Annotated in this window: 51 protein-coding genes, 4 tRNA genes and 1 other annotated feature (1 of these 56 running past the window's edge); of the genes, 11 read left to right on the top strand and 44 right to left on the bottom strand. The window is 40.3% G+C overall.

Features of this window, described 5'->3' with window-relative positions; genetic code table 11:
- Window positions 1–132: 132 nt before the first annotated feature.
- The 3 genes from clpB to rluD all read right to left on the bottom strand — a co-directional run bounded on the left by clpB (window position 133) and on the right by rluD (window position 4,541).
- Window positions 133–2,706 (bottom strand): ATP-dependent chaperone ClpB, encoded by a 2,574-nt coding sequence (clpB, locus tag PR834_RS09305; RefSeq protein ID WP_272536611.1) that lies wholly within the window; start codon window positions 2,704–2,706, stop codon window positions 133–135.
- A gap of 123 nt (window positions 2,707–2,829) precedes the next feature.
- Window positions 2,830–3,564, bottom strand: a complete 735-nt coding sequence (yfiH, locus tag PR834_RS09310) for a purine nucleoside phosphorylase YfiH (protein ID WP_272536612.1) — start codon at window positions 3,562–3,564, stop codon at window positions 2,830–2,832.
- Window positions 3,564–4,541, bottom strand: a complete 978-nt coding sequence (gene rluD, locus PR834_RS09315; RefSeq protein ID WP_004264836.1) for a 23S rRNA pseudouridine(1911/1915/1917) synthase RluD — start codon at window positions 4,539–4,541, stop codon at window positions 3,564–3,566. The genes yfiH and rluD overlap by 1 nt, the downstream gene beginning before the upstream one ends.
- Window positions 4,542–4,678: 137 nt before the next feature.
- On the opposite strand from rluD, the gene bamD reads away from it, so the two are divergent.
- The 3 genes from bamD (at window position 4,679) to pheA (ending at window position 7,515) form a co-directional block, all read left to right on the top strand.
- Window positions 4,679–5,410 (top strand): outer membrane protein assembly factor BamD, encoded by a 732-nt coding sequence (gene bamD / locus PR834_RS09320; RefSeq protein WP_004264835.1) that lies wholly within the window; start codon window positions 4,679–4,681, stop codon window positions 5,408–5,410.
- Between the two features lie 315 nt (window positions 5,411–5,725).
- Window positions 5,726–6,058, top strand: a complete 333-nt coding sequence (gene raiA / locus PR834_RS09325) for a ribosome-associated translation inhibitor RaiA (RefSeq protein ID WP_036958924.1) — start codon at window positions 5,726–5,728, stop codon at window positions 6,056–6,058.
- Window positions 6,059–6,198: 140 nt separating this feature from the next.
- Window positions 6,199–6,316: a sequence feature (Phe leader region), on the top strand.
- Window positions 6,317–6,342: 26 nt separating this feature from the next.
- Window positions 6,343–7,515, top strand: a complete 1,173-nt coding sequence (gene pheA, locus PR834_RS09330) for a bifunctional chorismate mutase/prephenate dehydratase (RefSeq protein WP_004264832.1) — start codon at window positions 6,343–6,345, stop codon at window positions 7,513–7,515.
- A gap of 50 nt (window positions 7,516–7,565) precedes the next feature.
- Here pheA and PR834_RS09335 read toward each other — a convergent pair whose 3' ends face one another.
- The 8 genes from PR834_RS09335 to ffh all read right to left on the bottom strand — a co-directional run bounded on the left by PR834_RS09335 (window position 7,566) and on the right by ffh (window position 15,716).
- Window positions 7,566–9,134, bottom strand: coding sequence for a methyl-accepting chemotaxis protein (locus PR834_RS09335; protein ID WP_272536613.1), 1,569 nt, complete (start codon window positions 9,132–9,134; stop codon window positions 7,566–7,568).
- A 314-nt stretch (window positions 9,135–9,448) separates the two neighbouring features.
- Window positions 9,449–10,570 (bottom strand): bifunctional chorismate mutase/prephenate dehydrogenase, encoded by a 1,122-nt coding sequence (gene tyrA / locus PR834_RS09340; protein ID WP_110592306.1) that lies wholly within the window; start codon window positions 10,568–10,570, stop codon window positions 9,449–9,451.
- A 13-nt stretch (window positions 10,571–10,583) separates the two neighbouring features.
- Window positions 10,584–11,678, bottom strand: coding sequence for a 3-deoxy-7-phosphoheptulonate synthase (locus PR834_RS09345; protein WP_094962023.1), 1,095 nt, complete (start codon window positions 11,676–11,678; stop codon window positions 10,584–10,586).
- Window positions 11,679–12,207: 529 nt separating this feature from the next.
- Window positions 12,208–12,561, bottom strand: a complete 354-nt coding sequence (gene rplS, locus PR834_RS09350) for a 50S ribosomal protein L19 (RefSeq protein WP_004264827.1) — start codon at window positions 12,559–12,561, stop codon at window positions 12,208–12,210.
- 41 nt (window positions 12,562–12,602) lie between these two features.
- Window positions 12,603–13,367: a tRNA (guanosine(37)-N1)-methyltransferase TrmD gene (trmD, locus tag PR834_RS09355; RefSeq protein WP_094962024.1), complete on the bottom strand. Its 765-nt coding sequence runs from the start codon at window positions 13,365–13,367 to the stop codon at window positions 12,603–12,605.
- 38 nt (window positions 13,368–13,405) lie between these two features.
- Complete coding sequence (gene rimM / locus PR834_RS09360) at window positions 13,406–13,951, bottom strand: ribosome maturation factor RimM (RefSeq protein WP_004264824.1); 546 nt, start codon at window positions 13,949–13,951, stop codon at window positions 13,406–13,408.
- A gap of 18 nt (window positions 13,952–13,969) precedes the next feature.
- Window positions 13,970–14,218 carry a 30S ribosomal protein S16 gene (gene rpsP, locus PR834_RS09365; RefSeq protein WP_004264823.1) on the bottom strand — a complete coding sequence of 83 codons (249 nt, stop codon included), beginning with the start codon at window positions 14,216–14,218 and terminating at the stop codon, window positions 13,970–13,972.
- A 136-nt stretch (window positions 14,219–14,354) separates the two neighbouring features.
- On the bottom strand, window positions 14,355–15,716 hold the full coding sequence (ffh, locus tag PR834_RS09370; protein WP_004264822.1) for a signal recognition particle protein: 1,362 nt from the start codon (window positions 15,714–15,716) through the stop codon (window positions 14,355–14,357).
- A gap of 384 nt (window positions 15,717–16,100) precedes the next feature.
- Between ffh and PR834_RS09375 the strand changes: the two genes are divergently transcribed.
- Both PR834_RS09375 and PR834_RS09380 read left to right on the top strand, forming a co-directional pair.
- Window positions 16,101–16,892: a cytochrome C assembly family protein gene (locus tag PR834_RS09375; RefSeq protein ID WP_004264820.1), complete on the top strand. Its 792-nt coding sequence runs from the start codon at window positions 16,101–16,103 to the stop codon at window positions 16,890–16,892.
- Window positions 16,893–16,934: 42 nt separating this feature from the next.
- A complete protein-coding gene (locus PR834_RS09380) occupies window positions 16,935–18,221 on the top strand; it encodes a CNNM domain-containing protein (RefSeq protein ID WP_110592308.1) in 1,287 nt (428 codons plus the stop codon).
- 85 nt (window positions 18,222–18,306) lie between these two features.
- Here PR834_RS09380 and luxS read toward each other — a convergent pair whose 3' ends face one another.
- The 18 genes from luxS to gpt form a co-directional block, all read right to left on the bottom strand.
- Window positions 18,307–18,822: an S-ribosylhomocysteine lyase gene (gene luxS, locus PR834_RS09385; RefSeq protein WP_004914042.1), complete on the bottom strand. Its 516-nt coding sequence runs from the start codon at window positions 18,820–18,822 to the stop codon at window positions 18,307–18,309.
- Window positions 18,823–18,973: 151 nt separating this feature from the next.
- On the bottom strand, window positions 18,974–20,533 hold the full coding sequence (gshA, locus tag PR834_RS09390; protein ID WP_112307895.1) for a glutamate--cysteine ligase: 1,560 nt from the start codon (window positions 20,531–20,533) through the stop codon (window positions 18,974–18,976).
- A gap of 196 nt (window positions 20,534–20,729) precedes the next feature.
- Window positions 20,730–20,806: transfer RNA gene (locus tag PR834_RS09395), tRNA-Arg, on the bottom strand.
- A gap of 94 nt (window positions 20,807–20,900) precedes the next feature.
- A tRNA-Arg gene (locus PR834_RS09400) sits at window positions 20,901–20,977 on the bottom strand.
- 138 nt (window positions 20,978–21,115) lie between these two features.
- Window positions 21,116–21,192 (bottom strand) — tRNA-Arg (locus tag PR834_RS09405).
- A gap of 11 nt (window positions 21,193–21,203) precedes the next feature.
- Window positions 21,204–21,296 (bottom strand) — tRNA-Ser (locus tag PR834_RS09410).
- 436 nt (window positions 21,297–21,732) lie between these two features.
- Window positions 21,733–21,918 carry a carbon storage regulator CsrA gene (gene csrA / locus PR834_RS09415; protein WP_004264815.1) on the bottom strand — a complete coding sequence of 62 codons (186 nt, stop codon included), beginning with the start codon at window positions 21,916–21,918 and terminating at the stop codon, window positions 21,733–21,735.
- A gap of 227 nt (window positions 21,919–22,145) precedes the next feature.
- Complete coding sequence (alaS, locus tag PR834_RS09420; protein WP_004264811.1) at window positions 22,146–24,773, bottom strand: alanine--tRNA ligase; 2,628 nt, start codon at window positions 24,771–24,773, stop codon at window positions 22,146–22,148.
- Between the two features lie 326 nt (window positions 24,774–25,099).
- The gene (gene recA, locus PR834_RS09425; RefSeq protein WP_094962029.1) at window positions 25,100–26,167 is read right to left on the bottom strand and encodes a recombinase RecA; all 1,068 of its coding nucleotides are present in this window, start codon (window positions 26,165–26,167) and stop codon (window positions 25,100–25,102) included.
- Between the two features lie 104 nt (window positions 26,168–26,271).
- A complete protein-coding gene (gene pncC / locus PR834_RS09430; protein ID WP_004264808.1) occupies window positions 26,272–26,775 on the bottom strand; it encodes a nicotinamide-nucleotide amidase in 504 nt (167 codons plus the stop codon).
- Between the two features lie 14 nt (window positions 26,776–26,789).
- A complete protein-coding gene (gene lplT, locus PR834_RS09435; protein ID WP_036958917.1) occupies window positions 26,790–27,992 on the bottom strand; it encodes a lysophospholipid transporter LplT in 1,203 nt (400 codons plus the stop codon).
- Between the two features lies 1 nt (window position 27,993).
- Window positions 27,994–30,141, bottom strand: a complete 2,148-nt coding sequence (aas, locus tag PR834_RS09440; RefSeq protein ID WP_004264805.1) for a bifunctional acyl-ACP--phospholipid O-acyltransferase/long-chain-fatty-acid--ACP ligase — start codon at window positions 30,139–30,141, stop codon at window positions 27,994–27,996.
- Window positions 30,142–30,281: 140 nt separating this feature from the next.
- Entirely contained in the window at window positions 30,282–30,779 is a 498-nt protein-coding gene (gene aroL / locus PR834_RS09445; RefSeq protein ID WP_004264804.1) for a shikimate kinase AroL, read from the bottom strand.
- Between the two features lie 127 nt (window positions 30,780–30,906).
- Window positions 30,907–32,160: a glutamate-5-semialdehyde dehydrogenase gene (gene proA / locus PR834_RS09450; RefSeq protein ID WP_272536614.1), complete on the bottom strand. Its 1,254-nt coding sequence runs from the start codon at window positions 32,158–32,160 to the stop codon at window positions 30,907–30,909.
- 2 nt (window positions 32,161–32,162) lie between these two features.
- Window positions 32,163–33,266: a glutamate 5-kinase gene (gene proB, locus PR834_RS09455; protein ID WP_036958967.1), complete on the bottom strand. Its 1,104-nt coding sequence runs from the start codon at window positions 33,264–33,266 to the stop codon at window positions 32,163–32,165.
- Between the two features lie 116 nt (window positions 33,267–33,382).
- Window positions 33,383–33,784, bottom strand: a complete 402-nt coding sequence (gene crl / locus PR834_RS09460) for a sigma factor-binding protein Crl (RefSeq protein ID WP_036958914.1) — start codon at window positions 33,782–33,784, stop codon at window positions 33,383–33,385.
- Between the two features lie 71 nt (window positions 33,785–33,855).
- Window positions 33,856–35,106, bottom strand: a complete 1,251-nt coding sequence (gene frsA, locus PR834_RS09465; protein ID WP_004264784.1) for an esterase FrsA — start codon at window positions 35,104–35,106, stop codon at window positions 33,856–33,858.
- Window positions 35,107–35,290: 184 nt separating this feature from the next.
- A complete protein-coding gene (gpt, locus tag PR834_RS09470; RefSeq protein ID WP_036958965.1) occupies window positions 35,291–35,755 on the bottom strand; it encodes a xanthine phosphoribosyltransferase in 465 nt (154 codons plus the stop codon).
- Window positions 35,756–36,192: 437 nt separating this feature from the next.
- Here gpt and pepD point away from each other — a divergent pair, with 437 nt between their 5' ends.
- On the top strand, window positions 36,193–37,653 hold the full coding sequence (gene pepD, locus PR834_RS09475; RefSeq protein WP_004264782.1) for a beta-Ala-His dipeptidase: 1,461 nt from the start codon (window positions 36,193–36,195) through the stop codon (window positions 37,651–37,653).
- A gap of 48 nt (window positions 37,654–37,701) precedes the next feature.
- On the opposite strand, the gene dinB is transcribed toward pepD, so the two are convergent.
- Window positions 37,702–38,757 (bottom strand): DNA polymerase IV, encoded by a 1,056-nt coding sequence (dinB, locus tag PR834_RS09480; RefSeq protein WP_036958912.1) that lies wholly within the window; start codon window positions 38,755–38,757, stop codon window positions 37,702–37,704.
- A gap of 281 nt (window positions 38,758–39,038) precedes the next feature.
- Between dinB and PR834_RS09485 the strand changes: the two genes are divergently transcribed.
- Window positions 39,039–39,935: a glycerophosphodiester phosphodiesterase family protein gene (locus PR834_RS09485; protein ID WP_110592314.1), complete on the top strand. Its 897-nt coding sequence runs from the start codon at window positions 39,039–39,041 to the stop codon at window positions 39,933–39,935.
- 178 nt (window positions 39,936–40,113) lie between these two features.
- On the top strand, window positions 40,114–40,476 hold the full coding sequence (locus PR834_RS09490) for a hypothetical protein (RefSeq protein ID WP_210852687.1): 363 nt from the start codon (window positions 40,114–40,116) through the stop codon (window positions 40,474–40,476).
- A 96-nt stretch (window positions 40,477–40,572) separates the two neighbouring features.
- On the opposite strand, the gene nqrM is transcribed toward PR834_RS09490, so the two are convergent.
- The 8 genes from nqrM to PR834_RS09530 all read right to left on the bottom strand — a co-directional run bounded on the left by nqrM (window position 40,573) and on the right by PR834_RS09530 (window position 47,928).
- Window positions 40,573–40,800: a (Na+)-NQR maturation NqrM gene (nqrM, locus tag PR834_RS09495; protein WP_004264769.1), complete on the bottom strand. Its 228-nt coding sequence runs from the start codon at window positions 40,798–40,800 to the stop codon at window positions 40,573–40,575.
- Window positions 40,801–40,817: 17 nt separating this feature from the next.
- Entirely contained in the window at window positions 40,818–41,849 is a 1,032-nt protein-coding gene (locus PR834_RS09500) for an FAD:protein FMN transferase (protein ID WP_036958908.1), read from the bottom strand.
- A 240-nt stretch (window positions 41,850–42,089) separates the two neighbouring features.
- Window positions 42,090–43,316 (bottom strand): NADH:ubiquinone reductase (Na(+)-transporting) subunit F, encoded by a 1,227-nt coding sequence (nqrF, locus tag PR834_RS09505; protein WP_004264766.1) that lies wholly within the window; start codon window positions 43,314–43,316, stop codon window positions 42,090–42,092.
- Window positions 43,317–43,331: 15 nt separating this feature from the next.
- Window positions 43,332–43,928 carry an NADH:ubiquinone reductase (Na(+)-transporting) subunit E gene (gene nqrE, locus PR834_RS09510; protein WP_004264764.1) on the bottom strand — a complete coding sequence of 199 codons (597 nt, stop codon included), beginning with the start codon at window positions 43,926–43,928 and terminating at the stop codon, window positions 43,332–43,334.
- Between the two features lie 4 nt (window positions 43,929–43,932).
- Window positions 43,933–44,562, bottom strand: coding sequence for an NADH:ubiquinone reductase (Na(+)-transporting) subunit D (locus tag PR834_RS09515; protein ID WP_004264762.1), 630 nt, complete (start codon window positions 44,560–44,562; stop codon window positions 43,933–43,935).
- Window positions 44,555–45,349, bottom strand: a complete 795-nt coding sequence (locus tag PR834_RS09520) for a Na(+)-translocating NADH-quinone reductase subunit C (RefSeq protein WP_110592315.1) — start codon at window positions 45,347–45,349, stop codon at window positions 44,555–44,557. The genes PR834_RS09515 and PR834_RS09520 overlap by 8 nt, the downstream gene beginning before the upstream one ends.
- Window positions 45,342–46,580, bottom strand: coding sequence for an NADH:ubiquinone reductase (Na(+)-transporting) subunit B (locus PR834_RS09525; RefSeq protein ID WP_004264756.1), 1,239 nt, complete (start codon window positions 46,578–46,580; stop codon window positions 45,342–45,344). Before PR834_RS09525 ends, PR834_RS09520 begins: the two co-directional genes overlap by 8 nt.
- Before the next feature lie 4 nt (window positions 46,581–46,584).
- The gene (locus PR834_RS09530; RefSeq protein ID WP_004264753.1) at window positions 46,585–47,928 is read right to left on the bottom strand and encodes a Na(+)-translocating NADH-quinone reductase subunit A; all 1,344 of its coding nucleotides are present in this window, start codon (window positions 47,926–47,928) and stop codon (window positions 46,585–46,587) included.
- Window positions 47,929–48,344: 416 nt separating this feature from the next.
- On the opposite strand from PR834_RS09530, the gene PR834_RS09535 reads away from it, so the two are divergent.
- Window positions 48,345–49,082 carry a L,D-transpeptidase family protein gene (locus tag PR834_RS09535; RefSeq protein ID WP_004264751.1) on the top strand — a complete coding sequence of 246 codons (738 nt, stop codon included), beginning with the start codon at window positions 48,345–48,347 and terminating at the stop codon, window positions 49,080–49,082.
- Here the strand turns inward: PR834_RS09535 and PR834_RS09540 are convergent.
- Both PR834_RS09540 and lpcA read right to left on the bottom strand, forming a co-directional pair.
- Complete coding sequence (locus tag PR834_RS09540; RefSeq protein ID WP_004264748.1) at window positions 49,053–49,820, bottom strand: class II glutamine amidotransferase; 768 nt, start codon at window positions 49,818–49,820, stop codon at window positions 49,053–49,055. The genes PR834_RS09535 and PR834_RS09540 overlap by 30 nt on opposite strands.
- Window positions 49,821–49,846: 26 nt before the next feature.
- Entirely contained in the window at window positions 49,847–50,425 is a 579-nt protein-coding gene (gene lpcA / locus PR834_RS09545; protein ID WP_004264745.1) for a D-sedoheptulose 7-phosphate isomerase, read from the bottom strand.
- 390 nt (window positions 50,426–50,815) lie between these two features.
- On the opposite strand from lpcA, the gene fadE reads away from it, so the two are divergent.
- Window positions 50,816–53,281, top strand: coding sequence for an acyl-CoA dehydrogenase FadE (gene fadE / locus PR834_RS09550; RefSeq protein ID WP_110592317.1), 2,466 nt, complete (start codon window positions 50,816–50,818; stop codon window positions 53,279–53,281).
- An 89-nt stretch (window positions 53,282–53,370) separates the two neighbouring features.
- Here the strand turns inward: fadE and PR834_RS09555 are convergent, their stop codons facing one another.
- The 4 genes from PR834_RS09555 to lysA form a co-directional block, all read right to left on the bottom strand.
- Window positions 53,371–54,066: a hypothetical protein gene (locus PR834_RS09555; protein ID WP_004264740.1), complete on the bottom strand. Its 696-nt coding sequence runs from the start codon at window positions 54,064–54,066 to the stop codon at window positions 53,371–53,373.
- Window positions 54,063–55,298: a hypothetical protein gene (locus PR834_RS09560; RefSeq protein ID WP_140172725.1), complete on the bottom strand. Its 1,236-nt coding sequence runs from the start codon at window positions 55,296–55,298 to the stop codon at window positions 54,063–54,065. Before PR834_RS09560 ends, PR834_RS09555 begins: the two co-directional genes overlap by 4 nt.
- A gap of 22 nt (window positions 55,299–55,320) precedes the next feature.
- Complete coding sequence (locus PR834_RS09565) at window positions 55,321–55,956, bottom strand: sel1 repeat family protein (RefSeq protein WP_272525111.1); 636 nt, start codon at window positions 55,954–55,956, stop codon at window positions 55,321–55,323.
- 171 nt (window positions 55,957–56,127) lie between these two features.
- Complete coding sequence (lysA, locus tag PR834_RS09570) at window positions 56,128–57,387, bottom strand: diaminopimelate decarboxylase (RefSeq protein WP_004264731.1); 1,260 nt, start codon at window positions 57,385–57,387, stop codon at window positions 56,128–56,130.
- A gap of 126 nt (window positions 57,388–57,513) precedes the next feature.
- On the opposite strand from lysA, the gene PR834_RS09575 reads away from it, so the two are divergent.
- Window positions 57,514–57,671, top strand: the start of a protein-coding gene (locus tag PR834_RS09575; protein WP_004264729.1) for a LysR family transcriptional regulator. Its footprint extends 778 nt past the window's final position; the window shows 158 of its 936 coding nt (coding positions 1–158); it begins with the start codon at window positions 57,514–57,516; its stop codon lies off the right edge, out of view.

Raw genomic sequence — 57,671 nt, forward strand, 5'->3', positions numbered from 1 at the left:
GAAAAAAAATTTCAAGTGGTGATATTTTATACTTTACGCCCAATTATCAAGCAAAAAAAGTGATTTTATACGTAATTTGATATAAAAAAGGTGGCTAACAATAGCCACCTTTTGATTTTACAATAATATCAATTACTGTTTAGCAACGATTTCGTCATTTTCTACATCTAAAACGACAGGTTTACCTGGTAATAACTTACCTGACAAGATTTCTTGTGCCAGAGGGTTCTCAATTTCCTGCTGAATTGCGCGTTTCAATGGCCTTGCTCCGAAGATTGGGTCAAAACCAGCCTCCCCAATTTTCTCCAGTGCAGCAGGTGTCGCACTGACTTCATAACCGTGCTCTTCAAGACGTTTATATAAACGAGCCAATTGAATATTGGCAATATTCGTAATTTGCTCTTTACCTAATGGATGGAATACAACAACTTCATCTATACGGTTAATAAATTCAGGTCTGAAACTATGGGATACCACTTCCATCACCATATCTTTCATTTCTGAGTAACCAATCATGCCAAATCTTTCTTGGATTAAGTCAGAACCCAAGTTAGATGTCATGATAATCACCGTATTACGGAAGTCCACTGTTCTACCTTGTCCATCCGTTAAACGCCCGTCATCAAGCACTTGTAATAAAATGTTGAAAACATCAGGGTGTGCTTTTTCAACTTCATCCAATAAAATGACTGAATATGGACGACGTCTAACCGCTTCAGTTAAATACCCACCTTCTTCGTAACCGACATACCCTGGAGGTGCGCCCACTAAACGTGATACCGTATGTTTTTCCATAAATTCAGACATATCGATACGAACCATTGCATCATCGCTATCAAACATGAAATTTGCTAACGCTTTACACAATTCAGTTTTACCTACCCCTGTTGGCCCTAAGAACATAAACGAGCCAATTGGGCGGTTCGGGTCTGATAACCCTGCACGACTACGACGAATTGCATTCGATACTGCAACTACCGCTTCATCTTGTCCAATAACACGCTGATGGAGTTGCTGTTCCATACGTAACAGCTTTTCTCTTTCACTTTCTAGCATTCGAGATACAGGGATGCCAGTCCAACGAGCTAAGATTTCAGCAATTTCGACATCTGTTACTTTATTACGTAACAGTTTCATGCTTTTGCCTTCAGCTTTGGTTGCCGCTTCAAGCTGTTTCTCTAATTCTGGAATTTTACCGTATTGCAATTCGGACATTTTTGCCAAATCACCCATACGGCGTGCTTTTTCCATCTCGATACGTGTATTTTCAAGTTCAGCTTTAATATGCTGAGTACCTGTTAATGATGCTTTTTCAGCTTTCCATTCTTCTTCTAACGCAGAGTACTCACGTTCTTTCTCTGCGAGCTCTTCTTCTAACATCTCAAGACGTTTTTTACTTGCATCATCCGATTCTTTTTTCAGCGCTTGCTGTTCAAGTTTGAGCTGAATAATACGGCGTTCCAGCCTATCTAAGGATTCAGGTTTCGAATCCATTTGCATACGTAAACTTGCACCCGCTTCATCAATTAAATCAATCGCTTTGTCAGGTAACATACGGTCAGTAATATAGCGATGCGATAACGTTGCCGCTGCCACAATCGCAGGGTCAGTTATTTGCACGTGGTGATGCAGTTCATAACGTTCTTTTAAACCACGTAAAATAGCAATTGTGTCTTCAACGGATGGCTCAGCCACATACACTTTTTGGAAACGACGCTCTAATGCAGGGTCTTTCTCAATGTATTGGCGATACTCATCCAATGTGGTAGCGCCAACACAGTGTAATTCACCGCGAGCCAACGCAGGTTTTAACATGTTACCCGCATCCATCGCACCATCTGCTTTACCTGCACCAACCATGGTGTGTAATTCATCAATAAACAGAATGACGTTACCTTCCTGTTTGGCAAGATCATTTAGAACAGCTTTCAGACGCTCTTCAAACTCACCACGATATTTCGCACCCGCAATCAGCGCCCCCATATCAAGGGATAATACACGTTTGTTTTTTAACCCTTCTGGAATTTCACCATTAACAATACGTTGTGCTAACCCTTCAACAATTGCTGTTTTACCTACACCTGGTTCACCAATCAGCACAGGGTTATTTTTAGTACGACGTTGCAGTACTTGAATGGTCCGACGTATTTCTTCATCTCGACCAATTACTGGGTCTAATTTGCCTTGCTCTGCACGTTCAGTTAAATCAACCGTATATTTTTTCAAGGCTTGGCGCTGGTCTTCAGCGCTTTGGTCATTCACTTTTTCTCCACCACGCATCTGTTCTATTGCCTTTTTTAAATTATCTTTATTAACACCTGCTGCTTTGAGCATGTCTGCTAATGTCGTATTGGCTTCTAAAGCGGCGACAAGAAATAATTCTGAGGAGATAAATTCATCTCCGTGCTTTTGTGCCAACTGATCACATAAATTCAAATGACGCATTAAGTCACTTGATGGTTGAACATCTCCCGCAACACCTTGCACTTGAGGTAAACGCCCTAATGCATCTTCGACTTTTTGCTGGAATTGTACGGCATTCACGCCTAACGTCGTCAGCAATGGACGAACTGTGCCACCCTCTTGATTAAACAGGGCACTTAATAGATGAATAGGTTCAATAAACTGGTTTTCGCGCCCAAGGGCTAGTGATTGGGCGTCAGCGAGAGCTTGCTGGAATTTATTAGTTAAACGGTCCAGACGCATAACACCTCCAATAAATGAGATTAAATTTGCTACTGGATACTAGATGAGGTCAGTTTTTAAATATTCAAGTTTTGCAAGGAATTATTTTTGATATATCCGTTAATTTAGAACAAAACCCCAATACTAGGTATTTATCCATATCAATGAAGCCATCCTGCCGGTTTTTCCTTCCCTTCGATAGGAAAAAAATCTGTTTTCATCTGTTACTGTACAAAAATCACCACCATAGACCTTCGTTACGCCAGCAGCCCGTAGTTTTTTACGTGCTAATAAATAAATGTCAGCGAGATATTTATCATTATAAGAAACAAAAGCAGAGGCTAAATCAGATGATTGATTAACAAAAGCCTCTTTGACTTCCTTACCGACTTCAAATTTCTCAGCACCAATAGCGGGGCCAAGCCAAGCGATAATTTCATTTGCAGGGCTAATAAATTGATTGATTGTATTTTCAAGAACCCCATGACATAGCCCGCGCCACCCTGCGTGGGCTGCTGCCACTTCCGTTCCTGCTTGATTAGTCAATAACACAGGCAAGCAATCCGCAGTCATAATGGCACAAACTTGGCCAACCTGATTACTGTACACGGCGTCCGCTTGCCTATTATGAATTTTATCACCAACAAGCTGAAGCACATCCGTTCCATGAACTTGCTCAAGCCAAACTGGTTGTTGTGGTAGCTGAGCAAGCGCCTCAAGGCGTTGACGATTTTCACTGACGGCATTGGGTATATCCCCAACATGATCACCTAGATTCAAGCTATCAAAAGGTGGCAGGCTCACACCACCCACTCGAGTTGTACTACAGCTAGCTATGTTTTTAGGTTGCGGCCAATCAGGGAAAATCAATGTATTCATTACCAGTCCATATCGTCTTTATGCAGTTCAGTGTCTGCTTTTAGAGCTTCTATAAGCTTAACCATATCATCAGGTAACGGTGCATGCCACTCCATTTGAATACCTGAGATTGGGTGATATAAGCGTAACATGGTGGCATGCAGTGCTTGCCTATCAAAATTACGCATGACCTCTAAAAATTCTTCAGTCGCCCCTTTTAGTGGACGCGGGCGGCCACCGTATAAAGGATCACCAATTAATGGATGATTGATATGAGCCATATGAACACGAATTTGGTGAGTTCTGCCCGTTTCCAGACGTAAACGTAAACGAGTATGGGCTCTAAAGTGTTCCATCACACGATAATGCGTTACAGCGGGTTTGCCCATTGGGTGCACAGCCATATGGGTTCGTTTAGTTGGATGACGAGAGATAGGTTCTTCTACCATGCCACCCGCTGTCATACGGCCGACCGCAACCGCTTCATATTCACGCGTAATTTCTCTACGTTGCAATGCTTCTACAAGGTGTGTTTGAGCTGGAACTGTTTTTGCGACAACCATTAAGCCTGTCGTGTCTTTATCTAAACGATGAACAATACCTGCTCTCGGCACATCAGCAATTTCAGGATAACGATATAACAACGCATTAAGAATTGTACCGTCTGGATTTCCTGCTCCAGGGTGGACAACTAAATCACGCGGTTTATTAATAATTAGGATATCTTCATCTTCATAAATCACATTAAGTGGGATATCTTGTGGTTCCCAGCGATTATCTTCTTCAATGAGGGCGTCGATTAAAATTTGTTCGCTGCCAAAAACTTTTTCTTTTGGCTTATTGATAACTTTGCCATTAACCTGCACTCTATCAGCTAAAATCCATTCTTTTATGCGAGAACGTGAATAATCAGGGAACAATTCGGCCAAAGCCTGATCTAAACGTTGACCAAGCTGTGATTCAGCGATAGTTGCACTAAGTTGTACTTGTTGAGCCATAAATTAATCTACTTTTTGGTGTTTGTATTTTGACGGCAGTGCCGTTTCATTTAAAATATATGCTATTGTAACTCGAATTTTGCCGGGAGCCTTATGGATAGACTCCCTCGAAACACTCAGAGGATAACCTACACGTGATGATACGTATGAAAAATCTGGTGGCTGCAGCCACGTTGAGCCTGATTTTAGTCGGCTGTTCCAGCACTCCTGAAGTCAGCCCTGATAGCACCCCTGCTGAAATATATGCAACGGGTCAGCAAAAATTACAGGACGGCAATTTTAAAGCAGCGATTAAACAATTTGAAGCTCTTGATAACCGTTATCCATTTGGTCCATATGCTCAGCAGGTTCAATTAGACCTGATTTATGCATATTATAAATCAGCAGAGCTGCCAATGGCGATAGCCGCAATTGACCGTTTCATGCGTTTGAACCCAACTCATCCAAATATTGATTATGTCCTCTATATGCGAGGCTTAACCGCGATGGCTCTGGATGATAGCTTATTGCAAGGCCTCTTTGGTATTGACCGCTCAGACAGAGACCCACAGCATGCACGAGTTGCATTCAAAGATTTCAGTCAGTTAGTTCGCTACTATCCTAACAGCTTATACTCCAATGATGCGAGTAAACGATTAGTCTTCTTAAAAGACCGCTTAGCGAAATTCGACCTTTCTGTTGTCGAATACTACAACAAACGCGGTGCTTATGTCGCGGTTGTTAATCGTGTTCAACAAATGCTAAAAGACTACCCAGACACAGAAGCAACACGTAATGCCTTAGCATACATGGAAATTGCTTATAATGAGATGGGGCTAAACCAAGAAGCGAATAAAGTTGCGAGTATTATTGCTGCAAACCCACAATAATATCATCGTGCGATCTAAAACAGCAGCCAAGGCTGCTGTTTTTCTTTGCTAGCGGCGATTTAGTTGCTTGCTCATTTAGGGTACTAATTTTAACCCAAAAAAAGTTCCGGCTATTTACCGTTCCCCTAGCCAACCCAATCAGTGTCCCTTAATCCATTCATTTTGGCAATGCTTTTTCGCCCCTTTTTTATGTGAAATCACACTTCAGATAGCTGTTACTCTTCCCCTGAATGAGATGTGATCTACATCAATTTTTTCTTAGCAAGAACGGGTATTCTGAAATCAACAAAGACGGAAACAATGAGAGGTAACTATATGATAGTGAACATTACTAGCAAACAAATGGATATTACCCCAGCGATTCGTGAGCACATTGAGAGCCGTCTAACAAAACTCGATAAGTGGCAAGTATCTCTAATAAATACGCATGTCGTATTATCAAAAGAGCCACAAGGTTTTATGGTTGATGCCAACATAAAAACAGCGACAGGAAAATTGGTCGCAAGTGCCAAGCATGAAGATATGTACGTTGCAATTAATGAACTAATTAACAAACTCGAAAGACAACTTAATAAAGTGCAACATAAAGGAGAATCAAGAAGAGCATATAATAGTGTAAAAGAAGCGAATAATACTGTTACGTTATAATTTTATATTATCTATCAACTAATCTTGAACCTTATAAACGCGCTCACCATGGGCGCGTTTTTTTATGTTTATGATCCTTACCTATTGACTTCTTAGTGAGTATCGGGTTTATTTAAATTGAATCTGACTAAAGGTGTTCATATGAATCTTAATTTTGTTTTCTTTTTCTTCTTTAGCAACTCCTAATTGGGGGCTTTTGTCGTTCGAGAAAGAAAAGAAGACAAAATTAGAAAGCCCCCTCTAGGGGGCTTTTTTTATATCATGATATTAACAGGGTGGGCAGCATGGAAAACAGCACTAATTTATTAAAAGTAAGAGAGAAAATAAGTCAACTGGATAGTGAATTACTAAATCTTTTAGCAAAGCGCCGTGGTTATGCTGTTGAAGTCGCTGAAACAAAAATTGATGATAGCCGCCCTATTCGTGATAAAGACCGTGAGCGCCAGCTTCTTGATGTTTTAATCAACAAAGGCAAACCGCTAGGGCTTGATGGCTTTTATATCACTCGCCTATTCCAGATGATTATTGAGGACTCTGTTCTTACGCAACAGGCTATTTTACAAAAGCATTTAAATTTAACCCCTAGTGATACCGCGCGTTTCGCATTTTTAGGGCCGAAAGGTTCTTATTCACACATTGCGGCACGCCAGTACTCAGCCCGTCATTTTGACCAACTAGTTGAATGCAGTTGCCATAAATTCCAAGATATTTTTTCATTAGTTGAAAATGGGCAAGCGGAATATGGCATTTTACCAATAGAAAACACCAGTTCGGGCGCAATTAACGATGTTTACGATTTACTGCAAAATACATCATTATCAATCGTCGGAGAGATCCGGCTCCCAATTAACCATTGCCTCTTAACAACAGGAAATACCGATCTCAGCCAGATCAAAACCGTGTATAGCCACCCTCAGCCTTTCCAACAATGCAGCCAATACTTAGCGCAATTCCCACACTGGGAAATAAAATATTGTGATAGCACATCAACTGCAATGCAAATGGTCGCAGACCAAAACTCACCGAGTGTCGCGGCACTTGGAAGTGAAGCCGGTGGCGCCTTATACGATTTAAGCGTAATAGAGCATAATCTCGCTAATCAGCAAATTAACATGACACGCTTTATTGTTGTTGCACCACAACCAATTGAAGTCACTGAACAAGTACCGGCTAAAACAACACTGCTTCTGACCACTGGCCAACAAGCTGGTGCCTTAGTTGATGCATTAGTTATTTTGAAAAATAATAAGATAATCATGAGCAAGTTAGAATCACGCCCAATAAATGGAAAACCATGGGAAGAGATGTTTTATGTTGATGTGCATGCCAATTTACGTTCAGATAATATGCAACAAGCTTTAAGAGAGCTTTCAACAATTACTAGGTCAATTAAAATATTAGGCTGCTACCCATCCGAAAATGTGGTTCCTGTTGAACCTGAAAAAATTACGCCTTAATTAAAATATAATTAGGCTGCATTTTTTCAGTGCAGCCTACTAAACTGAAACTATGCTCTCACTTCAGGTTGATAATTCGAAGATTTGACTCTGAAATAATTGACTAGTTCCTTCAAATGGTACGCCTGTTCATTCAATGAGTCCGCTGCGACAACAGATTCCTCAACTAAACTCGCATTTTGTTGTGTGGTTAAATCAAGTTGCCCTACTGCACTATTGATTTGAGAAATTCCATCGCTTTGCTCACGACTAGCCTGCCCAATTTCACGTAGTAACGCATTCATCTCTTTTACACTATCAACCATGCCATGTATTTGCTGAGTCGCTTTTTCAACAAGTTCCATACCCTCTTGCGTTTGTGACGATGAGTTTTCAATCAACCCACGAATATCACTCGCTGAAGCCGCACTTTTTTGTGCTAATAATCTCACTTCTCCGGCAACAACGGCAAAGCCTCGCCCATGTTCACCGGCTCTTGCCGCTTCAACGGATGCATTCAATGCTAAGATGTTGGTTTGAAATGCAATTGAGTCTATTAGATTAATAATTTCTGTCATCTGTGATGATGATCCATTGATTGCACGCATTTTATTCGTTACTTGACTCATCATGTCGCCATTGTTTTGTACAATAATTGCCGCTTGGTCTGCAAGCATGCTAGCTTCATGAGTGTGCTCAGTCGTGTTTTGAACGGTTGAAGTTATTTGTTCCATTGAACTGGCCGTTTCTTCAACTGATGCAGCCTGTTCTTCGGTGCGCGCCGCCAGGTTTTGGTTCCCCGCGACAATTTGCCCTGCTGCTGCCGAAATACTTTCAGAACCTTGTTGAACCTCTTGAACGATTTCCAGCAAGTGCTCTTTCATATCATTAAGTGCATTTAACAATACACCCGTTTCATCTTTTGAGGTGACCTGAATATCTTTAGTCAGATCCCCATTTGCAATTGACTGCGCGAAATTAACCGCATTTTCCAATGGCCTTGTGATAATGTTCGTAATATACCAGCCCATTACGCAGCCCGCGCCAATACTCAAGATTGATAACACAGCTAGTAATAGTTTATTGTTTTCATAATCCGCATTCACTTTACGGCCAACCTCTTGCATTTCCAAATCTTGGATAGCCATTAGCGTTTGAATTTGATCACGATAATCACGTTGAATACTAGACGTTTTAGTCATCATTTCATCAATAGCAGCTTGGCGATTATTCTCTAATAAAAAGGTATTGATGCGAGTAATTGATGAATGAAACTGTTGGCGAATAACACGCAAATCAGCCAAGACTTCTTTAGAGCGATCATCTGTAACGTTATTTTCTAAGCTTTCCATCAATCCATTAATTTTTAATGTAATTTTAGCCAACTCTTCTCTGCGTTTATCACTACCACGATCATCAAGTAAAATTAGCTCTTGGATCCCTATAAAAGAATAAAAGTTATCCATCATTTGCCCTGCGGTAGAGGCAATAGGATAACTTTCATACAGGACTTGTTTCATGCCATCATTAGCTCGGTTCATATTGGCTAAAGAAAAAAGTGAACTTAGGATAATAAGCGCAACAAAACCACCAAATGCTACCGTTAACTTCATACTAATTTTGAGATTTTTAAAAGACATATATTTACCACGCTAACCATCATTTAATGAGTAGTGTTATCGGTAAAACAGGTGAAATCTTTATCATATAAATCGATCGATTTATAAATATTGATTTTAAAAATTGATTAATTTGAAATTAGATAGTGAATAAATTCAGTTTTTATCTGATTAGCATATTATTCGATAGAAATTATATAGATAAGTACAATTACCTATTTTAAATAAACATTCTTGGTGAGATTAACTGAAATAGAAGAACATAGAAGGTAACAAAAAATTAACAAGAAAATAAAGCCCTCTACCGCTATAAAACACGATAGAAGGCGGGATGATTATTTTCGATTATCGTTTGCTCGTTGCAGTAATGATTGGCTTTCTTTCATAAAATGATGGGCATCTTCACCGAACCACTGGCTAATTTGATTAAATTGGCGAATAAATTCCGCTTTATCTTTTTTCTCCAGTAGCGCTATTGAATCACCTAACAATTGATGATATCTGCGTATCAATTCAACATTTTCATTTGAAGACATAATAATGTCTGCATAGAGTTGAGGGTCTTGAGCAAACAGCCGCCCAACCATCGCGAGCTCTAAACGATAAATAGGCGATGATAAATCAAGTAATTGCTGTAAATCAATATTTTCCTCAGCAAGATTTCGCCCGTAAGTAAATGTTGTAAAGTGGCGTAATGCCTGAATAAAGCTCATGTTTTTATCATGCTCTTCGGCTGAGATTTCTTTCAAACGTGCCCCCCAAACTAATAACTGTTCAAGAAACCACTGATAAGACTCCGAGCCACGGCCATTACAGTAAGCAAATACTTGCTTTGCAACACTACCAATATCAGGACCAAACATCGGGTGAAGCCCAAGTACTGGCCCATCATGGGCCGCTAACATCGCTTCTAATGGCTGTTGCTTAATCGATGCGATATCCATCAAGACCGTGCTTTTATCCAGTTTAGGCAGCTGGTTGATGACTTGTACTGTCAAATGTATTGGTACACTAACCATCACGACGCTCGCACCAGCAACTATAGATTCTGCTTGTGCCCAGTCATCTTCGTTTAATGTCTTAACCTGATAGCCTGATAAATTAAGGAGACGGTGAAATAACCGCCCCATTTTCCCATCACCACCTACAATCACAATTGGGCCAGCTGATGGGTTCAGTGTTTTAAACCCTTTATCATTTTCACGTGCGTAAGATTCGCGCATGATCCGCCTTAGAATATCCTCTATCAGATCAGGTGGGATCCCCATACGCTCAGCTTCGGCGCGACGTGCTGCCAACATGCTTGTTTCTCGTTCAGGCACATAAATCGGTAAACCATGTAAGCTTTTCACTTCACCGACTTCAGCAACCAGTTGCAGCCTTTTTGCTAATAAATCTAATAACGATTTATCAACTTCATCAATTTGTTCCCGTAAATGGGATAACTCAACAGACATACCAATACCTTGATCAGCTCACTTTACTCAATTTTTGCGCACGTTGTTCAAGCACAGGCAACAATGCTTGATGTAATTTACGCAATACCGTTTCCGTCGTTTGCCAGTTAATGCAGGCATCTGTCACTGACACACCGTATTTCATTGTGTCACGGGCTTGTTCAGATGTTTGATTCCCTTCATTAATATGACTTTCTAGCATAATACCTGTAATTGATTCATTACCATTAATAATTTGTTCAATAATAGAATCAACAACTAATGGCTGACGGCGGTAATCTTTATTCGAGTTTCCATGGCTACAATCCACCATAAGGGACGGCTCTAAACCTGCTTTTTTCATTTCCGCTTCACAAGCCGTAATGTCTTCGGCACTGTAGTTAGGCGTTTTCCCACCACGTAAAATGACATGTCCGTTACTATTACCTTTGGTATGTAATAAACAAACTTGGCCAGATTGGTTAATTCCCATAAAACGGTGTGGCATCGCTGCTGCTTTTAACGCATTAATCGCTGTAGATAAACTCCCATCGGTTCCATTTTTGAAACCAACAGGCATAGATAAACCAGATGCCATTTCACGGTGGGTCTGTGACTCAGTCGTTCTTGCACCAATGGCTGACCAACTGAATAAATCCCCTAAGTATTGAGGATTGTTAGGATCCAATGCTTCTGTCGCTAATGGCAGCCCCATATTCACTAAATTGGTCAACAAATCACGAGCAATATGTAGGCCTTTTTCCATTTCAAAAGAACCATCCATAAATGGATCACTAATCAAACCTTTCCAACCTACGGTTGTACGAGGTTTTTCAAAATACACACGCATCACAATATATAAACTATCACTTAATTCTTCGGCTAATACTTTCAGGCGCTCACCATATTCAATAGCAGCATCCACATCATGAATTGAGCAAGGGCCGCATACCACGAGTAAGCGAGGGTCGCGTTGATGAATAATGTCAGCAATCACTTGGCGCGATGTCGCAATGGCATGCAGGTTGCTGCGACTCAGCGGATATTTCTCTTTCAGACTCTCAGGAGTGATTAATACCTGCTCGTCTTGAATATTCACGTTGTTGAGTACATCTTTTTGCATGATCATTTTTTACCTACTTATTAGCTTATATTTGCTTAGTTTATTATTTACGTATTGTGTTTGGGTGTATGAGTAATAACATACCATGCATCGTAAACAATTCAATCCATTTATGTAAAATATTTCCACTACTGTATTTAATTATTTACACTACCATAATAAATTGAATAAATTACAATTTTACATTAATTTAACATTAAAATAATTTAATAGACCAAAGAAAAACAAGCAATCTGTAAGTATTTATTTACAGATAAGCATAAGTTATCAGCTATATTCTAAATAGTTCGAGTTGTAGCAAGGCGGCAAAGTGAGGACATCGCAGGGAGCATACACAAGTATGTGACCTGTGGGGCTGAACGCAGCCAACACGGCTACAACTTGAAATATGACGAATATAGGTATGTGACCTGAGAAGCTGAGTGCTACCAACACGGCTACAATTTGAATTATGAAGAATATAGTGACGAATATAAAAAGGCCCGCAAATGCGGGCCTCTCTCATAACATAACTTTCGGATGTAGCGAAAGCGTATTACTTGGCGTTCAGACGCTCTTTTATACGAGCTGCCTTACCAGAACGCTCACGCAGGTAGTACAGTTTAGATCTGCGAACAGCACCACGACGTTTAACAGCAATGCTATCTACGACTGGAGAGTGAGTTTGGAATACACGCTCAACACCTTCGCCGTTAGAAATTTTACGAACAGTGAATGCAGAGTGCAGACCGCGGTTACGAATAGCGATAACCACGCCCTCGAATGCCTGCAGACGTTTTTTAGAGCCTTCTACGACCCATACCTTAACTTCCACGGTGTCACCCTGACGGAATGAAGGTACGTCCTGCTTCATTTGCTCTTGTTCAAGTTGTTTAATAATGTTGCTCATAATAACTCTCTTACCCTAGGTAAACTGATATGTTTAGACAATTAATTGTCTGGATTCATTTGTTGCTCAGACTGATATTCCAGTTGGAATTCAGCCAGCAACATCCTCTGCTCGTCAGTCAGAGCTAGGCTTTCCAGAAGCTCAGGTCTTCTAAGCCAGGTACGGCCGAGTGATTGTTTCATGCGCCAGCTATCTATTTTAGCGTGGTTTCCTGAAAGTAAAACATCAGGAACTTGCATGCCATCTAACACTTCAGGGCGGGTATAGTGCGGACAATCTAACAAACCATCTGCAAAAGAGTCTTCTTGAGCAGAAGCTTGATGACCAAGTACTCCCGGTATAAACCGTGAAACTGAGTCAATCAACACCATCGCGGGAAGTTCCCCGCCACTGAGAACGTAATCACCGATTGACCATTCTTCGTCAACTTCGGTTTGAATGATACGCTCATCAATGCCTTCATAGCGGCCACAAACAAGAATCAATTTCTCATTGGTTGCCAGCTCGCAAACACCGTCTTGACTAAGTTTGCGCCCTTGCGGTGAAAGATAAATAACCTTTGCACCCTCACCAGCCTCAGTTCTTGCTGCGTTGATTGCATCCTTAAGCGGTTGCACCATCATCAGCATGCCTGGACCACCACCATAGGGGCGATCATCAACAGTTTTGTGCTTATCGTGAGTAAAATCTCGCGGATTCCAGCACTCAAATGTTAGCAGGCCATTTTTCACTGCCCGACCAGTTACCCCGTACTCGGTTATTGCGCGGAACATTTCGGGAAACAGGCTAATTACACCAATCCACATAATTTCGTCCCACTTATCAAAACCGTTCAACCGGAGATTTAAAAACCAGGATCCCAATCCACTTCAATAAGTTTGGCATCGAGATCGACTTTCTTGATAACCTGCCCATCAAGAAACGGAACCAACCGCTCCTTGATGCCAAATGCATCTTTTAAATTCGCCTTAATGACCAGCACATCATTTGAACCGGTCTCCATCATGTCAGTGATGGTACCAAGGTCATAGCCTTGTAACGTCACTACTTGGCAGCCCATCAGGTCTTTCCAGTAGTATTCGTTTTCTAACTCAGGAAGTTGGGTTGAATCAACCGCAATTTCAAAGTTAGTCAAAAGCGCGGCTGCATCGCGGTCATCGACCCCGTTCAGCTTGACAATGATATCCTTGTTATGATGTTTCCAATCTTCAATTTCAATGTGTTGCCATTGACCTGAACGTTGGATAAACCAAGGCTGATACTCAAAAATACTTTCAGCATGTTCGGTGGACGAAAAAACTTTGAGCCAACCACGAATACCGTATGCCGCACCTAATTTCCCCAATACAATTGGGTTTTCAGGTGGCTGTAGTTTAGTTTGCTTGCTCATTGTTACCACCGCGACAGATTAAGCTGCTTTCTTAGCTTGTTTGACCAGTTGTGCAACACGGTCAGAAATAGTTGCGCCTAAGCCAACCCAGTGCTCAACACGGTCCAGGTCTAAACGCAGTTCTTCTGCTTGACCTGCAGCGATCGGGTTGAAGAAACCGATACGCTCAATGAAACGACCGTCACGCGCATTGCGGCTATCAGTCACAACGATTTGGTAGAACGGACGTTTTTTAGCGCCGCCACGAGATAAACGAATTGTTACCATAACATCCTCATTAGTTAACAAAACAACCAGACTCCATCGAGGGATAGAGTCCGGCTGTCATATAAAAAGCCCGAAAAGTTTACTCACTTTGACGCAAAAATCAATCAAAAGTGCGTTTTGTTTGAGGCTTTATTGCTTAACGCCCCGGAAAACCCGGTGGCATCATACCCTTCATGCCGCGCATCATCTTGGCTAGACCGCCTTTTTTCATTTTCTTCATCATGCGTTGCATGTCATCAAATTGTTTTAAGAGGCGATTAACTTCTTGCACGGTAGTTCCCGAACCTGCCGCAATACGACGTTTTCGCGAACCTTTAATAATTTCCGGTTTTTCACGTTCTTTACGTGTCATGGAATTAATCATCGCTTCCATACGAACGGTGATTTTATCATCCATTTGGGACTTAACGGCATCCGGTAACTGAGACATCCCGGGCATTTTGCTCATCATGCTCGCCATACCGCCCATATTACGCATTTGCTTTAATTGACTTAAAAAGTCATTTAAATCAAAGCCATCCCCTGTTTTAAGTTTTTTAGCCAGCTTTTCAGCTTCATCGCGGTCAACTTTATGCTCAATCTCTTCAATCAGAGAAATTACATCACCCATACCAAGGATACGAGACGCGACGCGCTCTGGATGGAATGGTTCTAAGGCGTCAGTTTTTTCACCAACCCCTAGAAATTTAATGGGTTTGCCTGTAATTGCGCGAATAGAAAGCGCCGCACCGCCTCGCGCATCACCATCGACCTTGGTCAACACAACCCCAGTCAGTGGCAAGGCTTCATTAAACGCTTTCGCTGTGTTTGCCGCATCCTGTCCTGTCATCGCATCGACGACGAATAAGGTTTCAACTGGCTTAATAATGCGGTGAACTTCTTGGATTTCTTCCATCATCGCTTCGTCGACGTGCAAGCGACCCGCGGTATCTACTAACAGCACATCGTAGAATTGCAATTGTGCATGTTTTAATGCTTTTTGAACAATTACAGCGGGTTTTTCTTGTACTTCTGAAGGGAAAAAGTCAATTCCAACACTTTCAGCTAATGTCTCTAATTGTTTAATCGCTGCAGGGCGATAAACGTCAGCAGAGACAACTAATACTTTTTTCTTTTGCTTTTCTTTTAAGAGCTTACCTAATTTTGCAACACTGGTCGTTTTACCGGCACCTTGCAAACCTGCCATTAAAACGACAGCAGGAGGTTGTGCGGATAAATTAAGTTGGTGGTTTTCGTCCCCCATCGCCCTAGTCAGTTCATTTTGAACTATTTTAATGAACTCTTGGCCGGGTGTTAGACTTTTATTGACATCTTGCCCAACGGCATTTTCTTTAACTTTTTGAATGAATTCACGGACAACTGGCAAAGCAACGTCAGCTTCCAGCAAGGCCATGCGAACTTCGCGTAGTGTTTCTTTAATATTTTCATCAGTTAGACGCCCACGCCCACTGATATTGCGCAACGTGCGCGATAGTCTGTCAGTTAAATTATCAAACATATGTCTTAGCTCAATTCTGTTGATGGGCCGATGTCAGCCTGATCTGGTTGCTAATACAGATAATTTCAAGTGCGTGTTACCTAACAACTTGAATTATAAGCATCAATACCTTCACAATGATGAAGGGAAACCAACACTAAAAATAATCGCGGCAAAATAATGCCCCATTGTAACATGCCCGCAGTTTTTTCGCTGCCCCCTGTTTGAAACAGATGATACAGGTTATTATGGCATGAATTTAATAATACAAACCAAACAGTAGGCGCATGAAGTGCTATCAGCAATGAATATATTGTGATTGGCCTGTCCAATAGTTGGAGCCTACACTCGTACAAGTTATACTATGAATAACTTTCCACTAAAAATGATTAACGACACTATACTATGCCCGTATTTGCAGTCATAGCAGTTTGTACATACATGGTCAGTCTGTTACTGATCGTCCCTGGCCAAGTGCGTAAACAGCCGTTCTACCGCCACCTCGCGCTTTTTCTTGCCGTTGTTGCGTTAGTAACTCACGCTATTACATTGAAATTTTTGATTTTCAGTGAAGCCGAGGGACAAAACCTCACTCTGTTGAATTTAGGCTCAACAGTGAGCTTACTCATGTGTGTGATTATGACTGTTGTCGCTTACTGGGGAAAAGCTTGGTACTTAACGCCTATAGTCTATAGTTTTGCCATTATTAACTTGATGCTGTCAACGCTAATGCCTGGTGAGTTTATTACGCATCTTGAAGCTCGAGTACCACTTTTTGTTCATATTGGTCTAGCTTTGTTGAGCTATGCGACACTCCTTATTGCGGCTTTATATGCATTACAAGTGGCTTTAATTGACCATCAGCTAAAGAACAAAACCTTAAAATTTAGTCCAGATATGCCACCCATGATGGTAATTGAACGTAAAATGTTCCACATCACTCAAGTTGGGGTCATTTTGCTGACTCTGACCTTGTGTACTGGCTTTATTTATATGGATAATATTTTTGATAAAGAAAATATCCATAAATCGGTATTATCCGTCATTGCATGGTTTGTTTATATCACTCTACTTTGGGGACATTTCCATGGAGGATGGCGAGGTAAGCGCGTCCTATTTTTCCATGTTGGTGGCTCAATCATCTTAACAATGGCTTTTTTTGGTAACCGTTTAATACAGGAGTTTATGGTATTTTGACGCAAATAAAGCCACGACTTTCACAATATAAGGAAACTTGTTTTGGATGATGTGTCCACGAGTACGCTAATCATCATATTGATTGTTTTAATTTTTATGTCAGCCTATTTCTCTGCATCAGAAACAGGGATGATGACGCTAAACCGTTATCGGTTAAAACATTTAGCAAAACAAGGTAATCGCTCAGCGATCCGCGTTGAAAAACTTCTTAAACACCCTGATAAGCTGTTAAGCCTAGTCCTTATTGGTAATAACTTAATCAACATAGTCGCTTCCGCATTAGCGACCATCATTGGTATGCGACTATATGGGAATGCAGGTGTAGCTATGGCTACAGGGATCCTGACTTTTGTGATCCTCATTTTTGCCGAAGTCATGCCAAAAACACTGGCAGCGCTGTACCCTGAAAAAATCGCATTTCCAAGTAGTTACCTCTTAAAACCATTACAAGTAGTCATGATGCCTATTGTTTGGGCATTTAATACTATTTCAGCCCTACTGTTACGCTGCATTGGGGTGAAGTCACTAACCGCAAGAACTGATGCGGTTAATAAGGAAGAGCTACGCACCATTGTTAACGAATCAAAGCATAAAATTAGCCGCCGAAATCAAGACATGTTGATTTCAATTTTAGACTTAGACAAAGTCACTGTTGGCGATATTATGCTGCCAAGGAATGAGATTGTTGGTATTGATGTCAATGATGACTGGAAATCAATCATTCGGCAGCTCACGCACTCCCCTCATGGCCGCATTGTGCTTTATCGCGACTCACTTGATGACTCTATTGGCATTTTACGCGTCCGTGAAGCATACCGTCTTATGATGGAAAAACGTGAGTTTAATAAGCAAAACCTAATTAAAGCTGCAGATAACATTTATTTTATTCCTAACAGTACACCATTAAATGTTCAGTTAGTTAACTTCCAGCACAATAAAGAAAAACTTGGGATCATTGTTGATGAATACGGTGAAATTCAAGGCCTTATCACTGTCGAAGATATATTAGAAGAGATAGTGGGTGACTTCACAACCTCGATGTCGCCATCTTTAGCCGAAGAAGTCTTGCCACAAAGTGATGGAAGCGTTCTTGTAGACGGTTCTGCTAATATTCGTGAGCTGAATAAGGCTTTTGATTGGAATCTCCCCATAGATGGCCCTAGGACGGTTAATGGCATGGTTTTAGAGGTCATTGGTGATATTCCACAGCTTGAAGAGCAAATCGTGGTGGGGCATTACCTTATCGAGGTATTAGCGATGAATGAAAATATCGTTAAACAGGTTAGGATCACACCTCTTACATTCAGTTCTCAAGTCCCCGACCTTTGATTTGGTCATAAACTTGCAATTTAATTCTCATATAAAATAAAAAGAGCCTTAATTGGCTCTTTTTATAGAGAATATTTGATAAAAACTAAACGTGTAGCTGTTCAAGTTTCTCTGCAGGTAATGCTAATTCATCATTTTTATTGATACCAATTTCTGATGCAAGAACATTACGTGCAATTTGCTGGGCTTCTTCCAGTGAGTGCATTTTGTATGTACCGCACTGATAGACATTCAATTCAGGGATCTTGTTTTGGTCTTTCACTTGCAAAACATCTTCCATTGCCGCTTTCCATGCATTAGCAACACGCAGTTCATCTGGCTGGCCAATAAGGCTCATATAAAAACCAGTACGGCACCCCATTGGTGAAATATCAATAATTTCAACACCATTTCCGTTGAGGTGATCACGCATAAAGCCTGCAAAAAGGTGCTCTAAAGTATGCGTCCCTTTTTCTGTCATGGCTTCTTCATTTGGTACAGTAAAACGCAAATCAAAAACTGTGATGGTATCACCGCTTGGTGTTTTCATGGTTTTTGCCACACGTACAGCAGGTGCTGACATGCGAGTATGATCGACAGTAAAGCTATCTAATAATGGCATTTCGTGACCTCCTCGAAAATAAAAAATATTTTCTAAAATAAATGAAACTATTTTGAAAATACAGAGTCTGAATTATTGAAAGACGCGCAATTTGTTATCATCCCTAATTCTCTAAGAGATTTTTTTTGGCCACCTAGAGTGGCCATTTCTTTTAGCGTCCTGCATGAATGCGTAGATAGTCCTCAAAGCTTTCGCTCTCACTTTGTTCCATCTTCGCTTGCTTCGCTATTGAAGCTAATCGTGCTTGCTCAAATTGCTCTTCAGTTATCACTTCATACGGCTCGTTCACTAACTGTTCAAAATATTTTTCAGCTAATTCTAACCCGTAACCACCAATACCTTTTTCTAACATTTCATCCATAACAAGCGCTGAATATGTAAGAGTTGGGTCTTTAAACATAGCAACAAATTGGTGACAAACTTCTTGATATTTTGCATCGCAACAAGTGTCTAGCACTTCAGCCACACGGATCAAGTCATTAAATAATTGCTGCCCAACGTCAACTAATGGTTTAACTTCGCTGCCACAACCGAAACCAATGACTTGGCCTGGTTTACGACCTTCAAGAATGACACGATTCCAGTTTTGACGGCAACAGTCTAATTCCTGAGCATTCATTTCAGGTGCATCAGCAAGTACACACCATATTAAGAATAGATCAACAAAACGAGCTTGCGTTTCATTAACGCCTATCGCACTAAATGGATTGATATCAAGTGAACGGACTTCAATGTACTCAATACCACCACGTAATAATGCGTCAGAAGGTGATTCATTGCCTTTAGGAACGCGTTTGGGCCGTATTGGGGCATAGAGCTCATTTTCAATCTGCAGCACATTCGTATTTAGTTGAATATATTTGCCGTCTTTTTTTACACCCAGTTTTTCAAATTCAGCTGAAGGCTTATGGATGGCTTTTTTCAGGTTCTCTACATATTCATCCAATTTATTGAATGTGATGTTTAAATCACTTTGTGATTTATTTGTATAACCTAAGTCACTCATGCGTAATGATGTCGCATAAGGCAAGTAATACGTACCACAGTCTGTTTTATCAAATGATAGCGTCGTATCCCTATCTTTCAAAAAAGAGCCGCAAATAGCTGGAGATGCGCCAAATAGATAAGGAATAACCCAACCAAAGCGGTAGTAATTTCTAATTAGACGTAAATAGCCTTCAGAAATTTTTTCTTTACCGCTTTCTTCGTCTTCAATACCCGCCCATGCTTGCCAAAATTCAATCGGCAAAGAGAAGTTATAATGCACCCCTGCTATCGTTTGCATCAAAGCACCATAACGATTTTTAAGGCCTTCACGGTACAGCGTTTTAAACTGCCCCACATTAGAAGAGCCGTACTGCGCAAGAGTGATTTTATCTTCACTTTCAATAAAGCATGGCATACTCAGCGGCCACATTCTTTCATCTTGAAGGTGACGAGCTGTATAGCGGTGTAAATCTCGCAAAAAAGCCAAATTATGGCTAATGCTTTTATCTACAGGAGTAATAAATTCGAGTAAGGACTCCGCAAAATCTGTCGTGATCCATTTATGTGTTAAAGCTTTTCCCAGCCCTTCTGGATGCAAGGTCTCTGCAATTGCGCCTGTGGGGGTTACACGCAATGTTTCACGCTCAATACCACGTTGAATACCATTAAGTGTTTCTGGGTGCGCCTCTAACCATGAGAGCGCTTTCGATACGTCCGGGATCAAGTCGACCTCCCGCCTGTGATGTTAATTTATTTTATTAAGGCAATTACTTTAGCTTAAATCACATAAATTGTCGCTGTCTAGATGTGTGGTTTATGAGGGAATAAATCAAAGAGGTATAGAAAATACGATTTAATTAATTTTATGAATGGTAATTTTAGGCAAAAAAAAACTCCTCAAATGAGGAGTTTCTTAAAGATGGTGCATCCGGGAGGATTCGAACCTCCGACCGCTCGGTTCGTAGCCGAGTACTCTATCCAGCTGAGCTACGGATGCAAAATTCATTCGATTTGAAATCGATACATTCTCAATAACTTTTCTGAGTTAAATTAAAAGGTATTATTGATATGCTAAATTATTAGCTAAGAGATGGTGCATCCGGGAGGATTCGAACCTCCGACCGCTCGGTTCGTAGCCGAGTACTCTATCCAGCTGAGCTACGGATGCATACTTAATGCAAGATGTGCTGCTCTCTCAAACTTCTTTATCAACTTCTACTTCTATAAATCAACTTCTTAGTTACTGCTTTGTTTGGTTGCTAAAACCAAAACAAAACCCCATCAGATTCTCTCATAGGGTTAAATATGGTGCATCCGGGAGGATTCGAACCTCCGACCGCTCGGTTCGTAGCCGAGTACTCTATCCAGCTGAGCTACGGATGCATAATCTAAAATGGCGGTGAGGGAGGGATTCGAACCCTCGATGCAGCTTTTGACCGCATACTCCCTTAGCAGGGGAGCGCCTTCAGCCTCTCGGCCACCTCACCATATTTTAGTTACACACGATTTGTTTTTTCAAACATCTCGTTGCTGTGTGGCGCACATATTACTTTCCTAGACTTAGAAGTCAAACAATTTTTCCAAACTTTTTGCATTCCGTTGTCTGTTTGCACATTTCACAAGCAAGATGCTTAGTTTAACACCGAAAAAGATATTTTTCAGCCCTTATGGCACTAACTTTATAATCAAAAATACAGAAAAAAAATTATTCTATAAGTGAATAAAAATAAGCTCACTGGATTGATTAGCCTATATTTCATACAAAGGAAAACAAGATTTTGTAAAAGAGAACCGAAGACTAAACAATAAAATGAGTTTGATGCTAGAGAATTATAAAAACGAAAGGATATTTATTAGAAATAATGCGAGTAAGACAAGCGCCCATTCTTGCTGTGTGATCAATCATTGGACGCTTATTCATTATTATTGATTATCTGGTTGAGTCTTTTCAGCCTGGATCCGTTGATAAATTTCTTCACGGTGAACAGAAACTTCTTTTGGGGCATTAACACCAATACGAACTTGGTTGCCTTTGACACCCAATACAGTAACTGTTACCTCATCGCCTATCATGAGTGTTTCACCAACTCGACGAGTCAGAATAAGCATTCTTTGCTCCTTGAAATATTAAAAGAGTCGGGTCTCTAGGTATCCCCGCTATTGTCCATCACACACCGTGAAAACGTAAAGCAATGACATTCACCTAAAGCATTGATGCCATCAATACAAGCATTCTAATTATTTACAAGCAAAATATAGCACTACAAACGATACATTAACAATGCCGCAACAGATTAAAGTTGCCTCATATTTTAATGAGGCAACTTTGTAAGTGCTTACAGACGCGCTTCAACCCATTCTTCGACACTTGCCATAGCAGCAGGTAATGCGCTAACGTCAGTACCTCCCGCTTGAGCCATGTCTGGGCGACCGCCACCTTTACCACCTACCTGACTTGCAATATAGGAAATTAAGTCCCCTGCTTTAACTTTAGCAGTCAAATCATTAGTTACCCCAACGATCATACTGACTTTATCACCACTTGTTGTTGAAAGCACGATAATCGCTGATTTCAACTGATTTTTAAGGTCATCAACCATAGTTCTCAACAACTTAGGATCAGTATCCGCTAATTGAGTGACTAATAATTTGATGCCTTTCACGTCTTTCGCTTTGCTACTTAGTGAAGCACTTTCTTGAGATGCTTGTTGATCTTTTAGTTGCACAATTTCTTTCTCGAGTTGGCGAGATTTGTCTAACGCCGCTTTTACTTTCTCGACAAGACTATTAATATCACCTTTCACTAAGTGTGCAATTGCTGAAAGTTGCTCTGACTGATTGTGAATGCTTTCAATCGCCATTGAGCCTGTAGTCGCTTCAATACGACGAACACCTGCAGCCGTACCAGATTCACTCAAGATACGGAATAAACCAATATCTCCTGTACGACGCGCATGTGTACCACCACATAACTCGATAGAAAAATCACCCATACTCAGAACACGTACACGTTCCTCATATTTTTCACCGAATAATGCCATAGCACCTTTTGCTTTAGCGCCTTCTAAATCCATCAGTTCAGTTTCAATTTCTGAGTTTTTACGGATTTGTGCATTCACAATATCTTCTACTTGACGTAGTTGCTCTTGTGTCATCGCTTCAAAATGAGAGAAGTCAAAACGCAAGTATTTGTCATTAACCAATGAACCCTTTTGAGAAACATGGTCGCCTAATACTTGGCGTAATGCCGCATGCAGTAAGTGTGTTGCTGAGTGATTTAAACGGATCGCATCACGTCTAGCGCTATCCACAACAGCGGTAATTCTATGGTTAACAACCAGTGAACCCGCCTCTACCTTACCAATATGCCCAATTGCTTGACCATATTTTTGTGTATCAGTGACTTTAAAGCTCGCATTGTCATTATTTAAGTAACCAGTATCACCGACTTGCCCACCAGACTCTGCATAAAATGCCGTTTTATCTAGTATAACTAAGCCTTCTTCACCCGCATTCAAACTGTCTACAGGTTGGCCATCTTTATATAATGCAGTAATAGTGGCTTGTTGCTCATCATATTGATAACCGGAGAATTCACTACGCTTATCAACTTTAATTAAAGAGTTATAATCCGCACCAAAACCACTGGATTCGCGCGCACGACGACGCTGGTCTTCCATCGCCCGCTCAAAACCTTCTTCGTCGACTTTAATATTGCGCTCGCGGCAAACATCTGCCGTTAAATCGATTGGGAAGCCATAGGTGTCATATAAGCGGAATGCCGCTTCACCATCCAGAGTATCCCCTTTCAGTGAAGCAAGTTCTTCATCTAATAATTGAAGACCGCGTTCTAACGTGCGTGCAAATTGCTCTTCTTCGGTCTTGAGAACTTTTTCAACCATAGCTTGCTGGCGTGCAAGTTCATCGGCCGCAGGCCCCATGACTTTAATCAATGGCGCGACTAATTTGTAGAAGAAAGTGTCTTTGGCACCAAGCATATAACCGTGACGAACAGCACGTCGAATAATACGACGCAGAACATAACCACGACCTTCATTTGATGGAATAACACCATCACTGACAAGGAATGCACAAGAACGAATGTGGTCAGCAATAACGCGTAATGATTTGTTCTCTAAATCCGTCGCACCTGTTGCTTTAGCTGCCGCAGCAATAAGGTCACGGAAGATATCAATTTCATAGTTTGAATTAACGTGCTGCAATACCGCAGAAATACGCTCTAAGCCCATTCCTGTGTCAACTGAAGGTTTTGGTAGAGGCTCCATTGTCCCGTCAGACTGACGGTTAAATTGCATGAAGACTAAATTCCAAATTTCAATATAGCGGTCACCGTCTTCTTCTGGGCTTCCTGGAGGGCCACCCCATATATGGTCACCGTGATCATAGAAAATCTCGGTACATGGACCACAAGGACCGGTATCACCCATTTGCCAGAAGTTATCTGACGCATATGGTGCGCCTTTGTTATCACCAATACGAATAATACGCTCAACTGGAATACCAATTTCTTTATTCCAGATATCATAAGCTTCATCGTCAGTTGCGTAAACGGTTACCCACAACCTTTCTTTTGGTAAGTTAAACCATTCTTCGCTAGTCAATAATTCCCAAGCAAAACGGATAGCGTCATGCTTAAAGTAATCGCCAAAGCTAAAATTGCCTAACATTTCAAAAAATGTATGGTGGCGGGCGGTATAGCCCACATTTTCTAAGTCGTTATGTTTACCACCTGCACGCACACAGCGTTGCGCGGTTGTCGCTCGGGAATATGCTCTTTTATCCAGACCAAGAAATACATCTTTGAACTGGTTCATCCCTGCGTTTGTGAACAATAGTGTAGGGTCATTATTTGGCACTAGTGAACTACTAGAGACCACTTGATGACCTTTTGTATGAAAAAAGTCGAGAAACGCTTGACGGATCTCAGCGGTGCTTTTACTCATATTTATCCCGATATCAAGCTGGAAACAGAATTACGAATTGTTGAGATGGAATGTAACATCACCTCTAATCAACTCTCCGATTAAAAAGTGACTGATAAGATAAAGTCTCTTTGTGCAGAAGTAAAATATAGATACATCCATTCGCAGCTTTCATTGTAAAGCGTCTAGATATTTTCTGAAAGTATGTTTATACCTTGCACTGGTGTATTTTTCCACAGAAAAACTGTTCAATAAACTATTAATGTAATAGGTTAAAAATAAAATAGGCGCCACCACATCAGCGGAGCGCCTATAATTTACTTATTAATCAATTAATTAGATTAAAATTAAAATTCTTCTGGTGTTTCTTCTTCATCAGCATCACTGATAAAGTCTGTTGCTGCACTACTAAATTCACCAGTGTGATTCAATAACATTTCACGCAGTTTGGTATCAATTTCTTGAGCGACTTCAGGGTGCTCTTTTAAATAATTTGTTGAGTTAGCTTTACCTTGGCCAATTTTATCGCCGTTATAACTATACCAAGCCCCTGCTTTTTCAATTAACTTATGTTTTACACCTAAGTCAATTAGCTCGCCGAAGGTATTAATACCTTCACCATACAAAATTTGGAATTCAGCTTGTTTGAACGGTGCTGCAACTTTGTTTTTTACCACTTTAACGCGAGTTTCACTACCGACGATTTCTTCGCCATTTTTAACAGCACCAATACGGCGGATGTCTAAACGAACAGATGCGTAGAATTTTAATGCATTACCACCTGTTGTTGTTTCTGGGTTACCAAACATAACACCAATCTTCATACGAATTTGGTTGATAAAGATCAGTAAGGTATTAGATGTTTTTAAGTTACCAGCTAACTTACGCATTGCTTGGCTCATCATACGAGCAGCTAGGCCCATATGTGAATCACCAATTTCACCTTCAATTTCAGCTTTTGGTGTTAATGCAGCAACGGAGTCAACGATGATCACATCAACCGCACCTGAGCGAGTTAATGCATCACAAATTTCTAGCGCTTGCTCACCGGTGTCCGGTTGAGAACATAGTAAGTTATCGATATCAACGCCTAATTTTTTAGCATAGATAGGGTCTAAAGCGTGTTCAGCATCGATGAAAGCACATGTTTTACCACTACGTTGCGCTGCAGCAATAACTTGCAGAGTTAGTGTTGTTTTACCTGAAGATTCAGGGCCGTAGATTTCAACAATACGACCTAGTGGCAAGCCACCAGCACCCAATGCAACATCAAGGGATAAGGAGCCTGTTGAGATAGTTTCAACATCCATAGAGCGGTCTTCACCAAGACGCATAATGGAACCTTTACCAAATTGCTTTTCAATTTGGCCTAATGCTGCTGCAAGTGCTTTTTGTTTGTTTTCATCAATAGCCATGTTTACTCCCTAAGTGCAATGATTTGACCACTGCAAATAAAACGATTGAATTCGGTTTGTTGAAATTAATTATACTGTATAATCATACAGTATCAAGGAAATTTTTAACTTAACTGCTTTAAAAGTGTTTCAAGTATATAAAGTGTTGATTGAAAACGAACTTCATTTCTGTTTCCTTGAAACACTTGATGTTGTGTTGTGACTAATACCGTTTGGTCTGCCTGTTTCTGTGCAAAACCAAACCATACTGTACCAACAGGTTTTTCTACACTACCGCCCCCAGGGCCTGCTATTCCACTAACTGAAACAGCAAAATCTGCACAGGCTTCTTGTAAAGCGCCTGTCGCCATTTCAGTAACGACTTGTTGGCTTACAGCTCCATACTGCTGTAAAGACTCATCTTTAACACCGATCATTTGATGCTTTGCTTCATTACTGTATGTCACAAAGCCACGCTGAAAATAATCTGAGCTACCCGATATATCGGTTAAAACTTTGGCAACCCAGCCCCCGGTACATGACTCTGCGGTTGTGACTGTTTTACCCTGTTCTTTCAGTTTCAGCCCAACCTGAATACTCAGAGTTTCAAGCCGCTTCTCATCTATCATGATGTTATCTACCTTTATGCCATTTTTTTACGAGCGCGATCCCAAACCCATAAACCCGCAATCGCAATTGCGAATACAGCACCGAAACCAATACCGGCATTCACAACTGACAAACCTGCTTTAATTGCTAATGAGTACAAGCCTAACATAATTAGCATTGCACTATTTTCACCTAAATTTTGTACTGCAATCGCATTCCCTGCTCCAACAGTTTCCTTCCCTTTTTCTTGCAATAATGCATTCAACGGAACGACAAATAAACCGCCGAAGATCCCAAGGATGATTAAAATAAAATAGGATGGAATAATATTAGTTTGCAACGAAAGTAACACCACCATCACACCTATAATAACTCCCGCAGGAATGCAGCGATAAACCGTTTTTAAGGTAATAAACTTGGCAGCAAGCCCGGCTCCTGCAACTATTCCCACGGCAACCATCGCATTTAAAATAGTCGGCGTTGTGTTGTCTTGTAATCCCAATGCCACAGGCACCCATGCAACGAGCAGAAAACGCAGCGTTACCCCAGCCCCCCAGAACAAGCTGGTTCCAACTAGTGAAAAACGGCTTTCTTGGTTAGCCCATAGCACCCGGCAGGCATTGAAAAAAGAAGTAATTAACAGTTTAAGATCCCAACCTTTTCCAGGCCTCGCGGCAGCTAAGTGTGGGATGAAAAAATTCGCAATAACGGCTAACGCATACAATACAGCACATGTGCCTAGCGCTAAGATTAAGTTAATATCGGAAAGCATTCCTCCAACAACCGATCCCACTAAAATGGCTGCGATTGTTGAAGCCTCCATGACACCATTGGCCTTAACAAGGTTATCTCCACCTGTGAGCTCACCTAAAATACCGTATTTAGCTGGTGAATATGAAGCCGCGCCGATTCCTACTAACCCATAGCAAAGGAATGGATTTAGCCCAAAACAAATCCCTAATGCCCCAATAAACTTAAAGATGTTAGAAAACAACATCACTCGCCCCTTTGAGAACCTATCTGCAATTTGCCCAACAAATGGCGCTAAAACGATGTAAGTGAAAACAAACACCATTTGTAAGATAGGATGACTCCATTCAGGATAAAACTCGGCTTTAAGTTGGGCTAATATGGCAAATAATAAAGCATTATCTGCAAATGCAGAAAGAAACTGTGAAGCAAGTACAGCTTTCATTCCTCTGCTCATTAACGGTACATTGGAAGCATTCTCTTGCATGTTATTCATCCTTTAATGCCATTTGCTTTAATGTGACAAAATCCGTTTTACCACTACCTAGTACTGGCAATTCTTTAACAAAACGAATATCACGTGGAACCGCTAACTCGGTTAACCCTTTGCTCTTGGCTGCGCTGGATAATGCGCTACGGTCTAGTTCTTTATCTGTTGTGAACAAAACAAGCGCTTCACCTTTACTGCTATCTGGCTTTGTAACCACACCGTGATTTGCATTAGGAGAAAGAGATGCCACCATTTGCTCAATACTTTCGAGAGAAACCATTTCACCCGCAAGTTTAGCAAAACGTTTAACACGGCCTTTTATCGTACAGAAATTTTTATGATCTAGTTCAACGATATCACCTGTGTCGTACCAACCTTCCTCTATTTCACCTTGTGCATTTTCAGCTCGTGGTGTTTCAAGTACCCCAGGCGCTTCCACACGCAAATACCCTTTCATGATATTTGGGCCTTTAAGCTGTAATTTACCACCTTGTTCAATACCAGAAATGGGGATAATTCGCGCTTCCATTTCGGGTAAAATTTGCCCTACAGAGCCTTCTTTAGCGGCCATTGGCACATTAATTGAAACAATAGGTGCACACTCAGTTACCCCATAGCCTTCAAGAATTCGGATGCCAAATTTATCGAACCAGATTTTTTTGGTTTTATCTGATAATTTTTCTGCGCCCGCAACCACATAACGCAAACGTGCAAAATCATACTGATGAGCAAATCGTGCGTAGTTACCTAAAAAGGTTGATGTTCCAAATAATACCGTACAGTTTTTGTCATAGACTAATTCAGGAATGATCCGGTAATGTAATGGGCTTGGATAAAGGAAAACTCGGCTACCTGAAAATAGAGGGATAAATAAGCCAACCGTCAAACCAAATGCGTGAAATAATGGAAGTGACGACATAAAACGGTCACGAGGTGTAAAATCAGCGATCGTTTTAATTTGCTCTACGTTTGCCATCAAGCTGGCATGGCTATGGACAACACCTTTCGGTGTACCTTCCGAGCCGGATGTGAATAAAACAATCGCTTCATCGGACGGCTTTCGGGGAATAATGGCTTTCTTAGGATTAAATAAGTGCTTAATAATCCATATTTTATCTTGCCATGTTACCGTGTCTTTTAAATCTTCAAGGTAAATCCAACTTGCTTCTGGCACTTGTTCTGGAATATGCGTCAAGTTGCCTTTTTCCAAAAATTGGCGGGAAGTAAAGACCACTTTCGCTGCTGAAGCTTTTAAAGCGTTACTAATGCCGTGACTGCCCGCAGTGTAATTAAGCATGGCAGGTACTCGGCCTCTCATTAAAGCGCCAAAAATCGCGGCTGCGGTGACTGTCGCATTTGGCAATAATAGGCCAACTCTTTCATTTTCATGAGTATAGCGTTCAATAATACGACCAACCCCTAAGGTTTTTTTCAATAGAGATTGATATGAATCCTCTTTAAATGCGATGTCTTCAATACAAGGCGTGCGGCGCCCAAAAAACTGAACACTTTGAATAAATTCTTCAACTAATGTGACTTGTGGTAAACAAGACATACGTGCGGACTTCATGATTTGGTACAGATTTTCACCAGCCAGAGCACGACGCTCTACCGCTCTAGGAGCTTCTGGCATTGGAATTTCTTGTGCTGGCAATATATGCAATGTGATCTTCGGGAACCATTTTAATGGAAAAATTCCTTTCAGCCGCCCAAAATGGCTATATTGTGCACCTTCTATACGAATAGGAACAACTTTTGCTTCTGACTTTGCTGCCACAAAAGCCGCTCCTTCGTATATTTTCATTAAAGAGCCATGAACCGAAATTCGGCCTTCTGGGAAAATAACTATTGGGCGCCCTTTTTCTACCTCTTTAACTAGATGACGAATACCTAGAGGGTTGGCAGGATCAAGAGGGACAATATCCGCATAGGGCTTAAGGCGCTTCACCATTTTCGGTGTGGCAAATGTTGAATAAACAGCAAATACAGGTTTGACAGGCAAAAAAAGTGCGATTAATACACCATCTAGGAAAGAAACATGATTGGGCGTAATTAAGCATTTATCTTGATTAAATTCTTTCGCGTCGCCAATAACTTGTACGCGAAACAAAAATTTAAGTACTGTTTTGACTATCTTTGCCAACATAATGAGTCCCTATACTATGATTATATTTTTATATATTAGTGTGATACGACTATACCTTTAGTGACTTCTATCTTACTGAGCTACTCCCTTTACTCTAATTAGTATATTCCGAAAACACCGCTGGCTTATCACTCATGAGTTTAAGTTAAATCATTAAGTTGTGCGATGATGTCGTCGACAGGCTGCGCCGCATCAATAATATGATGTGCTGTCGCACGGTAGATAGGCTCCCTTTGTTGCATTACTTCTTCAATTTCTTCAACTAAAGATTTTCCTGTCAAACTTGGTCGCTGATCCGCTTGCGGTTCCGCAGCGAGGCGTTTTGCTAAAACTTCAGGGTGGGTATTTAAGTAAATCACGGTGCCGTTATTACGCATAATTTGCTGATTTTCTTCTGCAAGAACAAGCCCCCCACCAGTTGAAACAATCATATCGCTTTGCGTAATCGACTTAAGGACGTCAGTCTCTAGCTGGCGAAAGTAATCCCAACCGTGCTGTTCAACAATTTCTGCGATACTTTTTCCCGCTTTTTCTAAAATCAATTTATCTGTATCAACAAATTGATAACCTTTAGATTCTGCAAATTTTTTACCAATTGTGGTTTTACCCGAACCTCTTGGACCGATAATGTAAAACATTAAATTTCATCCCATCATCATAAATACTAAGCAATACCGATTACAAATTTGCTTATGATAAACTGCCTAGTTTGGCAAATAAAAAAAGAAAGCCACACAAGTGTGGCTATCTCATCATTTTTACTCATTATGGACGACTTAAAAAGTCACCATACCCGATCCATTTGTACGTTGTTAGTGCATCTAACCCCATAGGGCCACGTGAATGTAATTTTTGTGTACTCACTGCGACCTCTGCACCTAAACCAAACTGCCCACCATCGGTAAAGCGAGTGCTTGCATTAACATATACCGCGGCTGAATCTACACATTGAACGAAATAGTCAGCTTGGTGAATAGATTCTGTCAAGATAGCATCAGAATGAGCTGTACCATAATGACGAATATGGTCGATAGCAGCGTCAATATCGTCAACAATGTCTACGTTAAGATCCAGTGAGAGCCACTCATCGACAAGGTTTTCAGGTTTTACATCAACAACTTTAGCTGGACCTTGTTTTAGCAATGGAAGCGCTTTTTCACTCGCATGTAATGTGACTTGTTGTTGTGCCATTTTTTCACTTAAAAACGGCAGAAATTCATTCGCAATCTCTTTATGAACTAATAATGTTTCCAGTGAATTACAAGCGCTTGGGCGCTGAACTTTTGCATTAATAATCACGTTAATGGCTTTATTAAAATCTACCGATTTATCAACAAATGTATGGCAAACACCAATTCCCCCGGTAATTACTGGGATCGTTGATTGCTCACGACATAATTTATGTAAACCCGCACCGCCGCGAGGGATTAGCATATCCACGTAGCGATCTAATTTGAGTAATTGCGCAACTAATTCACGCTCAGGGTTATTAATAGCTTGTACTGCATCTGCTGGCAAGCCGCTATTTTCCAATGCTTTTTGAATAACTTCCACCACCGCAAGGTTAGTATGATGCGTCTCTTTCCCGCCACGTAAAATGACCGCATTACCTGTCTTTAAACATAACGAAGCCACATCAACGGTAACATTAGGGCGAGCTTCATAAATAACACCAACAACCCCCAATGGGACACGGCGGCGCTGTAAATTTAAGCCGCTATCCAATTGGCTTCCATCAATAATTTGCCCAACAGGATCAGCTAATTGACATACTTTTCTAACATCATCAGCAATACTTTTTAAACGCTCTGGCGTCAGCAATAAGCGGTCTTGTAACGCCTCAGTCATACCGCTTGCTTTTGCCTGCGCCATGTCTTTTTGATTCGCTGCAAGTATAATTGCATTATCTTGTTCTAGTAGATCAGCAATCTGTAATAGTGCTGCATTTTTTTGTTTGGTACTTAACTGAGCTAATTGCCATGAAGCAACTCTTGCTGCCTTACCCATTGTCTCTAACATAATTAACTCACTATCATATCATCACGATGAACAGCCACAGAACCGTGTTCATAGCCAAGTATTTTGCTGATTTCTTGTGAATGATGCCCTGCAATCATTCTAAGTGCATCACTGTTATAGTGGCTGACCCCATGAGCAAGATCTTTCCCTGCCATATTACGAATACGGATCACTGCGCCTCGGGAGAAATCGCCTTCAATCTTCTTAATACCTTTTGGCAATAATGAACTGCCTTTTTCCATAATTGCCAGTTGTGCACCATCATCAATGTACACATCTCCAGCTGCTGGAGCACCGAAAATCCAACGTTTACGATTTTCCATTGGATTTTTTTGCCCATAAAAACGGGTACCAACTGGAAGATTTTCAATAACCGCATTAATAACATCCGGTTTATTGCCTGCTGCAATGATAACATCAATTCCTGCACGGCCCGCGACATCTGCTGCTTGTAATTTAGTTGCCATTCCACCGGTTCCTAACCCGCTAACGCTTCCCCCCGCCATTTCACGAAGTTCATCATTGATACCATACACTTCAGGGATCAATTTTGCATTTGGATTACTGCGTGGATCAGCATCATATAAGCCTTCGATATCTGTCAATAATAGCAGTTTATCTGCATCGCCAAGAATCGCGGCCAAAGCGGATAGATTGTCATTATCACCGACTTTGATTTCTGCGGTAGCCACAGCATCATTTTCATTGATAACTGGAATGATTCCGTTATCTAGCAGTGCTTGCAAGGTATCTCGTGCATTTAAGAAACGTTCTCTGTCTTCTAAATCGGCTCGTGTCAGTAACATTTGCCCGATATGAATGCCATAAATGGAGAATAACCGTTCCCATAACTGGATTAAACGACTTTGACCGACCGCCGCAAGCAACTGTTTAGATGCTATGGTAGCCGGCAGTTCGGGGTAATTTAAGTGTTCGCGACCTGCGGCAATTGCCCCAGAAGTCACAATAATAATACGATGCCCTTTTTCATATTGCTGCGCGCACTGCCTAACCAGCTCAACAATATGAGCTTGATTTAAACGGCGCGAGCCCCCTGTTAATACACTGGTCCCTAATTTAACTACCAGCGTCTGGCTATTTTTCATCATTTTTCTGCCATTAGGATTAATAAACCAAAAAGTAGGTATCATTTTTATCAGGAGAAGCGCGTTATGCCAACAGGCATAACGCAAAATTCAACAAAAGTTGGTTTAAAACAAATTTATGCGCTTAATTCCAGTTTTAATTCTGTCATTAGCGGGGAGGGAAAGAGGCTTAACTCAAGTTCAGATAGTTGTTTTGCAAGGGCTTGGTGAAAAGACACTAAATTTTGCTCTGTCGCCTCAATGGTTGGTGCATCTTTTAATGCTTTAACTTGCCAACTACCATGGCTGTTGTATAGGCCCAAATGATAAGTAAATTCAAACCCCTTATCAGTTGCAACCAATTTTAGCCACCACCCCCAAAATTCACGTTTTTCTGGGGCAATATTTGCATTCACGCAAACAACGAGGCTATCGAATATATAACAGCCATTTAAACATTGTTTTTCACGTAAATAAGGTCCTATCGAAGCAAACTTCTTTAAATACTTTCCATTTGAGTAATCAGTCGGTAAAGCCATGTTAAGGATCTCCTTCTTGGGAAGACACCTTTTTAACAAATGGGAAAAAATAAGCAAGTTATTAAATAAAATTAAAGTATTTTTGCTTTTAACCAATTAGTAGTTTCACTTAGCGCCTTTTCAAAATTAGCAAAAACGGGCTGGCTTGGTAGCATTATCGTGTCAGCATCCATCGATGAACGTCGAATTAAATCAGACTCTGCTTTGGGGCTGTAAATATCATCTTTAAGACTAACCGATAGCATTGGAACCTTACTGCGCCGCCCCAAAAGCCCTTGATTTTTAAGTGAATAGCAACTTAATTCATGACGTAAAGCAGAACCATCAACTTGATAAATACCCAAACGACTGGCGAATACATCCAAAACCATCCGAGGAATATCTTGTTGATATTTCTCTTCATGCAATAAACTGTGGACAATTGGCCCTATGACAGCAACCGCTTTAATCTTATCAGGGCACATATAAGCTAATCTTAACGCTATATTTGCGCCAAAACGCATACCAACGATGCCAAAACGCGTATGGTCAATCCAAGCAATATCCCCAAGCTGGCGAACGATTTGCTCATGTAAGGTGCTCGTTTCCTGCGTAAGCTTGTGTTTAACCGAATAACCAATTGACGGCATATCCAGTGTTAGCATTGCAATACCGAGTGGTTCGAGGTAGTCGCGAAAATAGCGACAAAAATCAATCTGTAAGCTATCTAACATGCCACAGATCATCACTGTCGGATAAGGCCCTTGCCCCTGTGAAGGAATATGTAAAAAACCGCAAACTTCTTTCCCACCATCAACTTTGAAAGGAATTTTCTTTAGGCGATATTGAGAAAATTTTGCGGCACTATCATAAGCTTTGCAAGCCAGCAAAATAGCTTGGTCAGCGAGCTCATCTCCCTTGATAAAAGGATAAGCGGCAATGCTGTACAAGTTAGCTGAACGTAACCAAGCCTCCCCTGCCTCTGCACCTTTTTCAAATTCTAATGCTTTTTGCTGCCAACGCATGGCTTGCTGGGACCATTCGAAACACCAGTTTCCACGACGGTTGCCAATGACCGTATCCAACAAGTTATCATTGCTACGCTCAGCATCTGAGATAGCAATACGACTTAGTACTTCTTCAATTTCTAAGGCGTCTATTCCTCGCCAAATCCACATTAAGCGATTAATCATACGATACCAACCCGCATGATGGGAGCCACTTAACACACTGTGTTCTTTAATTTGAGAAATTGTTTGAGATGAATAAGAGACTAATGTTGATGTTTCAACTTGTCTGACTTTAGGTTTGAAAAGTTTTTCTGAAAGGTTTTGCTGAGTCATCCCTATTTCCTTGTCGATCAGAGTTGAATTTGGCCAAAAATAAAGGGAATGCAAAAATGCACTCCCCAAATTATATCGTGTTTAGCTCAAAAATTTTAGGTATTAATGTGTTTTTGCAATCAATAAAACCTATAACGCTTTATAATTACAATGTTTTCACCTAAAACGCTCATGAAAAACAGATTTATTTATCTTGTTCACACAATGGTTTAACAAAAACGACACCCATGTCCCATGGTTGTTCGATCCATGTGTCTTGTGGAATATCAACTACGTAGTCATCAACTAATGGACGGCCTGCAGGTTTTGCAAAGATGGTGACAAAATGTGCTTTAGGGTACATGTTACGGATAGCTTGAGCTGTGCCGCCTGTATCTACTAAATCATCGATGACAATATAGCCTTCACCATCACCTTCTGCACGTTTAATCACGGTTAATTCGCGCTGGTTATTATGGTCATAGCTAGAAATACAAACGGTATCAACGTTACGAATACCAAGTTCGCGTGCAAGCAGTGCTCCAGGAACAAGGCCACCACGGCTAACCGCGATAATACCGGTCCATTGTTCTACTGGTAATAAACGTTGTGCGAGTTTACGGGCATGTATTTGCAACATATCCCACGTTACGACATATTTTTCGCTCATAAAATTCGGGTCCCGACTGCTAAGTAAATCTGAAAAGTGTCTTGCGGAAAAAAGGTTGCGCGAGATTATAGTGATTTGGCCGGTTAAAAACCAGCAAAAAGCACCATTCGCCATTAATTATTATCATTTACACTGTCCATTGCTCAAAAGAAAGTGTTATCCTGAGTTTATAAAAGAGGCAGCCTTTAATTCGAAACTTCAGGCTGTTAGGTCATAATTACAGCAATATTCCTTTTAAAATTGAAGCTGAAATTAACGTTGGTTGCCAATCAGCTCCTACTGGGTTATTCAGGATATTATCCCTAAATAGTTCAATTTGTAGCTAGGCGGCAAATGAGTAAATCCTAGGAGCATACATAAGTATGTGACTGGGATTTATGAATGAAGCCAACAACGCTACAGATTGAAATATAAAGGGAAAATAAAAGGAGAGAGACGTGTCTGAGCTAGCTACATTATCCCCCCAACCGCTATGGGATATCTTCGCTAAAATCTGTTCTATCCCACACCCTTCGTATCACGAAGAAGCCTTAGCCGCGCATATTGTTGATTGGTCAAAACAAAAAGGCTTTCACGTTGAACGTGATGAAGTAGGCAATATTCTGATCCGTAAACCTGCTACGCCTGGTTATGAAAACCGTAAAGGTGTTGTTTTACAAGCTCACTTGGACATGGTGCCACAAAAAAATAACGACACGGTACATGACTTTAAAACAGATCCAATTCGTCCCTATGTTAATGGTGAGTGGGTTACTGCTGAAGGCACCACTTTAGGTGCTGATAACGGCATTGGCTTAGCTTCTGCTTTGGCTGTTCTTGCTGACGATAGCGTTGAGCATGGGCCAATGGAAGTTCTCCTGACCATGACCGAAGAAGCCGGTATGGAAGGTGCTTTTGGCTTGAAAGCAGGCTGGTTACAAGCAGATATTTTGATAAACACCGACTCCGAAGAAGAAGGTGAAATTTACATGGGTTGCGCTGGTGGTGTTGATTTTACAACCACGTTTGACCTAACTCGTGAAGCATTACCACAAGGCTATAAAACCTTCACAATGACCCTAAAAGGCCTAAAAGGTGGTCACTCCGGTGGTGATGTACATTTAGGTTTAGGTAATGCCAATAAGCTGTTAGCTCGTTTTCTAGCAGGGCACGCAGAAGATTTAAGCCTAAAATTATTAGATTTCAGAGGGGGTACTGTTCGCAATGCGATTCCTCGTGAAGCCTATGCCATTATTGCTGTTCCAGCAGACAAAGTTGCTGAATTAACGGCACTGAGAACGCGCTATGAAGATATTCTGAAAAATGAATTAGCTGTTGTTGAGCCTAACCTTGTTCTGCTACTTGACGAAACGCAAAGTGAGCTAAAAGCCCTTTCTGATGATTGCCAAAAGCGTTTTGTTTTCTTCTTAAATGCAGCACCGAACGGTGTAATTCGCATGAGCGATGTGGCTATTGGCGTGGTTGAAACGTCACTTAATGAAGGTGTGGTACGCCTAACTGAAGATAAAGCAGAAATTATCTTCCTTGTTCGCTCACTTATCGATAGCGGCAAGAACTACGTTGTTAACATGCTGACATCTATCAGTAAATTAGCACAAGCCCAATATCGAGCAGAAGGCAGTTACCCTGGTTGGCAGCCCGATGCAGACTCACCAGTGATGCATTTAGTCAGTGATACCTACAACAAACTATTCGGTAAAATTCCTAATGTGATGGTGATCCACGCAGGCCTTGAGTGTGGCTTATTCAAAAAGCCTTACCCAGACATGGATATGGTTTCAATTGGGCCAACTATTCGTGGTGCGCACTCCCCTGATGAGCGTGTGCATATTGCAAGCGTTGGTGAGTATTGGAAATTATTAACTGCGGTTTTAAAAGCAATTCCAGTTAAAGAATAAACAACTAATTAATTGTAAATCAAACACCTATCATACGATGGGTGTTTTTTACAATTCAAGTAATAATTGCCGTTCAAGCTGAGGACTTTGCAGCATCACATGCAAACCAACTAACCGAACGCCACGCCCTAAGCGGCGATTATCCCAAGCTTTTTTCGCTATTTGTACCAAATCTTGTTTATTGAGAACTGGGTATACATGTTCTTGTGTCGTTTGCTGAAAGTCTGCAAATTTAAATTTTACACCTTGGCGAGCAATACGAAGGTCAGGCTTTACCTTTGCTAAACGCAGTTGGAGTTCATCGTATAATTTATCCAACAACGGCAAGCAATCTTCCCATTGATAGATATCTTCTGTAAGTGTACGTTCAACTCCTACCGATTTCCTAAGCCTATCAGGGTTAATCGCACGTTCATCGATACCATGGCAACGCTCCCAAAGTACCTGCCCAAATTTCCCCATGCTTTTAATCAACGCAACTACATCATATTTTTGAACATCGGCACAAGTCACCAACCCCATATCCGCTAATTTTTGGGCTGTTACCTTACCCACTCCTGGTATTTTTTTTAGCGGCAATTTAAGAACGAATTGATCGATATCTTGTGGTGTGATCACGAATTGGCCATTCGGTTTGTTCATATCGGAAGCAATCTTTGCCAAAAATTTTATTGGAGCGATCCCCGCTGAAGCAGTGAGCTGTAATTCATCAAAGATTTGCTTGCGGATAGCCTCAGCAATTAACGTTGCAGAGCCGTGTAATTGCGTACAATCCGTAACATCCAAATAAGCCTCATCAAGAGAAAGCGGTTCTATGAGGTCTGTGTAGCGCGCAAATATTTTTCGAATATGAAGAGAGGTTTCTTTATAAAGTGCCATATGCCCAGGAACCACTTTCAAGTGAGGGCAAAGCCTAAGTGCAATCGCTGTAGACATCGCACTATGAACACCGTAGCGACGTGCTTCATAATTTGCAGTACTAATCACTCCTCGGCGATCTGCGCTACCTCCCACCGCAATAGGTACATTGCGAAGGCTTGGGTCGTCACGCATCTCGATGGCGGCATAAAAGCAGTCCATATCAATATGAATAATTTTACGCACGAGTATACCCTAACAATCAATCAACTGTTTAAATATACAGTATCTTTAATAGCCATGCAATTATTATCAGACCACCATAAATGGATGAATAACAAGCTAACTTAATGATAACTAGGTAATTCATCATATTGCAATAATCATCTGCCAATCTATCCAATAAAGATTTTATTTAAAGTTTGTCTTAAAAATAAGTGTTAATACTTACTTTTAAACAAAAAAGTAATAAAAAGAGTTGTTTTACCAACGACAATACCTTGAAAAACTATTTATGGATCATCTCTATGGCAATTACATCAACATCAAAATATTTTAAATTTATGGCAACTCTCATAATACTGTTTGCTAGCCAAACCGTTTTTGCACTATCCCCTAAAATTGTTGCTCACCGTGCAGGAACGGCTGATGCACCAGAAAATACAATTTATGCAATTGATTTAGCAAAGAAAAATAATGCTGACGCTATTTGGCTTACCGTTCAGTTAAGTAAAGATAATCAACTCGTTTTATATCGTCCAAGTGACTTAAGCTCACTTACAGACCATGAAGGTCCAGTATCAAAATATAATGCCCTGCAACTTAACCGTATAAATGCTGCATATAAATACAATATAAAAAATAACCTGCAACTACCTATGCAAGATACTACTATTAGTAGACTAGAAACTATTTTAAAAAAATACCCTGATACGACTTTTTATATTGATTTAAAATCACCTGATGCAGACCCTAATATCCAAGCACAAGCTATCCTTGCATTACTAGATAAAACTAATTCATTTAGCCAAGTACGTTTTTATTCCACTAATGATGAATTTTTAAAAGCGCTAAAATCCCTTTCATCAAAAATTTCACTATTTGAAAGCCGTGATGAAACTCGGACTATGTTGGCAAATATCGTGATGAACCATCAATGCTCAATAGAAAATGACAAAACCACTACTCGTTGGTATGGCTTTGAGCTACATCGTAAAGTTGAAGTAGTTGAAAAATATACATTAGGTGAGGCACGCTCACCAGCTACCCTTTCATGGGATAAAGAGGCCATCGACTGTTTTAGAAAAAATGGTAATGCCTATATCATTGTCTTTGGTGTTAATAATGACAGTGACTACCAACTCGCAAAAGAAATTGGTGTTGATGCTGTAATGGTTGATTCCCCAAAAGCATTTAAAAAATAATCTAATAACATCACCTAAGCTATTATTACTTTAATAATAGCTTAGGAATTAAATCACATCTTAAAAACATTCTTTTCATCAATTAATAATAATTGTTCTTAATTTACTGCTATAGAAAACTTGATATATTTAATCCATCACAAAAATTCTATTTAAAATAATTTAAAAAAGGTTTTATATGTCAAATATTGGAACAATGATTGTCGAGAATTATTGGAATGAAACATTAAGGAAAGTTGAAATACATTATCATAATAGTGATAACCCCTATGATAATGTGTTTATATTTTATAATCTAGCACATGCCACATCTAGCTCTAACGTAAATTCATTCCCTTACTCAACAACAGGTAAAAGTGCTTGGAAAGCTAAAATTACTACGAAAAATAATGAACTGTGGAGTAGTGGTGATTTTTTACCTTGCCAAATTAACAACAATGATAATGGAAAGGTCACGATTAGATTTGATGGTGAGACAAAAAGCATGCATGTTAATTACCCTGTCTCTGTTTCATGTGCTAAGAAAATGCAATTAATTTAGGCTGTATAACGGGAAAGTAATATTTGGAGATGTCTAATAACTATATTTAGACATCTCCGGCTCATTACTAGTTATAGAACCGTTAAATATTACTATTCAAATAATACGGTTTTTATCCAGTATTTTTTGGCGGGCTTCTTCACGTGCCATACGCTTTTTACGTGCATCGCAAGGCTCAGGGCAATCACACACTTTATCAACACCAATACTGCTTAACCCGCCGCAGCTACCTTGGATACTCTTACGCTTAATAATATATCCAAGTGACATGCCTAAAAAGGCCAGCAAAAACAGTACAAAGGCTGCAATAAAAACATTTAGCATCTTTTATCCTCCCAAAACTACTGTTTTTTAGTTAAAAATGGTTCGAATGCCTTAGTATAACGCTCTTCAAAACCTTTATCTGTCTTAACAATCATAAAAACAGGAATATTCATTTTTTCAGCTAAATCAAAGCCAACTTCAGGCCCTAAAACATTTAGCCCCGTAGATAGGCCATCAGCACTCATGCAATTTTCTGCAATCACCGTAATAGAAACTAAATTATGAGTGATTGGCTTGCCTGTTTTTGGGTCAATGGTATGAGAAAAACGAACGCCATCTTGCTCGAAATAATTACGGTAATCTCCTGATGTAGCGATAGAACGGTCACCTGGTTCAATAATCTCTTGTGCTGTTTGGCTTACCCCATCCGCTACAGGTTTTTCTATTGCAATACGCCATGGTACTTCTTTACCATTTGTTCCTTTCGTACGCACTTCACCACCAATATCAACCATATAATTATTGATATCCAATGATTCTAAATATTCAGCAACAACGTCGACACCATAACCTTTAGCAATTGAGGAAAGGTCGACGTACAGCTCAGGGATCGTTTTAATTAGGTTATTATCCTGAACCGAGAGTTTCTCGATACCAGTCCAGGCTCTACGCTTAGCCAACTCTTCATCAGAAGGCGCTTTAGTCACTCTTCCTTCAGGGCCAAAACCCCATAAATTAACTAAAGGCCCAACCGTTACATCTAATGAACCATTAGTAAGCTTATTAATTTCAATGGCTTTTTTAACCACAGTTGCGGTTGCTGCAGAAACTGGGAACGGCGTATTCACTTCTTTAAATTGATTAAAACGACTTAATTCTGAATCTGGGCGATATGTTGACATTTGGTCGTTAACTTCTTCCAAACGTTTATCTATTTCGGCTTGAATGACTTCAGGCTTTGGCTCCGAAGAATCTGTAACATATTTAACCGAATAGTACGTCCCCATCGTTTGCCCCTGAAGATTCTGTTGTTCAGGTCCACCACAGGCAGTAAGAAACAGAGCTGCAACAAATAGCAGTATTGGGGTATAAATTCTTTTACTTAGCATAATTTTCTCCGCGTCAATCATGAGCGCATTTTGTTAAGGCCGCCCAGACTATTAACACACTTTACATCGTCACCCATGCAGAGAATGTTCCAGTCAAAATAATTATAAATCTACCTATTAAGCGCTAACTAATTAGCACTTAATAGATTTACTAAAATCACAAAGAGGGAAAATATTTTCCCTCTTTAAAGTGTTACTGTCTACTGACTTTGATAAGTCTAATAAAATCAGCTAAGTTGCTTAACCACCGAAGTCATCCAACAGGATATTTTCATCTTCAACACCGAGGTCTTTCAACATTTTAATCACAGCAGCATTCATCATTGGAGGTCCACACATATAGAACTCACAATCTTCTGGCGCTGGATGGTCTTTTAAGTAGTTTTCATATAAGACATTATGGATGAAACCTGTATAACCATCCCAATTATCTTCAGGCATAGGGTCTGAAAGCGCGACATGCCATGTAAAGTTTTCATGTTCTGCAGCAAGTTGGTCAAAATCTTCAGTGTAGAACATTTCACGGACTGAACGCGCCCCATACCAGAAACTAATCTTACGTTTAGAATCCAAGCGACGCAGTTGGTCAAATATGTGAGAACGCATTGGCGCCATTCCCGCACCACCACCGATAAACACCATTTCTGCTTCCGTTTCTTTAGCAAAGAATTCACCAAACGGCCCAGAAATAGTGACTTTATCCCCTGGCTTTAATGACCAAATATAAGAAGACATGATCCCCGGTGGGACATCTGGATTACGAGGTGGTGGCGTAGCAATACGCACGTTTAGCATGATAATGCCATACTCTTCCGGGTAGTTTGCCATCGAATAGGCGCGAACAGTTGGCTCTTTAACCTCAGACACATAACGGAACAGGTTAAATTTATCCCAATCTTCGCGGTACTCTTCTGGTACATCAAAATCTTCGTATTTGACAACATGTGCCGGACATTCAATCTGAATAAAACCACCCGCACGGAAAGGAACTACCTCTCCTTCTGGAATTTTCAGTTTAAGCTCTTTAATGAAAGTGGCTTTGTTATCATTAGAAATAACTTCACACTCCCATTTTTTCACACCAAAAATTTCTTCTGGAAGCTCAATTTTTAAATCTTGCTTAACGTTGACCTGACACGCTAATCGGCAGCCTTCTTTTGCTTCACGCTTGTTGATGTGTGAAAGCTCAGTTGGCAGAATATCACCACCGCCTTCTTTGATTTTCACACGGCACTGACCACAAGAGCCACCGCCGCCACATGCTGATGAAACAAAAATACCTTGGTTTGATAGCATGCCTAACAGTTTGTCGCCCGCCGGAGCTTCAAAACTTTTGTCTGGATCGCCATTAACTTCAACTTTGATGTTCCCTGTATTGACTAGCTTGGATTTAGCAAACAGGATTAAACCTGTCAGCACCAAGACAATCAGGGTAAACATCACGACACCTAAAATAATAATTTCCATGAATTCTTCTCGCCTTTATAGCTGCACACCGGAGAAGGACATAAAGCCCAATGCCATTAAACCGGTTGTCACAAAGGTGATACCTAACCCTTTTAGACCCGATGGAATATCTGAGTACTTCATCTTCTCACGGATAGCCGCCAGCAATACGATTGCGAGCATCCAACCGATCCCCGAACCGAACCCATACACAATCGATTCGCTAAAGTTATAATCACGCTGAGCCATGAAAGAAACACCACCGAAAATGGCACAGTTAACGGTAATCAATGGCAAAAAGATACCTAACGCGTTATACAGTGACGGGAAGTAGCGGTCTAAAATCATTTCAAGAATCTGAACTAACGCGGCAATAACACCGATAAAAGTGATGAAGTTCAAGAAGGATAAATCGATACCTTCGGCAATCGCACCATCACGTAACACCAAGTTGTATACTAAGTTATTGGCTGGGACAGAGATCCCCAGAACTACCGTTACAGCGATACCCAGCCCAAAAGCGGTTTTTACATTCTTCGACACCGCAAGGAAAGTACACATTCCCAAGAAAAACGCTAATGCCATATTTTCAATAAAAATGGCTTTAACAAACAGGCTAATATAGTGTTCCATGTGATTAGTCCTTCTCTACCTGAGCTGGTTTCAGAGTACGTAGTCCCCAAATCAGCATACCAATGATAAAGAATGCACTTGGCGCGAGGAGGAACAAGCCATTTGGCATGTACCAACCACCGGTTTGTAGTGATTCAAAAACTGTGATACCAAACAATTTGCCGGAACCAAATAACTCACGGAAAAAACCGACTAAAACAAGGATCACACCATAACCAAGTCCGTTACCAATACCGTCCATGAAGCTTTCAATTGGTGGTGCTTTCATTGCGTAAGCTTCAGCACGTCCCATGACGATACAGTTAGTAATAATCAAGCCAACAAATACAGAAAGTTGTTTTGATATTTCATAAGCGTATGCACGTAAAATTTGGTCAACGACAATAACTAAAGACGCAATAATCGCCATTTGAACAATAATACGCACACTACTCGGAATATAGTTCCTGATGAGTGAGATAAAGAAGTTAGAAAAAGCCGTTACTAAGGTTACAGCAATCGTCATAACGAGCGCGGTTTCTAACTTCGTTGTCACTGCAAGTGCAGAACAAACCCCTAATACCTGTAAAGCAATTGGGTTGTTATCAAATAGCGGCCCAAGTAGGACGCGTTTTACTTCTTTTGAATCAGCCATTATTCAGCGCTCCTTCACGTACTTTTTTCAGGAACGGACCAAAACCGTTATCCCCTAACCAGAAATCAAACATATGTTGGATCCCGTTCGATGTTAGAGTCGCACCTGAAAGGCCGTCGATACCGTATGGGTTATCTGTAGCACCACCGCGCACGATTTTAATTGCCGGAACCCCCTGTTCATTGAACAGCTTTTTACCTGGCCATTGTGCTTTCCACTGAGGGTTATCAACCTCACCACCCAGCCCTGGTGTTTCACCATGTGCGTAGTAAGTAATACCACGAGAGGTAACACCATCTACATCTACCGCAATAAAGGCATACATGACAGACCACAAACCAGAACCGTAAACAGGTAAAATAATTTGTGATACTTTTCCTGCTTCATCTTTAACCAAATAGATTTCAGCGCTATTGGCACGACGGCGGATTTTTGCAATATCCTCTGCAGGAGAGAGTGCAATACTCGTTTCTTCGCTGCGTAGCTCGCTATTTAAGTCATAACGGCTAGTGCTATCAGATAATTCATTAGTTTTAAAATTCAAAAGTTTAGGTTCGATGCGATCCTTATACACATTTTGAACTTCCTCAGCGGTCATTTTAGGCTGTAGCAACCCAGCAACACTTAAAATGTTACGTTGAGTATCTAACTGAATCTGTTCTTGCTGCTGTGGTTTTAAACCAACGGCAGCACCTGCGACGACAATAGAGCACACTAGACAAAGAATAAAAACAACTAGAAATGTTCTGCCGACGCTATCGTTATTAATTGGTTTTTCATTAGCCACGAGCTTTTCTCCGCTTAATATTTGCTTGAACGACCAGATAGTCAAACAGAGGAGCAAACAGGTTGGCGAATAGGATCGCCAGCATCATCCCTTCTGGATAAGCTGGGTTAACAACCCTGATAAGAACACACATTACACCGATCAGAATGCCGTACGCCCATTTACCTTTGTCTGTGAATGAAGCTGATACTGGGTCTGTCGCCATAAAAATCATACCGAATGCGAAGCCACCGAGTACCATGTGCCACCACCATGGCATAGCAAATAACGGGTTGGTATCAGAGCCAATCGCGTTGAATAGGTAGGACATTGCAATCATACCAACCATCACACCAGCAACAATGCGCCATGATGCGATACGGAAGAACATGATAAGAGCCCCACCAATAAACAGCATCAGAGTTGACACTTCACCAATTGAACCTGGCATATTACCTAAAAAGGCTTGCATCCAAGTAATAGGCTCATGAGTCACTGTGTTCATTAGCGCATGCTCACCACCTGTTGCCCATTGTGATAATGGTGTTGCACCAGAGAAGCCATCTGCAGCGGTCCAAACTAAGTCACCTGATATTTGAGCAGGATAAGCAAAGAATAAGAAAGCACGTCCAGCCAATGCCGGGTTTAAGAAGTTACGCCCAGTACCGCCAAAAATTTCTTTCGCAATAACAACCCCGAACGTGATACCTAATGCAGCCTGCCATAAAGGAATGGTTGGCGGCACAATTAAGGCAAATAGAATCGAGGTAATAAAGAAGCCTTCGTTTATTTCATGGCCGCGGATCATGGCGAATAACACTTCCCAGAAACCACCGACTAAGAAAACGACTGCATAAATAGGAAGGAAATACACTGCACCCAGCAGCATTTTACTTCCCCATCCCGCATCCATCGAAAGTGATGCGCCTAAAAACTGCGCTAAGCTATAATGCCAATCACTAGCTAGAACTTGCTGTAATTCAGCCCCGCTATATAATTGATGCAAAGCTGGGATGGCTTGGTTACCAACGTTATACATTCCCCAGAACATAGCTGGGAAAACCGCTAGCCACACCAATATCATCATACGTTTCAGGTCAATAGTATCCCTGACATGAGAACGCCCTTTTGTTACCGTACCCGGCGTGTAAAAAACAGTCGAAACTGCTTCAAATAACGCATAGTATTTTTCTAGCTTTCCACCGGGCTCAAAATGGTGCTCATACTTTTCAAATAAATTTTTCAGACCCATGGAATCACCCTTCTAGCTCAATCTTGGTCAGAACATCGCGTAGCACCGGACCATATTCATATTTCGCTGGGCAAACGTAGGTACATAAACCTAAATCTTCTTCGTCCAACTCTAAACAGCCCAATTCTTGTGATGAGTCAGTGTCTCCAGCAAGGAGATCGCGCAATAAATGAGTGACCATGATATCGAGAGGCATGACTCGCTCGTAGTTACCAATTGGCACCATCGAACGCTCGCCACCGTTCATTGTCGTTGTAAAATTAAAACGTTTATTTTTCAGGAAATGCCCGATTGTGGTACGAGTAATCGTAAATTTATTAACACCAGGCATAATCCAGCCAAATAACTCTTTATTGCGACCTTCGGCTAACACTGAGACTTGATTATGAAAACGACCAAGATAGTGATGGGTATCATCGCATGTCACGCCCCAAAGGACTGAACCGGAAATAATACGATTTTCACCCGCTTTAAGCTGACCTTGTGTTAATTCATATAAATCAGCACCTAGGCGAGTACGCAGAAGACGAGGTTTTTCAACTTGTGGCCCTGCTAATGAAATCACGCGGTCTGTGTATAGGTGACCCGTAACAAATAGCTTACCAATAGCAATAACGTCTTGGTAATTAAGGCTCCAAACTTTTTTCTTAATACTCACAGGTTCTAAGAAATGAATATGAGTTCCCGCTAAACCAGCAGGATGCGGCCCTGCAAACTGAGTATAAGAAATTTGGTTATGTGCCGTATTCTTCGGTAAGTCTCCCTCTCCATGACACACATGGATTTTACCTTCTGTTAAACGACTTAGAACCAAAAGCCCATCGTTAAATGCTTGTTCTTGCTCTTTAATAATTAAAACAGGATCCGCTGCAAGTGGGTTAGTATCCATTGCAGTGACAAAAATAGCGATAGGTGAAGAACCCGGTTGTGGTGAACGGCTAAATGGACGCGTTCTTAAAGATGTCCACAGACCCGATTTGATCAAGTTATCTTCGACTTGTTGTTGCGTTAATGTTGATAGCTCATCACGAGTATAAGCTGCAAATGTTTCTTGTTCATCACCATCAATTTCGATGACAACAGATTGAAGCACACGACGCTCACCACGATGAATAGCAACAATTTTACCGCAGGCTGGGCTTGTAAATAAAACCCCTGGGTTCTTTTTATCTTCAAAAAGAACCTGTCCTTTAACTACACGCTCACCTTCTTTAACCAGCATCGAAGGACGCATTCCGACATATTCCTCACCTAGCACAGCTACGTGTTGAATTTTCGGGCCGTCTTCTATCACTTGGGCTGGCTCACCTGCGATAGGAAGGTTGAGGCCTTTTTTAATTTTAATCATAAGATCTGCACAAGTTTATCAGTTAAACCCTAAGCTAACGATTCAGCAATGAATGATAGCGACTCATTAAATAAAAAATAGCTCAAGTAATCGTCATCACTTAAGCAGGTATTCTCACATAATTGTTACTAAATTTTATCTTCTGCCACCCACAATTTTATCAGTTCCCACTCTCTATGTCCGGCTATAGAAGTGACATAGTTCAAGCAAATTGCATTAATATTTAAATTTTTCTGTTAACAATTCGGTATTATCGATATTTAAGCTCATATTTATCGATCGTTGTTTATTATTTACACAATAAAGGTTCATTTAAAAACTATTAACAAACTATATTAATTTTCGATTTACTCGTCTAGAATGCATAAAATATGTACTCTTTTTGTTCAAAAACATTTTCTTGATATGGCTTAAATATGAAATTAAGTAAATTTTTTAGTGCAATTTTTTTATTTGTACTCATATATTCTCCTGCTATTCAGGCAAGTAACTATTCATTTCTACTTAATAATAACGTATCGGATAGCTCAAACTCATCCATTTTTATTCAAATATTTAAGCAAGAAGGTTTATTAGAACTCTACCAAAAAACACCATCAGGAAAATATAAACTGTCGAAAACTTACCCAATTTGTAAGTTTTCAGGAGGGCTAGGTCCCAAAAAAATTGAAGGCGACCTGAAAAGTCCAGAAGGATTTTATCAAATTACAGCGGAACAGCTCAATCCTAATAGTCGGTATTACCGATCTATCAATATTGGTTTTCCTAATGAGTTTGATAAAGCGCAAGGCTATAGCGGTAGCTATCTTATGATCCACGGCAGTTGCGTTTCGGTGGGATGTTATGCCATGACCGATAAATATATGGGTGAGATTTACCAAACAGTAGAAACGGCCTTACTCAGCGGACAGTCGGTCATTAATGTCAGCATTTACCCATTTAAAATGACAAATGAAAATATGCTGCGCTACCGTAATTCCAGCCATTATGCCTTCTGGAAGCAGCTACAACCCGCTTACGAGTATTTCAACCGCACAGGAAGGCCTGCCGAGGTGTCGGTCGCTTTAGGTAAATATGCGGTTATTGACCAAGCTGATACCCCAACAAAATTGTTAGGGTCTAAATCACAATATGCGCTCACCAAGATAGAATAAGACGAAATTACCAGGGTCAATTCGCTGCCAGTTTTCGTTACCCGTTAGTGGTTGCGTTGCGATAACAGAGACCACATCAGTGGGGGTCGTGCACTGCTCAAAATCGATTTCAATATCTTGGTCAAGTAATTTTGCTTTACCAAACGGTGCCTTACGCGTTAACCAATGTAAATTCGTCGAGCTAAAGGCCATCATATATTGCCCATCAGACAGCAACATATTAAATACCCCTTTATGACGTAATTGGTCAGCTAATGTCGCAATAAAACGGAACACGCTTTTCCAATTCGATGGCCTGCGTGGGTATTTTTCACTGAGTTGATGAAGTATCCAACAAAATGCCCATTCGCTATCAGTTTCACCTATTGGGCAATAACGTCCAGTTTTCAGTGTACGATACCCCTTTAATTGCCCATTATGTGCATAAGTCCAATTACGTCCCCATAGCTCACGAGTAAAGGGGTGAGTATTTGCTAACGACACATCCCCCCGATTTGCTTGGCGAATATGCGCAACAACACTTTCTGATTTAATCGGGTATTCCTGCACAAAACGAGCGACAGGTGATAAAAAACTGGGTTGAGGATCTTTAAATGTGCGACACCCGAGCCCCTCATAAAAGGTAATTCCCCAACCATCTTTATGTGGGCCTGTTTGGCCCCCTCGGGAAATTAACCCACTTAGGCTAAACGAAATATCGGTTGGAACATTGGCACTCATGCCAAGTAACTCGCACATTTAAAAGCTCCTGATCAATAATAACGTTACTTCACCATCTCTTTTTCGATTAACTGAATTAAGATATGAATAACTTTAATATGAATTTCTTGGATACGGTCGGCATACCCAAAGTGTGGAACACGAATTTCAATATCCGCGGTTCCAGCCATTTTCCCGCCATCTTTACCTGTTAGCGTGATGACTTTCATACCTTTTTCACGCGCAGCGGCAATCGCTTTAATAATGTTTCCTGAATTACCTGAGGTAGAAATTCCGAGTAAAACATCACCTTTCATGCCAACAGCTTCGATAAAGCGCGAAAAAACATACTCATAGCCGAAGTCATTACTCACACAAGATAAATGACTCACATCTGAAATAGCAATCGCAGGATAACCTGGGCGGTTTTCGCGATAACGCCCAGTTAATTCTTCAGCAAAATGCATTGCATCACAGTGAGAGCCCCCATTACCACAAGATAATACTTTGCCACCTGCTTTAAAAGAGTCAGCAAGTAGAACGGCAGCCTGTTGGATAGCATTAATATTGGCATCATCGCTAAGGAAATTCGATAACGTCTCGGCCGCTTCAGTCAGCTCGCCGCGGATTAAGTCTTGATACATGAGATTTCCTCTTAATTAAGAATACGTTACAGAAATTACGATTAATTTACATCCAAATTATCCTAAAAGAAAAATGGCGTTCCATGGCAAAACTCAGATAGATATCAGTAATTAATCTTTAATAGTCAGATTGTTGCACAGGGATAATTTTGTTTCTACTTTTGATTGTGCTGTCATGACCCTATCGACAAAATTCACCGTATCTCATAACCAATAACCTGACTTTTCATAAAACAAATAAGACTAATTACTACGATAATTTCCTTTATATGACGTTTTTGTGAGCTAAGTTGTAATTAAGATGTAAATACATTGCTAATCCTTTATTAATAGGTATAGATTAAAGCAACAAACAGGTCAGACCTCTTACAAGTGGACAGGAGCTTAACTATGATCCTTCTCAGCATTGTGTTATTTCTCGCCTTAATCGGCGTACTTTGTTACCACAAAACCTCTTTAGTTTTTAGCTCAATATTATTATTGGCCTATACCGCGGTTATGGGGGTCATCAATATTTGGAGCTACTGGATGTTACTGCCAGTTGCCTTGGTTTTATTTCCTTTTGTCTTCACTCCCGTACGTCAATCGCTTTTCTCTATCCGCGCGATGAAAATGTTCCAAAAAGTCATGCCGCCAATGTCAAGTACAGAAAAAGAAGCCATTGACGCTGGAACAACGTGGTGGGAAGGTGACCTTTTCCGTGGTGCTCCAGATTGGAATAAACTGCATAACTACCCAAAACCACAATTAACCGCAGAAGAACAAGCTTTTATGGATGGGCCCGTTGAAACTGTTTGTGGTATGGTCAATGACTTCGAAGTTAGCCATGAACTTGCGGATCTTCCTCCTGAAGTGTGGCAATACCTACGTGATCACCGTTTCTTCGCTATGATCATCAAAAAAGAATATGGTGGCCTTGAGTTTTCTGCTTATGCACAGTCTCAAGTTCTACAAAAACTCGCTGGCGTATCCGGTATTCTTGCTATCACTGTTGGTGTTCCAAATTCATTAGGCCCTGGCGAACTACTACAGCATTATGGGACTGACGAACAAAAACAACGCTATTTACCGGGCTTAGCGACGGGTGAAGAAATTCCATGTTTTGCATTAACGAGCCCTGAAGCAGGCTCAGATGCTGGTGCAATCCCAGATTCAGGTGTCGTTTGTATGGGAGAATGGCAAGGTGAGCAAGTATTAGGAATGCGTTTAACATGGAACAAACGCTATATTACCTTAGCACCAATTGCCACTGTACTAGGTCTCGCATTCAAACTTTCAGACCCTGATAAACTCTTAGGTGGCGAGAAAAACCTTGGTATCACCTGTGCGTTAATTCCAACTAATACCCCAGGTGTTGAAATTGGTCACCGCCACTTCCCACTAAATATTCCATTTATGAATGGTCCTACACGTGGAAAAGATATTTTTGTTCCAATCGATTACATTATTGGTGGGCCAAAAATGGCTGGCCAAGGTTGGAGAATGTTGGTTGAGTGCCTTTCAGTGGGTCGTGGCATTACATTGCCATCGAACTCAACAGGTAGCTTGAAGAGTATCGCTATCGCGACAGGAGCTTACTCTTATATTCGTCGCCAATTCAAATTACCCATTGGTAAAATGGAAGGTATTGAAGAGCCGCTAGCGCGCATCGCGGGTAATACCTATCTAATGGATGCAGCAGCAACTCTCATCACCTCTGGAATTATGTTAGGTGAGAAACCTGCCGTTTTATCCGCTATTGTTAAATACCACTGTACACACCGTGGCCAGCGCGCCATTATTGATGCCATGGATATTACGGGTGGTAAAGGAATCTGTCTTGGGGATTCAAACTTTGTTGCCAGAGCCTATCAAGGCGCACCTATCGCCATTACAGTTGAAGGGGCAAATATCCTAACCCGCAGTATGATCATCTTCGGTCAAGGCGCTATCCGTTGCCATCCTTTTGTATTAGAAGAAATGGCCGCAGCGCAGGACAATAACTTACATAAATTCGATAAAGCCGTATTTGGGCATATTGGACATGTGGTTAGTAACCAATTCCGTAGCTTCTGGCTTGGTTTAACCAATGGCCGTGGAAGTCATGCACCAACCAAAGATGAAACACGTCGTTACTATCAAATGCTAAACCGCCAAAGTGCCAACTTAGCATTGCTATCCGATGTTGCCATGGGTGTGTTAGGCGGTAGCTTGAAACGCCGTGAACGTATCTCTGCTCGTTTAGGGGATATTTTAAGCCACTTGTATCTCGCATCTGCAACCTTAAAACGTTATGAAGATGAAGGTCGCCAGAAAGCAGACTTACCATTAGTGAAATGGGCGGTTGAAGATTGTTTATATCAATCAGAAAAAGCGATGGATGACCTCCTGAAAAACTTCCCTAACAAATTGGTTGCCGGGATCATGCGCATCACACTGTTCCCTACTGGCCGTGCGATGTCGACACCATCAGACCGACTAGACCATAAACTGGCTCAAATTCTGATGGAGCCATCAGAAACACGCGACAGATTGGGCCGTGGGCAGTATTTAACACCTACGGAAAACAACCCTCATGGCTTAGTTAACCAAGCCTTGCTGGATATCATTGCCGCTGAACCTATTTTCGAACGTATTTGCCGCTTAAAAGAGCGTAAGCTCAGCTTTACTCGCTTAGATAAGCTTGCTGACCAACTACTTCCTGAAAACGTAATTACGCAAGAAGAAGCTGATATCTTGCGTAAAGCAGAAGCAAGCCGGTTACGGACGATTAACGTCGATGAGTTTGAGTTTGATGATTTGGGTGTACTTCCGACAAAAAAGTCACCAGATGAACCTTCAAATGAAGAAACTAGTAAGAAAAAGAAAGCGGCTTAATTAATTATTAAGTTTATTAAGTAATAAAAAAACTCAAGGAGTTATTCGCCCCTTGAGTTTTTTATTAGTGCAAATTATACATCAATTTTCTACGTACTCGGGGAGTTTGCTCGTTGTTTAGCCTCTAATATATAAGGTCGTAATTTAATTTTATTATCCCAGTCACCTAGCTTAAATTGACAAATCTCCCCACCTTCATTTGCGCAAATTGTTAGATACTCTTTTGCTTTGTCTATTTTTCCAAATTCGTAAAAATAGATTTCAGAGGCAGCCTCTAACGCTAATAGACGGTAATAACCTTTAGTTTCTATCAACCTCTCCCAATATTTTATTGACTGCTCCAAATCAATCTCCACACCAACTCCGTGATTATTAAAGTAAGCTAATCGGTATAAACCCAGCTGGAAATTAGGATCAATCATTACAGCTTTATTTAAATATTCTAAACCAATTAAACAATTTTCATCTGCAATTCGCTTTAAATTGACTAGACTTTTTTCAGAACAGGTCGAATCATCAAAATATAATAAAAATAAAAGATAATGGGTTTTGGCGTCACCTTCATCTACTTTATTTTTGAGTAGATAAAATTTCTCTGCTGTCTCAATTGGTGTCATGGCCTGAAAAAAATTTTTCTCTTCTTCATGCTTCATATTATTAGTAGAAAAAGCAAGCATCCTATACGACGGAGGTTTCACGTCACTACTTTGTAAAAAATTTTCACTGTATGAATATGAATCATATCCACTGAGAATAAAAACTAGCACAACCAATAACCATTTCATATTAACCTATTAAATACGCGATCGTTATTTGATTTTAAAAATGGTAGTGTATTTTTCATTGTAGTCATTAATACATTATTTAAGCTTATAGATGACTCACTATTAAATAATGAAATCAACTCTGCTAGTTGATTTTCAGGATGAGCTATATCTTTTTGTTTAAACCACACATCAACAATATCTGTTTTTTTTCCATCAATCCAAGTTACCTCTGATATTAATTTATGTTGATTACTATTTTCATCCACATAATCAGAAAATGAATAACTTAAGCTTATTGATGAAATACCGGCCTTACTCAAACCTAATAATTCTTCAGACTGCGTTTTACCATCACTGTTTTTATCTCGCCATAACTTAAGATATTCCCAGTGAAAATCATCATTACTAACAAATCCATCATTATTGCTATCAAAATCCATTAAGCCATCAAAACCATTTAATGCAAAACAACCATTTTCTTTCAGATAATCATCCCCAAATAACTCACTAGAATCATTAATAATTCCATCACTATTTTTATCCATCACCAATAATGCATCACTGGGAGAAACCCATCCGGTTTTTTTTAGCTCTCCATTAAATTTAAATAGCACACCAAAATCATATGGTAAAGTTTCCACTCCATTATTATTTAAGTCAATAATTAAAGGTGTTTTATAGTCCTTTGCTATTTCCTTTATTTTCTTTAAATTTTTCTTTGGTGTTCCTGCTAATTTAATACCATTGACACCAGACTTTTCAAGAAAATCACTCACGAAGTCAATACAATTATTTGATATCAAGTTATAATTCTCATTACCATCCAAATTATTTTTGATTGAATTATATGTCTTAAATAAATTATTTAAATCATTATCAAACACAGGTCCTTGTCCCACAATTGTCAAAGATGATGCTTCTGAATACTTATTATGATCATCGAATGAAATATTATCCGTATTGGTCAAAAAACTATTACCAGCACTAAAACCTATAGATACGCTTTCAAATTGGTTACTTTCCGGATTTGTGCCTTTAAGACCAATAAACACATGACCAAAAGAAGAATCCCCTATATTTGTATTATCACCTACAACATCTATATATTGGCTATCCGGCGGAGAAACAAATATAGTAAAGCTAGGTCCTCCATAGTTAGAGAAACCATTATCATCTAATTCAAACAATCGACTATCACCTTCATTTACGCTTTGTAAATAATGTTCTGGTATATATTCTTTAACATCCATACATCCCCCCCTTTTATCTCTATTAATTTCTCATATAGTTATCTATATCATTGAGATATTTTTTACATTTTTCGCTACCATTTTTAGCACCAATATCTGCATAATATCTAGATTTATCAATATTTTTTATATTTCCATCATCATCAAAAAGAGTAATTTCAACTAAGTAATCACAGACTAATACAGAATCTCTCCCTCCTTTTTTTATTATTTTATCTAGAATTATATTTGCTTTATTTTCATTTTCATTCAATACAACCCCTTTATGATAAAGTTTACTCATTTCAAATAACGCCATATTATTATCAGGATTTATATTAACTGATTCAATTAAGTAATTAACAGCTTTTTTGCAGATGAAATTAGGTATCGACGGTTTAAAATCAAAATACTTGCAATTAGAATCCTTAAGGAATAATTTAAATAATAATAAATTACTATTTGAATCTCCTGATGCAGCCTTTTCAACTAACAAAAAGAAATCTTTTTCATTTCTTGGTGGTGGGTACTCATCACTAATAGATGGTTCATATATTAAATACTTACTATCATAATTAAATGATAACATCCTATATGATGGCATAATGATATCTCTTTTAAAATCATTAGCTTTACACTCTAAAAAGGCTAAGCCAAGTATAAAAATCATCAATTTCATATTATTCTCATTTAAATAAAATCAATCATTAGAAGAAAATAAATTTATTTTTACATATAAAAAAGTATTGTAAATAACCTAAAAGAGTAGTTTTAACCTTAATTAAAAACAAAAAAATCCAGCCATTTATTTAATAGCTGGATCCATTAATTTTTTGAGGAATTATTTAAATTACAACTCCAACGCCAATAATTCCTCTATCGTTTGGCGACGGCGAATCAATTGTGGTTTGCCATTCACAAACATCACTTCGGGTAATAATGGGCGGCTATTGTAGTTTGATGACATGGATGCACCATAAGCGCCAGTGTCATGAAAAACCAGAAAATCGCCAACTTTCACCTCGGGTAAAGCGCGGGTTACCACTAAACCGCCCTCTAACTGGGTAAATACATCTCCTGATTCACACAGAGGGCCAGCGACAATAGTGTCTTTTAGTTGAGCCCCATCAACGTTACGTCCATCCGTGGGTAATACTGAAATATGGTGATAGCTGCCATACATCGCTGGGCGCATTAGGTCATTAAAACCACTGTCTACAAGCACATAGTGGCGGCTACCCATATCTTTAACGGCTCGCACTTCAGCTAACAATACGCCTGATTCCGCAACCAAATATCGGCCAGGTTCTATTTCAAGTTCAATTTTGTGCCCTAAGTGTTGTTCGATACGTTGGCGAGCGTTATCCCATAAGCTGTAATAATGCTGCACATCGATTAATTCATCACCTTCACGATAAGGGGTTGATAACCCACCACCTGCTGAAATGGCATGAAGGTCAACCCCTGCGGTTGTGACTAGCGCCACCATAGAATCACACACATCGGCAAGATGTTGATAGTCAACCCCAGAACCAATATGCATATGAATACCAACCAATGACAAATTATAATGGCGAATTTTTTCTAACGCTAAAGATAAGTCTTCATGCCAAATACCGTGCTTACTATTTTCGCCGCCAGTATTAGTTTTTTGGCTATGACCGTGACCAAAACCAGGGTTGATACGCAGCCAAACAGGATGGCCAGCTTTTTGCTCGCCAATTTGTTCAAGCATATCAATCGAGCCAGCATTCACAGGGATATCTAACTCAGTGACTTTCGCTAATGTCGCTCTATCGAGCACATCCGCTGTAAAGACGATTTCTGAGTTTTCACGCCCAGGCTGGAACCCTGCCACCAGCGCACGTTCAATCTCCCCTAAGGAAACGGAATCGACTTTAACGCCTTGTTGTTTCATTAAGCGCAGGATATGAATATTCGAGCACGCTTTTTGTGCAAAGCGCACGGTATCAAAAACTTGTAATTGCTTGATACGCTCAATGATCACCGCGCTATCATAAACCCAAACAGGGCTACCATACTGCTCAGGTAATGCGCGTAAATACTCAGGGGTTAAATATTGGCTTGTTGTCGTTGCGAATGAAGTCATTGTCTTTCTCGTTTGCAAGTTTTTATTATATTAAAAGCTATTATTCAAAGAATAATACGGGAAAAAAAATATCTATTTTGCTAAAATCTATTCATATTTGATATAGACTTTATTTAAGGACTTTTTATGCAAGCCATTTCATGGCGGCACATCGAAATATTCCGTGCGGTGATGACCACCCCCAACCTGACGGAAGCCGCTGCGCTGCTGAACACTTCACAACCCACTATCAGCCGTGAACTTGCTCGCTTAGAATACCTTTTACAGTTTAAGTTATTCGATAG

This window comes from Providencia sp. PROV182, from assembly GCF_028480325.1.
Taxonomy (GTDB): domain Bacteria; phylum Pseudomonadota; class Gammaproteobacteria; order Enterobacterales; family Enterobacteriaceae; genus Providencia; species Providencia hangzhouensis.

What these genes read in the sequence shown, in the direction of transcription:
- clpB (WP_272536611.1), bottom strand. Translation starts at nt 2,706, where the DNA reads ATGCGTCTGGACCGTTTAACTAATAAATTCCAGCAAGCTCTCGCTGAC.
- yfiH (WP_272536612.1), bottom strand. Translation starts at nt 3,564, where the DNA reads ATGAATACATTGATTTTCCCTGATTGGCCGCAACCTAAAAACATAGCT.
- rluD (WP_004264836.1), bottom strand. Translation starts at nt 4,541, where the DNA reads ATGGCTCAACAAGTACAACTTAGTGCAACTATCGCTGAATCACAGCTT.
- bamD (WP_004264835.1), top strand. Translation starts at nt 4,679, where the DNA reads ATGATACGTATGAAAAATCTGGTGGCTGCAGCCACGTTGAGCCTGATT.
- raiA (WP_036958924.1), top strand. Translation starts at nt 5,726, where the DNA reads ATGATAGTGAACATTACTAGCAAACAAATGGATATTACCCCAGCGATT.
- pheA (WP_004264832.1), top strand. Translation starts at nt 6,343, where the DNA reads ATGGAAAACAGCACTAATTTATTAAAAGTAAGAGAGAAAATAAGTCAA.
- PR834_RS09335 (WP_272536613.1), bottom strand. Translation starts at nt 9,134, where the DNA reads ATGTCTTTTAAAAATCTCAAAATTAGTATGAAGTTAACGGTAGCATTT.
- tyrA (WP_110592306.1), bottom strand. Translation starts at nt 10,570, where the DNA reads ATGTCTGTTGAGTTATCCCATTTACGGGAACAAATTGATGAAGTTGAT.
- PR834_RS09345 (WP_094962023.1), bottom strand. Translation starts at nt 11,678, where the DNA reads ATGATCATGCAAAAAGATGTACTCAACAACGTGAATATTCAAGACGAG.
- rplS (WP_004264827.1), bottom strand. Translation starts at nt 12,561, where the DNA reads ATGAGCAACATTATTAAACAACTTGAACAAGAGCAAATGAAGCAGGAC.
- trmD (WP_094962024.1), bottom strand. Translation starts at nt 13,367, where the DNA reads ATGTGGATTGGTGTAATTAGCCTGTTTCCCGAAATGTTCCGCGCAATA.
- rimM (WP_004264824.1), bottom strand. Translation starts at nt 13,951, where the DNA reads ATGAGCAAGCAAACTAAACTACAGCCACCTGAAAACCCAATTGTATTG.
- rpsP (WP_004264823.1), bottom strand. Translation starts at nt 14,218, where the DNA reads ATGGTAACAATTCGTTTATCTCGTGGCGGCGCTAAAAAACGTCCGTTC.
- ffh (WP_004264822.1), bottom strand. Translation starts at nt 15,716, where the DNA reads ATGTTTGATAATTTAACTGACAGACTATCGCGCACGTTGCGCAATATC.
- PR834_RS09375 (WP_004264820.1), top strand. Translation starts at nt 16,101, where the DNA reads ATGCCCGTATTTGCAGTCATAGCAGTTTGTACATACATGGTCAGTCTG.
- luxS (WP_004914042.1), bottom strand. Translation starts at nt 18,822, where the DNA reads ATGCCATTATTAGATAGCTTTACTGTCGATCATACTCGCATGTCAGCA.
- csrA (WP_004264815.1), bottom strand. Translation starts at nt 21,918, where the DNA reads ATGCTTATTCTGACTCGTCGAGTTGGTGAAACACTCATGATAGGCGAT.
- alaS (WP_004264811.1), bottom strand. Translation starts at nt 24,773, where the DNA reads ATGAGTAAAAGCACCGCTGAGATCCGTCAAGCGTTTCTCGACTTTTTT.
- recA (WP_094962029.1), bottom strand. Translation starts at nt 26,167, where the DNA reads ATGGCTATTGATGAAAACAAACAAAAAGCACTTGCAGCAGCATTAGGC.
- pncC (WP_004264808.1), bottom strand. Translation starts at nt 26,775, where the DNA reads ATGATAGATGAGAAGCGGCTTGAAACTCTGAGTATTCAGGTTGGGCTG.
- lplT (WP_036958917.1), bottom strand. Translation starts at nt 27,992, where the DNA reads ATGCAAGAGAATGCTTCCAATGTACCGTTAATGAGCAGAGGAATGAAA.
- aas (WP_004264805.1), bottom strand. Translation starts at nt 30,141, where the DNA reads ATGTTGGCAAAGATAGTCAAAACAGTACTTAAATTTTTGTTTCGCGTA.
- aroL (WP_004264804.1), bottom strand. Translation starts at nt 30,779, where the DNA reads ATGTTTTACATTATCGGTCCAAGAGGTTCGGGTAAAACCACAATTGGT.
- proA (WP_272536614.1), bottom strand. Translation starts at nt 32,160, where the DNA reads ATGTTAGAGACAATGGGTAAGGCAGCAAGAGTTGCTTCATGGCAATTA.
- proB (WP_036958967.1), bottom strand. Translation starts at nt 33,266, where the DNA reads ATGAAAAATAGCCAGACGCTGGTAGTTAAATTAGGGACCAGTGTATTA.
- crl (WP_036958914.1), bottom strand. Translation starts at nt 33,784, where the DNA reads ATGGCTTTACCGACTGATTACTCAAATGGAAAGTATTTAAAGAAGTTT.
- frsA (WP_004264784.1), bottom strand. Translation starts at nt 35,106, where the DNA reads ATGACTCAGCAAAACCTTTCAGAAAAACTTTTCAAACCTAAAGTCAGA.
- gpt (WP_036958965.1), bottom strand. Translation starts at nt 35,755, where the DNA reads ATGAGCGAAAAATATGTCGTAACGTGGGATATGTTGCAAATACATGCC.
- PR834_RS09485 (WP_110592314.1), top strand. Translation starts at nt 39,039, where the DNA reads ATGGCAATTACATCAACATCAAAATATTTTAAATTTATGGCAACTCTC.
- PR834_RS09490 (WP_210852687.1), top strand. Translation starts at nt 40,114, where the DNA reads ATGTCAAATATTGGAACAATGATTGTCGAGAATTATTGGAATGAAACA.
- nqrM (WP_004264769.1), bottom strand. Translation starts at nt 40,800, where the DNA reads ATGCTAAATGTTTTTATTGCAGCCTTTGTACTGTTTTTGCTGGCCTTT.
- PR834_RS09500 (WP_036958908.1), bottom strand. Translation starts at nt 41,849, where the DNA reads ATGCTAAGTAAAAGAATTTATACCCCAATACTGCTATTTGTTGCAGCT.
- nqrF (WP_004264766.1), bottom strand. Translation starts at nt 43,316, where the DNA reads ATGGAAATTATTATTTTAGGTGTCGTGATGTTTACCCTGATTGTCTTG.
- nqrE (WP_004264764.1), bottom strand. Translation starts at nt 43,928, where the DNA reads ATGGAACACTATATTAGCCTGTTTGTTAAAGCCATTTTTATTGAAAAT.
- PR834_RS09515 (WP_004264762.1), bottom strand. Translation starts at nt 44,562, where the DNA reads ATGGCTGATTCAAAAGAAGTAAAACGCGTCCTACTTGGGCCGCTATTT.
- PR834_RS09525 (WP_004264756.1), bottom strand. Translation starts at nt 46,580, where the DNA reads ATGGGTCTGAAAAATTTATTTGAAAAGTATGAGCACCATTTTGAGCCC.
- PR834_RS09530 (WP_004264753.1), bottom strand. Translation starts at nt 47,928, where the DNA reads ATGATTAAAATTAAAAAAGGCCTCAACCTTCCTATCGCAGGTGAGCCA.
- PR834_RS09535 (WP_004264751.1), top strand. Translation starts at nt 48,345, where the DNA reads ATGAAATTAAGTAAATTTTTTAGTGCAATTTTTTTATTTGTACTCATA.
- PR834_RS09540 (WP_004264748.1), bottom strand. Translation starts at nt 49,820, where the DNA reads ATGTGCGAGTTACTTGGCATGAGTGCCAATGTTCCAACCGATATTTCG.
- lpcA (WP_004264745.1), bottom strand. Translation starts at nt 50,425, where the DNA reads ATGTATCAAGACTTAATCCGCGGCGAGCTGACTGAAGCGGCCGAGACG.
- fadE (WP_110592317.1), top strand. Translation starts at nt 50,816, where the DNA reads ATGATCCTTCTCAGCATTGTGTTATTTCTCGCCTTAATCGGCGTACTT.
- PR834_RS09555 (WP_004264740.1), bottom strand. Translation starts at nt 54,066, where the DNA reads ATGAAATGGTTATTGGTTGTGCTAGTTTTTATTCTCAGTGGATATGAT.
- PR834_RS09560 (WP_140172725.1), bottom strand. Translation starts at nt 55,298, where the DNA reads ATGGATGTTAAAGAATATATACCAGAACATTATTTACAAAGCGTAAAT.
- PR834_RS09565 (WP_272525111.1), bottom strand. Translation starts at nt 55,956, where the DNA reads ATGAAATTGATGATTTTTATACTTGGCTTAGCCTTTTTAGAGTGTAAA.
- lysA (WP_004264731.1), bottom strand. Translation starts at nt 57,387, where the DNA reads ATGACTTCATTCGCAACGACAACAAGCCAATATTTAACCCCTGAGTAT.